Below are 55,229 nucleotides of genomic sequence, written 5' to 3'. Positions count from 1 at the left end.
ATGCGCTTAAACAACTCAAACGACTCAAACTTATAGATCAAGAGCGGATCTTTCTGCTCGTAAACCGCATTCTGAACCGACTGCTTCAGGTTGTCCATCTCGCGCAGGTGGTCTGTCCAGGCCTGGTCGATAGTACCCAGCGTGATAATCTTTTCCATAGAGCGGATCAACTCTAAGCCCTGCGACTCGAAAGCCTTGGTCAGGTTGGCCACGGCAGCCAGCTGGCGCTTGCCATCTGTAAACGGCACGGCCACGTTCTCGATCATCGGCCCACGGTTTTGGTGGATGTCCGCAATGATTGGGTAGGCCTGCGCCGCTGTTTGCTTGTTACGGTTCAGGTAATGGTTAAGGGCCTCGTTATACAGGCGCTCGGCCAGTTGGTTTGCCTGCGTAGCCTTAAACTCATCTTCGGTAATGGCAGACTCGATACCGAACACACGCAGCACATGCAGCTGGAAGTTCTCGTAATCGCTGATGTTTTTATAGCTCACGATCACGTCCTCGCTGATATCATAGATCATGTTCCAGATATCCAGCTCCAGACGCTCGCCGTACAGGGCGTTTCTGCGGCGCTTGTACACTACCTCACGCTGTGCGTTCATCACGTCGTCGTACTCCAGCAGGCGCTTACGCATACCAAAGTTGTTCTCCTCCACTTTCTTCTGCGCACGCTCAATAGAGTTCGTGATCATCGAGTGCTGGATTACCTCACCTTCCTCAAGGCCCATGCGGTCCATCAGACGGGCAATACGATCAGAGCCGAAGAGACGCATCAGGTTATCCTCCAAGGAAACGAAGAACTGCGATGAGCCCGGGTCTCCCTGACGACCGGCACGACCACGCAACTGACGGTCTACGCGGCGAGATTCATGGCGCTCTGTACCGATAATGGCCAAACCGCCCGCACCCTTAGACTCCGGCGTAAGCTTAATGTCGGTACCGCGGCCTGCCATGTTGGTGGCAATGGTTACAGTGCCCGGCTTACCAGCCTCGGCCACAACCTCGGCCTCTTTCTGGTGCATTTTGGCGTTCAGTACCTGATGCTTTATGTTACGCAGCTTCAGCATACGGCTCAGAAGCTCCGATATCTCTACCGAAGTTGTACCTACCAGCACCGGACGGCCCTGCTCTGTGAGCTGCACGATCTCGTCGGCAACGGCGTTATACTTCTCACGAACGGTTTTGTATACTTTGTCGTGCTCGTCTTTTCTGGCGATTGGGCGGTTGGTCGGGATAACTACCACGTCCAGTTTGTAAATGTCCCAGAACTCACCTGCCTCTGTTTCGGCAGTACCCGTCATACCGGAAAGCTTGTGGTACATACGGAAGTAGTTCTGCAGCGTAACCGTGGCATAAGTCTGCGTGGCATCCTCTACCTTAACGTTTTCCTTGGCCTCAATAGCCTGGTGCAAACCATCGGAGTAGCGGCGGCCTTCCATTACACGGCCTGTCTGCTCATCCACAATCTTCACCTTATGGTCTGGCGTTACGATATACTCTGTATCTTTCTCGAACAAAGTATAAGCCTTTAGCAACTGGTTAATAGTATGGATACGCTTAGACTTTTCCTGGAAATCAGCGATAAGCTTTTCCTTGGCATGCAGTTGCTCTTCGTGAGCAAGTTCTTTGTTGTTCTCGATCTCTGCGATCTCCATACCAATATCTGGCATGATGAAGAAGTTCGGATCTTCGCCTTGTCCTGTAATCAGGTCAACACCTTTTTCAGTCAGCTCAATCTGGTTATGCTTTTCGTCGATGGTGAAGTACAGCGGCTCATCGGCTTCCGGCATCTGGCGCGAGTTATCCTGCAGGTAGAAGTTCTCTGTTTTCTGCATGATGGCGCGGTTACCTGTTTCGCTCAGGAACTTGATCAACGGCTTGCTCTTTGGTAGACCGCGGTAAGCTCTGAACAGGGCAAGGCCGCCATCCTGTGTGTTTCCTTCTTTGATCAGGCGCTTGGCATCGGTCAGGAAGTTCTGCACCACTTTGCGCTGGGCATCCACGAGCATAGAAATGCGTGGCTTGAGTTGGTAAAACTCGTGTTCATCGCCGCGTGGCACCGGGCCAGAGATAATTAGTGGCGTACGGGCATCGTCAATCAGCACGGAGTCAACCTCATCCACCATGGCGTAATGGTGCTTGCGCTGTACCAGGTCCTGTGGCTCGCGGGCCATGTTATCGCGCAGATAATCGAAGCCGAACTCGTTGTTAGTACCGTATGTGATATCTGCTTTGTAAGCGTTGCGGCGGGCTTCAGAGTTAGGTTGGTGCTTGTCGATGCAGTCGATCGTCAGGCCATGGAACTCGAACAAAGGTGCCATCCACTCAGAGTCACGCTTGGCAAGGTAGTCGTTTACCGTTACCACGTGCACACCGCGGCGGGCCAGGGCGTTTAGGTAGGCAGGCAGCGTAGCCACCAATGTCTTACCCTCACCTGTGGCCATCTCGGCAATTTTACCCTGGTGCAGCACAATACCACCGATCAGCTGCACATCGTAGTGCAACATGTCCCAAACGATCTCGCTGCCAGCAGCCAGCCATCTGTTGGCCCAGGTGGCTTTGTCGCCTTCTATCTGCACGTTTGGCTTGCGGGCGGCAATCATGCGGTCATGGTCCGTGGCGGTTACGGTCAGTTGTCCGTTCTCTTTCCAGCGGCGGGCGGTTTCTTTTACAACGGCAAAACCAGTTGGCAGCACTTCCATCAGCACTACTTCCAGCTCTTTGTTGCGCTCCTTCTCCAGTTCATCAATCTCCGAAAAGATATTCTCCTTCTGCACAATGTTCAGCTCCGGCTCGTCGGCAACACGCTTATGCAGGGCTGCGATCTTCTCGTCAATAGACTTCAGGCGCTCATCAATGATGCCCTTTATATCGAAGGTCTTCTGGCGCAGCTGGTCATCTGTGAGGGTGCTGAGTTTAGCATACTCCTCATTTACTTTAGATACATAAGGTAATACCTCTTTAATATCTCTGTCGGATTTGGTACCGAATAGTTTAGCAACGGTTTTACCGAAAAAATCAAACATATGTATATGTTGTTCTTAATTGAAATCTTCTGTTTGCAATATCGTCAAAAATAGGCTTTTTTCCGATATATCTAATGCTTTGCACTAAAACAATACCAGAACGAGCGGCGCTTAGCCCTTCTGCCATATTTGCCGATAAAGTATAGAGGTTTTACTATTTAATGCTTGTAGGCTTAATGGGCTATGCCATAATAGGTAACATGTGGCATAGTGGCAGTAGTTCAGTAAACTTTATCTGAAGCCTAATGCTTAAGGCATGCAGCACGACTATTTGCAGGACCATGGTCCTGCTGTTTCAGCTCAAATTTTATCTCGCCGTTTGCCCGCCTGCCAACTTCCTGCCAGCCAGCGTTTCTGTAAAACCTCTCGGCACGGGTACCGGGGCTAGTGCCAAGCCACAACCTCTGTAGCCCCTGATCAAAGCTCCAGGCTAACATCTCATCATGCAGTTTTCGGCCTATACCTTTAGCCTCATGCGCAGGGTCAACAAAAAGGGCCCATACATTTGCAGATGTAATGTCTACAATGGCAAACCCTACTACTTCTCCGCCAACCTCACACACCCATCCAGCACCTTTTTTATCTATCATCTGGCGGTAGCTCTCGTAAGTAACCCGCGAAGGGTCTGACAGCTTATTTTCATGCACCGTAAGCCGTACCCTAGACATGCCTTCTATATCTTCGACTGTAGCCCTTCGACACTGTATGGTCATACTTTATAAGTATAAATGCTGAAACTCCACCACATCTTCCCAGCCATCCACAGTTTTCAACCAATCTTTCCGAAGCCCTATTTGCTGAAAGCTGGCCTGCGTGAAGAGGTTTATACTTGGCAGGTTGGAGGCTGTAACAGAACAGTATACCTGGTGCAGCTGCAGTTTGCGCTGGCAATAGCCTAGCAGCAGGTGCAAGGCTTCTTTGGCATGTCCGTTGCCCCGGTGCTCTGCCATTACCATAATGCCTATGCCTGCTCTGCGGTGCATGGGGTCAAAGTCGTAGAGGTCTACGGCGCCTACGGCCTCGTGTGCTGCGTTACAGATGACCAGCCGCAGCTGCTTTACAGTATAAATATCCAGGGCGGCGTTTTCGAGGTACTGCTCCAGCACATGCCTGGAATAGGGCGCAAGCGTGTTGCCCACATGCCACACCGAGGTATCGTTCTCCAGGTTGAAAAGGAAATCCAGGTCGGTTGGCTCCAGGGCCCTCAGGTAAGTATGGTCAGTTTTCAGAAACACGTGGTTTATACTTTATACTTCGATCAATCTACAAAAAGAAAAGGCTCCCGGCAATTTATACTTACCAGGAGCCTTATTTTATACTTGTGCGCTCATCTCTTGAGTAAACTTTGCCGAAGACGCTGCATTCTTCTTCGGATAATTTGTGCTGAGAAGTATGGCAGAATCATCTTTAAAAAGAAGGTATACTTTATGAGCTGATTGTGCCTGTAAACACCAGTTTAGCCGGTCCGATCAGGTATATTTGCTTAAAGCTGCTATCTTCCTGCTGCTCAAAAGCTACCTCTAGCTCTCCACCTAGCACTTTCACCTTTATAGGGCTTTGCATACCATTTATTTTTGCCACCAGGGCGCAGGCCGTTACGCCCGTGCCGCAGGAAAGCGTCTCGTCCTCGACGCCGCGCTCGTAGGTCCGTACAAAAATCTCGTTCTCGGAGAGGCGCTGCACAAAGTTAACGTTGGTGCCAACCTCGCTGAAGCGCTCGTTATACCTTACCGCTCGTCCTTCTCCGTACACGTCCAGCTGCTCTGCATTGTCCACGAAACGCACGTAATGCGGCGAGCCAGTGTTGAGGTAATAATCCGGTCCGATCTGCTCTATGCTTTTCACATCGTTCATCTTCAGCTGGATCAGGTCGCGCTCTACGCTGGCCTGGTGCTCGCCATCGGCAGCCAGGAAGCAGGCAACATCCTCTATCACGCCCAGTTGGCGGGCAAAGCGCACGGTGCAGCGCGCGCCGTTACCGCACATCGATCCTACACGGCCATCGGCATTATAGTATACCATCTCGAAGTCATAGTCCGGGTGGTCCTGCAGTAGGATAAGCCCGTCGGCGCCAATGCCCTTGCGGCGGTCGCAGAGGTGCTTTACCAATTCTTCGTCTTCTGCCGGGAAATTTAGTTTACGGTTATCGACCATCACAAAGTCGTTGCCCGTGCCCTGATACTTGTAAAAGCTAATTGCCATGTGTTTGTAACAAATAAATCTGTGGCTGCGTGCCCTTTTTTAGGTTCAGCGGATATTGAGTACTTTTGCCTCTAAGCAGCACGCTGCCAAAATAAACGACAAAGATATGTATTCCTTTTTAACTACAGAAAACTGGGCCGATTACGAGCTGGTTGATTCCGGAAATTTTGAGAAGCTGGAGCGCTTCGGCGAGTACTACGTGGCGCGCCCTGAGCCACAGGCTATTTGGGACAAGCACCTGCCCGAGCAGGAGTGGCAGCGCCTGGCCAATGCCGTGTTTACCCGCGACAAAGGCAGCCAGGAAAAAGGCCAGTGGAAACTGAAAAAGGGAATGCCGGAGCAGTGGTTCATCAACTACAAGTATAACGACCTGAAGCTGCGTTTCAGGTTGGGCCTCTCGTCGTTTAAGCACGTAGGCATTTTTCCAGAGCAGGACAGCAACTGGAAATTTATCTACGATACCACCAAAAACCTGAAAACGCCGCAGCCCAAAGTGCTTAACATGTTTGCCTACACCGGTGCCGCCACCCTGGCCGCCAAAGCCGCCGGCGCCGACGTTACGCACCTCGACTCCATCAAGCAGGTTAACTTCTGGGCCCGCGACAACATGGAAGCCAGCAACCTGGACAACGTACGCTGGCTGGTAGAAGACGCCATGAAGTATGCGCGCCGCGAGGTAAAGCGGGGCAATAAGTATAACGGCATCATCCTGGACCCACCCAGCTACGGGCGCGGGCCAAACGGCGAAAAGTGGCAGCTGGAAAACGAGCTGAACGAAATGATAAAGCTTTGCCACGACATGCTGGACGGCACCGATTATTTTCTGCTGATTAACCTGTACTCTATGGGCTTCTCGGCAATGGTGCTGGACAACCTAATGCGCGACACCTTTGGCGAGCAGGTTCAGAACGAGGAACTGGGCGAGCTATACCTGCACGACAACGGCAACCGCCGCCTTCCGCTCGGAACGTTCTTCAGGTTTACATCGGTCAAAAAGTAACGAGGCACGGTTTACCAGTTCAAAGTATAAATGTTTTAAAAAATAGATCTGAAGTATAAGATGAGTAAAAAAATACTGTTAGCACTGATTGCCGTTTGCCTTTTTCTGCCGAAAGCAGGAGTGGCACAAATAAACGAGGATAAGCTGGGAGCTTGGTACATGTATTTCTTCAACACCACGTTTAAAGACAGCCAATGGGGCGTGCAGGGTGATATACAGTACCGCAACTGGAACGTAGCCGGCGATTTGGAGCAACTGCTCATACGCAGTGGCGTAACCTATACCCCGCGCGATGCCAACGTTACGTTCACGCTGGGTTATGCCAATATCACTACCGGGGCTTACGGCTCCAGCGATGCGACCACCACTGAAAGCCGGATATATCAGGAAGCACTGGTTCCGGTAAAAGTGGGCAGCAGGTTTTACTTGACCAACAGGTTCCGGTTTGAGCAGCGCTTTGTGGAAGATCAAGATTTCCGTACACGTTACCGTTATAACCTGATGCTAAACGTACCGCTTAACAAAGTTGCGCTTGAGGAAAATGCGGTTTACCTGGCGCTATACAACGAGGTTTTTATTAACGGACAGCAAGACATCGGCGATGATAGAACAGTTGAGTACTTTGACCGAAACAGGGCCTACGCAGGTATGGGTTTCGTAATTAAGCCCGGCCTGAGAGTACAACTCGGCTACATGAACCAAAAAACCGACAACTGGGGCAAAAACCAGTTACAGGTTGGCTTGCACCATAAGTTTTAAGTGCTCTTAGCAGCTCTAAGTATAAAAAGCTAGTGCCATGATTTGATGTGTGGTGCTAGCTTTCTTGTTTAACGTGAACGCAGGGGATTATAGACAGCTATGCCAACAAAAGCAAAATACCCTCTGCGTTCATGTTATTACAAATGCTCTTTTAAAAATTCCCCTAAACAAGTATAACAGCAGCACGGTTACAATAAAAGCTCTAATGCTAAGCAGCAGCTTTACCATCCGCTGCTACCCTATTCTTTAAACCCCGTAGTGACTCTATAGTATGGTGCTTGCATCAAACTACAGCATACTTGCATGAAAAAACATTTTAAGAAAATACCCTTTCTGCTCTTAATCCTGCTCCAAGCGTCTTTTTTGCTAGCCATACTTCTGGAGAAATTCAACATCATCCCGATCCTGGTATTCGTTGTTTCCATCTCCATACTTATGTTCATCGCTTACACCAAAGTACCGATGCACGACAACAAGCACCTGAAACAGGACTTTTTTGCCGTGCTCTTTGTGATGTTGGGCGCCACCGTAACGCATTACCTAAACGTGCATGCTGCGCTCGGGCCGGTTATAGCGGCTGGGGCAGTGGGCACTGCGGCCTCCTTTGTGCCGTTGCTAAACAAGAAAGGCAGGCTGCTGCAGGAGGTTCCGGCGGCGGCGTATTGCGGTGCTTTCGTGGGCATGTCGAGCCAGAATGTGGCGGGTAATTTTCTGTTCATCCTTTTCGCCAGCTTTGTAGCCGGTATGTTGCTGGTGTTCTCTAAAAATATATTCCATGGGTTTGGCGGCAAGCTGGGCACTGTTGCTTTTGGCGGGGTAGCGCTTACCTATTTGCTAATCTTTATTTTCTTAAAGTAGATGACTGCAGCAATACTTATCATTACGGGCGTTTTTGCGGCTATCAGCACCTATTTTATGAATGTGCGCCTGAAGCAAGGTCCGGTTCGGGCATCGGCACTTCTTTCGCTGTTAGTTGGCTTGTTTTTTTACTTCTTCCCGGAACTGCTTTCACCCCGGCTTACAGAAAATATTCCGGTGGTTTTTATAGGCGCTTCGTTTATTGGGATGGTCTCCTCGAACGTTGTTTCCAATTATCTGCTGGTTGGGGTCTCAGGCTTAATTTTTTCGTTGATTTACCTGAATACGAGTACATTTTTTGCAGGCTATGGCGGAGGGTTGGGTACCGCGGCTTGTATTTCGCTGCTGGTAGCCATTAGTTTGCCGTTCTTCATCAAGAAACATAAAGTTAGCAATGGGTACCTTGTTCTGCGTAAATTGATTTTTAAGCGAAATAAAAACTGATCCGCAGCGCAGCATTTCTGCTAAAGAATAATCATTCCATACATTCATCCTCAATACCATCACCAAAAAACCATGACAAAACGCCTCGCATTAATTGATATGGGCACCAACACGTTTCACCTGCTGGTTACAGAGGTAACGGAGCAAGGGCAACTAAAAGAGCTTTACAAAACCAAAGTGCCCGTGCGACTGGGCCAGGGCGGCATCAGTAGCGGTGCCATTGCCCCCGAGGCCTCCGAACGCGCCCTGCGCACGCTCCGCGACTTCCGCAAAACCATCGACGAGTTCGGTGCCCAAACCGTACGCGCCATGGCTACAAGTATGGTGCGCAACGCCAGCAACGGCGAACGTTTTGTGAAGGATGTTTTTGAACAGACGAATATTGAGGTGGAAGTGATTGACGGCGCCCGCGAGGCAGAGCTGATCTACTACGGCGTGCGCGCAGCCGGCGTGCTTAACACCGATTCCTCTTTGATCATGGATATTGGCGGCGGCAGCGTGGAGTTTATACTTTGCAACCAGCACAAGATCTTCTGGAAGCAGAGTTTTGAACTGGGGGCGCAGCGCCTCATGGATAAGTTCTTCACACAAGACCCCATACCTGCCGAAAGTATAACCGCCGAAAAAGCATACCTAGACGAGCGCCTGCAACCGCTTTCAGAGGCCGTGGCAATGTATAAGCCAACCAACCTGGTTGGCTCCTCAGGCACCTTTGATACGCTCTGCGATATAGATGCTCAACGCAAAGGCGATATGTCACGCGCTACAGCCACGCCACCGGCATCTGTCCTGAGCCTGCCGGATTTCTACGAAGTGCACAACGAGCTGCTCACTAAAAACCACGACGAGCGACTGGCTATACCCGGCATGCTGGAAATGCGCGTGGATATGATCGTGCTGGCAAGTATAGCCGTTGACTTTGTGCTGCAGAAGTATGGCCTGCAGGAAATAAGGGTATCGGCGTATGCGCTGAAGGAAGGCGTGCTGCACCAGATGCTGGCCGGGCAGTAAACTATTGGATTGTAACATAGCAAAAGCGCCCTGAAAGTATGACTCTCAGGGCGCTTTTGCGTTATCTTTTTGCCAGTTGCTTCCGCTCTTTTTCGTAGGCTTTCTTCAGCTTTTTCAGGTCGCGGTTGTTTTGGCTATACTTCACTGACAGTACCTTGGCATCGGCAGGCTGCCCTTGCTGCACATCTTTCAGGGCCAGTTGGCGGCCAAGTTGCTGCTGCACTTTTTTGGTCTTGCCCCGGCGGTAGCCTTTTTCTAACAGGTCAGAAAGCAGCTGAATGGCTACCTGCTCCTCTCCTATGTTGGCGTAGTAGGCCACCACTTCGGCAGTAAAATCCTTGTTGCGGTGATCTTTGGCAAAGTTGAACAGCGAGATATGGTCCAGGCCATACTTATTTACCTGCTGCGCCAGATAGTACTTCCGGGCTTCTTCGTATACATTAGCCGCTTCTCTGTACTGCTTTCTAGCAATTAGCCTATCTGCGTTCTCCAGTTGGCGTTGGTAGTTGGCAGCTGCCGCAATTGCGGTTCTGCCATCCTCGGCGGTAAAGGTGGCAATGGTGCACTCTGCTTTACTGTTGGCTGCATTTATGGCTGCTTCATAAGCCTGGTCTGCTGCGATATACTTTTTCTCAAGGGCAAGTGCTTTCGCGTTCTGGAAATGCTTGTCGTAGGCAGCTTGCATGTTTATACATTCCTGCATAAAAATACGCTCACGCAGCAAAGTATACTTTTGCAGCACTTCCTGGTCCTGTGCCAGGGCAAAGCGCTCCTGCATGGCCGTGGCCTCAGAAGCAGTTTGTCGTGCATGGCTCAGTTGATTTTGCATAGCCTGCTCGTAGCCCTCGCCCAACATGGCAAGCAGCACCGGCTTCGCCGCCTTTTTAGAGAGCAGTTGCAGCTCCTGCACCGGCCGGAAGGCATAGTTTCTCTCCAGCTCCAAGGCATCCTCAAAAGCCGCTAAGGCCGCTTTATAGTTTTGTTTGCCTAAGTATACTTTGCCCTGATCTATAAACGCCAGGTAATACTGAAACTTGATCTGGCCCAGCAAGTCGCCGGCCTCCATGGCGTTATGGAGCACATAATCATACTCCTTCTGAAACCGAAGGGCATCCTGCGCCACCTTTTCCGCCTCTGGCAGGTTGTTCTGGCCCAGGTAGCGCTTGCCGCTCTCTACCAGCTGGCGGTAAGCGCCACCGGCAGCCCGTGCCTCACCATCGTTTAGTGCCTGCATGCTGCAACGCAACCCACCCAGGGTGCTGCAAAGATCACGGGCATCGGCGTAAGCATCCAGGGCCTCAAAATAATTGCCTCGGGTGGTATAAGTATTTCCTTTGGTAATGTGCGCCGCATAGATATCTTGCGCTACGCCCAATGCCATTTGCTCCGTTTGCTGGTCTACGCGCATGCGGGTTAACACATCGCGGGTGCGGTTGGTAGCCTCCGGCAGGTAACCGTTGCGTAGATCGATGCGGGCCAACTGCACGTGCGCCGGGGCAAAGGCAGGGTTAGCCTCCACGGATTTTGCAAAGTATGCCTCCGCCGCAGATGCGTTTCCGCTGTTCAGCAGGCTCACGCCACGATTATAGAAATGCTCATGGATGGTTGCCAGCGTATAGTTAATGGCTTGGCGGCGCTCTTTCAGTACCTGTTGCAACTGGTTCATTTTATACTCCAGGCGCTGCGGGTCCTGCTGTTTCAGGTGTAGCTTTTCTGTATAGTTCTCTTTTTTTAGCTGGATATACTCCTGCTCCAGCTCCTGCAGTTTTCTATCCTGCACAACAAGGTGATCAATATCATCCGGGCGGATGTATGCTATTTTCTGTAAGGCATCCAGCACACGGGCATCTGCGGCAAAGTATGCCTGAATTACGCGGAGTTGCTCTTTCAGCTGCGCGATGTCCTGTGGCAGATAGGTGATCTGCTCCTGCTCTATCACCAACCTGTACACCTGGTTGGCAGCAGTGTCGGGCACTTGCGCCAACAGTAATTCGGTTTCGCTGGCTATCAGTTTCACCTCGCGGTCGTATGCCTGCACCACCTCATTCCGGCTATTCAGCAATTTTATGCGGGCGCTATACTTTTCCGGCAGCAGGGCCTCGCCTAGCTCAAAGCCTTTGTACTGCGTGCTTCCGCTAATCTCCGGCTTACCGATCTTTACCTGTAGCTTTAGCATATCGCCGGCATCCAGTACTTGCGCGTGCTGCACAAACTTCAGCGTAAACTCGGGTTTGCGTGGTGGCCTGCCGCTTTTGGTTGTTACCTGGTGTTGCTCGAGCAGCTGTATCATCAGGTTGAGTTGGGCCTGGCTGCCACTTGCGCCGCTGCCATACTTCAGCAGGTATGCTTCCGGTGTTTTCTCCTCGAAAAGTATCTTGGTCTGGGCCTCGGCGGAAAGTGCGGCGAAAACGATGGCAAAAAGAAGTATAGCTTTTTTCATGGTACAGGGGCTTAACTTTCTGAGGCTAAGGCAAAGGGTATACCAAACTCAGGCATTTCGCTCTAAAGTATAGAAAAAGATAAATATTAAAGTAATGAGACTGCATAATTTACCCCTAAGCGCGTTCTGTTTCAGGTAGCAAAGTATAAATGCAGGCTTTGGGTTGATAATTTCTTAATTTGCCGCTTTAACAGAAGACACATCAGTATGTACCCATACAGACAACTTTTCGACTTTACGCAGGAGGTATTCCTGCACATGGGTTGCCCGCCAGAGGATGCACAGCTGGCTTCAGAAGTTTTACTCGCTGCCGACCTGCGCGGCGTAGACTCGCATGGCGTAGCTCGTTTGAGCGGTTATGTGCGCCTCTGGGAAGCTGGCCGCATCAACCCAAAACCAAACATCCGCATTGTGCATGAAACGCCGAGCACCGCCACTGTAGACGGAGATGCAGGTTTGGGCTTGGTGGTTGCCCCGCGCGCTATGGCCATTGCCCGCCAAAAAGCAATACAGGTTGGTACGGGTTGGGTATCGGTAAAGAACTCTAACCACTTTGGTATTGCCGGTTACCATGCCATGGAGGCTTTAGCCGATGACATGATCGGGATTGCCATGACGAATGCCTCGCCGCTGGTAGCCCCCACTTTTTCCGTGGACCGCATGCTGGGCACCAACCCGATTGCCGTGGCGGTGCCTACGCAAAACCAACCGCCTTTCGTAGCCGACCTTGCCACTGCAGCGGCTGCCAACGGTAAACTAGAGATACTTCAGCGGCAAGAGAAGAAGGCGCCTTCCGGCTGGATCCAGACCAAAGAGGGCCAGCGCTCTACCAACGCTAATGAGTTGAAGGATGGCGGCGCCCTGTTGCCGCTCGGCTCGGATCGCAAACACGGTAGCCATAAAGGTTATGCCCTGGCCGCCGTGGTGGATATACTTTCTGCCGTACTCTCCGGGGCAAACTATGGCCCGTGGGTGCCGCCTTTCGTAAGCTTTTTGCCAGTGGCTGAGAACCTGCCGGGCGAGGGAATTGGTCACTTTTTGGGTGCCATGCGCATCGACGCTTTCCGCCCTGCTGATGAGTTTAAATATCACATGGATAACTGGATAGCTACTTTCAGGAACGCCAGCGTTAAAAAGGGCGAGAAAGCCGTGCTAATTCCCGGTGATCCGGAGCGCGAAATAACGCAGAAGCGCCTCCAGAAAGGCATTCCGCTGCTTGCCCCCGTCGAGCGCGACCTGGAAGCGCTGGGCCATAAATTTGGAATCAAGTTTTAAAGCATACGTATGGCAGCGGATACGGCAGCAGCTAAGTTTTTTAGAGGGATAGGGCTTAGCTCAGGTAACCGGAGTATACTTATGCTTGTGATAGCCTGGGCGCTTAACCTGTTCTGGCTCGGGTTAAACTACTTCTGGCGTTTTGCGTCGGTAGAGGTTTTAGTAGCACTACCTATACTTTTGCTGGCATATGCGCTTGTGGCTTTGGTTAGCTACATCTACTGGGGCGTGCGCAAGGTGCGTGAGCAGGATGCGCCTTACGCCAATGTTATGGTTGGCACCATCGTAGCAATTACGCTGCTATACTTTAACTTCAACCTGCTGCAGTTTGTGTTACAGGCGATCAGTCGCTAGGCGGGCTATAAAGTATAAAAAAAGCGCTGACTCTTTTGGGCCAGCGCTTTTTTTTATACTCTGTAACCTGTTGCTAGGCATATTTTTACTCTATCTTCTTGCCGGCCATTGCCTGCTTAATGGATATTTGCATTACGCGCTCGGCAAAGGGGCTGGTTTGCTCCTCCAGTCTGTCGATGGCTACAAAAATCGCATCCTTATCTCCATTGGCCGCCAACACATCGCGCAGCTTCTGCAGGTTTTCCCGCGTTAACTGTCGTTCTTCTTCCGTCAGGTGCTGCCCGTTTTTCTCCAGGAAGCGCTCCACCTGATACAGCATTTGCTCAGCGGTGGTGCGTGCCTCAATCACCATACGTGCCGACACATCGTCTTTGGCGTGTGTAATCGAGTCCATCAGCATTTGCTCTACCTGCTCATCCGTTAGGCCATACTGCGGCTTCACTTCAACTTCCTGCTTCACTCCCGAGCGCAGCTCTATGGCCTCTACTTTCAGGATGCCGTCGGCGTTAAGTATAAAGTTCACGTCTACCTTCGGGAAGCCGGCTGGCATGGATGGTATACCTTTCAGATCGAACTCGGCTAGCTTGCGGTTTTCCTTCACTAAATCGCGCTCCCCCTGGTACACTGAGATCTTCATATTTACCTGTCCATCCACAGAGGTTGTATACTGGCGGCCTGCTTTGGTTGGTATCTTCGAGTTTCTGGGGATGATCGAATCCATCAATCCGCCCATCGTTTCAATGCCCAGCGTTAGCGGGGTTACATCCAGTAGAAGTATATCCTTGCGGTTTCCGGCCAGAATATCGGCCTGAATGGCTGCGCCCAAGGCTACCACTTCGTCGGGGTTCAGGTTGTTGTTGGCTGGCTTGCCGAAAAATTCCGATACAGCCTCGTATACCATCGGCACACGTGTGGAGCCGCCTACCATGATCACAGCGTCGATCTGTGCGGCTTCTAGCTTGGCATCGCCCATGGCTTGTCTGCAGCTTTCAATGGTTCGTGCCACGATCGGCGCAATCAGTGTTTCAAACGTATGGCGCTCCAGGTGGCAATCAATCCTGCCGTCGATAGTGCTGGTGTATACTTCCTGCACACTCAAGGTGCGCTTAGCCTCCTCGGCTTTCAGGCGCAACTCCTGCGACAGGTGCTTGTCCTGGTTTACCGTGTCGGCAATCAGCTCGTTGTTCTGAATCCAGTGGTTAATGATGGCGCGGTCAAAATCGTCCCCGCCCAGGTATGTATCACCGTTGGTTGACAGCACCTCAAAAATGCCCTGATGGATGCTAAGTATGGAAATATCAAACGTACCTCCACCTAAGTCATATACCGCTACTGTTTTCTCCTCGTTCGGGTCTATGCCGATGCCATAAGCCAGCGCTGCTGCTGTAGGCTCGTTCACGATGCGCAGCACCTCCAAACCGGCCAGCTTGCCTGCATCGCGGGTGGCTTGCCGCTGCGAGTCGTTGAAGTAGGCCGGCACCGTAATTACGGCGCGGTTCACAGGCGTTTTCAGGGCATGTTCAGCCCGCTCGCGCAGCTCTTTCAGAATCTCGGCTGACAGCTCTATCGGGGAGTAAAACTTATCCTGCACCCGGATCTTCACCAGACCTTCTGAGTCATCATCGATGATCTTGTAGCCGAAATAATCTTTGTGCTCGCCCAGGTCTCGGTATGATTTGCCTAGTAGGCGCTTAACGGAATATATGGTATTAGCAGGGTCTGATAGCAGATAATCTTTCGCCTCTGTGCCAACAATTGTATCGCCTTGCTGTGTAAAATGCACCACGGAAGGCACGATGGTACCGCGACCCTGGTCATTTATAGCGATCGGTTTTTTATCTTCAGGATGGATGTAGGCTACCAAGCTGTTGGTGGTACCCAGATCTATACCTACAATTACTTCTTCTTGCTGAAGCGCTCCAGTGGAAAGGTTTATTGCAACTTTTGCCATAGTATCTTTATTTACGTGAGGCCGCCGCCTTTTGGCAGCAACGCTGTGGGGCAAAGTTACAAATTATTTGGGGAGGGATTTGTTTCTGAGGGTGATGGATTATACTTGCTGTGCCTGCTCCTTATTAAGTCAGCACTTACATGGCGTCATACATTTAACTAAGTATGATCCTAATCTTCTTTGGGCACAATGATAAAGACATCCTCGTTGGGGCGCTTCATCAGGTATTTTTCACGGGCAAATTTCTCGAGTAGTTCTGGGTTTCCCATCAGCTCTTTGCGATCTTTTTCTACCTCAGCCATTTTTTCGAGGTAATGCTCTTTATCGCGCTCCAGGTCGCTTAGCTGGCGCCGCATCTGAAACTGAGTTACAAAATCGTTCGAATCAAAGAACAGCATCCATACTATAAACAGGCAGGTAGTAATGAGATAGAAATTTCTGAATATTTTGGGGATGCGTTGTAACATAAATGTGCGCTAAAGTAGTTCTACAAAAATAAGGCTGTGAGTTTTATAACCCACAGCCTTACAGAATAATTTTTCAAGAAATGGTATTTTAGAACTTCTTGCCAGGGTAGTATGCAATTTCGCCAAGCTCCTCCTCAATGCGAAGCAGTTGGTTATACTTTGCCATACGATCTGAGCGCGAAGCCGAACCAGTCTTGATCTGGCCAGTGTTCAGGGCCACAGCCAGGTCAGCGATGGTGTTATCCTCTGTCTCGCCTGAACGGTGGCTCATGACGCTCTTGTAGCCGTTGCGGCCGCCAAGGTTGATCGCGTTGATAGTCTCCGTAAGGGTACCGATTTGGTTCACCTTGATCAGGATTGAGTTAGCAATGCCTTCATCAATACCACGCTGCAGGCGCTCTACGTTTGTTACAAACAAGTCGTCGCCTACCAGCTGGCACTTCTTACCAACTACGTCTGTCAGTTCTTTCCAGCCCTTCCAGTCGTCTTCAGCCATACCATCTTCAATAGAGATGATCGGGTATTTATCAACCCACTCTTTCCAGTAGCTTACCATTTCCGAAGACGTCAGCTTGTCGCCGGTAGACTTCTTGAAGTGGTAATGGCCTGTGGATGCATCAAAGAACTCAGAGCTAGCTGCATCCATCGCGATCATAAAGTCGTCGCCTGGCTTATAACCAGCCGTTTCAATTGCCTGCAGTACAACCTCGATAGCCTCTACGTTAGAAGCGATATTTGGCGCAAAACCACCTTCATCGCCTACGTTTGTAGAAAGGCCTTTCTTCTTAAGTACATTTTTCAGGTGATGGAACACCTCAGAACCCATGCGCAGCGCCTCAGAGAAAGAAGGGGCACCAACAGGCATGATCATGAACTCCTGGAAGTCGATAGCATTATCCGCGTGGCTACCACCGTTCAGGATGTTCATCATTGGCACAGGAAGTGTATTAGCGTTAACACCGCCAACATATCGGTAAAGCGGCATGTTAAGCTCGTGCGCAGCAGCGCGGGCAGCCGCCAGCGATACACCAAGTATGGCATTCGCGCCAAGGTTACCCTTATTAGGAGTACCATCCAGCTCGATCATGATCTTGTCAAGCAGGTTCTGGTCAAATACAGGGAAGCCAACAAGCTCCTCTGCAATTTTCTCGTTTACATTTTTAACAGCCTGCTGTACACCTTTGCCCATGTACTGGCTCTTATCGTTATCGCGTAGCTCTACTGCCTCGTGTACGCCGGTAGATGCTCCGGATGGCACAGCGGCACGGCCCATTATACCACTCTCAGTGGTTACATCAACTTCTACTGTAGGATTGCCTCGAGAATCGAAAATCTGTCTGGCCTTAATGTCAGTGATTAAGCTCATTGATTTTTCTTTTTTAACTATAGTTATACTTTGTTTTTGCTCTTTTCAAGAAGGGCCACGAATTCATCAAACAGATACGTAGAATCGTGTGGCCCCGGTGAAGACTCCGGGTGATACTGCACCGAGAAAGCAGGCTTATTCTTCATGCGCATGCCTTCAACAGTGTTATCATTCAGGTTGATATGGGTAATTTCAACATCAGGGTGGTTCTTCAGCTGCTCGGCATCAACCACAAATCCATGGTTTTGGCTTGTAATCTCGCTTTTGCCGGTAACAAGGTTTTTCACAGGGTGATTTAAGCCTCTATGCCCATTGTGCATTTTGTATGTCGAGATACCGTTTGCCTGTGCCAAAATCTGGTGGCCCATACAAATGCCGAACATTGGCTTCTCCACTTCTAAGATCTGCTTCACACTATTCACTGCGTCATTGGTTGCAGCAGGGTCGCCAGGTCCATTAGAAATGAAATATCCGTCAGGATTCCATTTCTCCATTTCCTCAAATGGCGTGTTGTACGGGAATACTTTTACCTCGCAACCACGTTGGTTAAAGTTGTTTAAGCTATTACGCTTAACCCCAAGGTCAAGAACAGCAACCCTATACTTTGCCTCCTCCGGCTTCATGTCATAAACCTCGGTTGTACTCACGTGAGATGATAACTCCAACCCATCCATGTCAGGAACTTGTGACAACAACTTCTTCAACTCATCAAGGTCGGTAATTTCAGAAGACACAATAGCATTCATGGCACCTTTATCACGGATATGGCGTACCAGCGCACGGGTATCAATCTCACAGATGCCCACAACACCCGCCTTATCGAAATAATCTTGTAAGGAACCTTCGGCAGTATTTCGTGAAAAGAAGTGAGAGAACTCTTTACACACCAAACCGCTTATCTGTACTTTGCCCGATTCAACTTCTTGGTGTTGTACACCATAATTACCAACATGAGAAACAGTGGTAACTACCATTTGGCCATAATATGAAGGGTCCGTGAAAATTTCCTGGTAGCCAGTCATACCTGTGTTAAAGCAAAGCTCGCCGCCTGAGGTACCTATACGACCCAAGCTTTTGCCTTTAAAAACTGTACCGTCTTCCAGAAGAAGAATTGCTTCAGAGGATGTATGTTTTTTCATGATAAAGATTTATTACAAACATAAAAAAAGGGACACGACTTACGTCATGTCCCTTTAAAATATTTAAAGACAGAGCTTATTCAGCATTTTTTGTCTCTTCGTTAGAATCGTTAGACTCAACAGGGGCTTCAGTAGTCTCAGCAGTAGCAGTTGCTTCAGCAGCAGCAGTTCCTTCTGATTTCTTCTTACCACCACGACGACGTGTTTTCTTAGCACCTGATGCATCAGCAGCAGTTGTAGTTAACATGTCCTCGTTGTAGTCTACAAGTTCAATAACACACATTTCTGCGTTGTCACCCAATCTGTATCCTGTTTTGATTATACGAGTATAACCACCTGGTCTGTTAGCAATTTTAACAGATACTTCATCAAAAAGTTCCTTTACAGACTCTTTGTTCTGAAGGTAAGCAAAAACAGTTCTTCTTGAATGTGTAGTGTCGCTCTTAGACTTTGTAAGAAGAGGCTCTACATACTTACGAAGCGCTTTAGCTTTTGCTAATGTTGTAGAAAGGCGCTTGTGTAGAATTAAAGACGAAGCCATGTTAGATAGCATTGCCTTACGGTGCGAAGCGGTTCTTCCTAAGTGATTGAATTTTTTACCGTGTCTCATTATGTTATTTGTGCACGTGCATACCGTCGATCAACCAATAAAGGGATCGGGAATTATGCCGTAGGATTTAAATTAATCTTCCTCTAATTTATACTTAGAAAGGTCCATACCGAAGGTCAAACCTTTCTCTTGCACTAAATTCTCAAGCTCTGTCAAAGACTTTTTACCAAAGTTTCTGAACTTCATCATGTCAGCGATATCAAGCTGCACCAGGTCGCCTAACGTTTTGATGTCAGCAGCCTTAAGGCAGTTATAAGCACGAACAGAGAGGTCCATATCCTGAAGAGGAGTCTTTAGAACTTTACGCATGTGCAGCAGTTCTTCATCAACAGCTTCTTCTTCTTCTGGCTTAGCCGTTTCAAAAGTCATGGTGTTGTCAGAGAAAAGCATGAAGTGCTGAATCAAAATGTTTGCAGCACCTTTTAATGCATCCTCAGGATGAATGGAACCATCAGTTTGAATATCAAGAACAAGCTTTTCGTAGTCAGTTTTCTGCTCTACACGTGTATTTTCAACACTGAACTTAACATTCTTGATTGGGGTGTATATAGCATCAATAAAGATTTGACCAAACACCTGCTCCAATGGCTTATTCTCTTCAGCAGGAACGTATCCACGTCCTTTCTGAATTGTCATTTCAATTTCAAAGTTCATGCTTGGGTCCAGGTGGCAAATAACCAACTCCGGATTAAGCACTTCGAAGCTTGAAGTGAAATTGTTAATATCACCAGCCTTGAAAGTATCCTGACCACTGATTGATACAGTAATCTTTTCGTCTACAACCTCACTCACCTTCTTAAAGCGAGCCATTTTAAGGTTAAGGATGATGTCAGACACATCCTCAACCACTCCTTCAACAGACGAGAACTCATGCAGTACACCACTTATGCGAATACTAGTAATGGCATATCCTTCTAATGAAGATAGAAGAATTCTTCGCAGAGCATTACCGATGGTTACCCCGTAACCTTTTTCAAGCGGCTTGAATTCAAATAAACCATGAAAGTCGTCGGCTTTCTCCATTACAACTTTCTCTGGCATTTGAAATGCTAATATTGACATACTTGCAGTGTTAAAGGTTAAAAATTGATTAAGCTGCTTACTTAGAGTAAAGCTCAACGATTAGCTGCTCCTGAATTTTTTCAGGGATTTGCTCTCTTTCAGGAGTTGCAATAAACTTACCAGCCATCTCGGTAGCGTCCCACTCTAACCAACCAAACTGACGCGCATTACGAACAGTTAAGCTAGTTGTGATAGCTTCTAGAGACTTAGACTTTTCACGTACAGCTACAACATCACCAACTTTTAAAGAATAAGAAGGGATGTTAACAATTTCACCATTAACAAGGATGTGCTTATGCAGAACCAGCTGACGAGCAGCTCTTCTTGTTGGAGCAATTCCTAAACGATACACAGTATTGTCTAATCTAGACTCAAGAAGGGCTAACAGGTTCTCACCTGTAATACCGCCTTTTCTGTGAGCTTTTTCAAAAAGATTAGCAAACTGCTTCTCTAGGATGCCGTATATATATTTAGCTTTCTGCTTTTCAGCAAGCTGAATTGCGTATTCGGACTGTTTCTTACGACGGCCACGGCCATGCTGCCCTGGGGGGTAGCTTTTCTTTTTCAGCGCTTTGCTAGGGCCGAAAATCTCTTCATTGAAACGTCTGGAGATTTTACTCTTAGGACCTGTATATCTTGCCATTTTATACTTCTGTTTTTAGAAATTAAACTCTTCTGCGTTTTGGTGGACGGCAACCATTGTGAGGAAGTGGAGTAACATCTTTGATGATCGTTACTTCAATACCAGTATTTTGTACCGTACGGATAGCAGACTCTCTACCTGCACCCGGACCTTTTACAAATACTTCAGCTTTACGCATGCCAAGGTCATAAGCAACCTTAGCGCAGTCAGCAGCGGCCATCTGTGCAGCATAAGGAGTGTTCTTTTTAGAACCCTTAAAGCCCATCTTACCAGCAGAAGCCCAAGAAATAACTTGTCCTGCGTTATTGGTTACTGATATAATAATATTGTTGAAAGAAGCTTTGATGTGTACTTGGCCAGTAGGTTCAACAATTACAACACGCTTTTTAGCTTTATCTTTTCTTTTCTGAGCCATGATCTAATGATTATTTAGAAGCTTTCTTCTTGTTTGCTACTGTCTTACGCTTACCTTTTCTCGTACGAGAGTTATTTTTGGTGCGCTGCCCACGAACTGGCAAACCCTTACGGTGTCTCAAACCACGGTAGCAACCGATGTCAAGAAGGCGCTTAATATGTAATTGTACTTCTGATCTTAAAACACCTTCAGTCTTAATGTCAGCAGCGATTACATTTCTAATCTCACCAGCTTCTTCTTCAGTCCAGTCTTTAACCTTTTTGTCAAGATCCACCCCGGCTTTGCTCAAAATTTGCTTTGAAAGGCTACGTCCAATACCAAATATATAGGTAAGGGCAATTTCACCTCTCTTGTTATCCGGAATATCTACTCCTGCTATTCTAGCCATAAAAATAAATTAACCTTGTCTTTGTTTATATCTTGGATTTTTTTTGTTGATAACATAAAGCTTCCCCTTGCGGCGAATCACTTTACATTCAGCACTTCTCTTTTTTACTGATGCTTTAACTTTCATGGATTTATTTATATCGGTAAACAATTCTGCCTTTGGTAAGGTCATAGGGAGACATCTCTAATTTTACACGGTCACCGGGTAAAATCTTAATGTAATTCATACGCATCTTACCTGAGATGTGAGCCACTACCTGATGACCATTTTCAAGCTCAACCCGAAACATGGCGTTAGATAATGCCTCTACAATAGTTCCGTCTTGCTCTATGGACGACTGTTTTGCCATTTATGATTTATTAGCTTGATCTATATATTCAAAAGTTGTTAACACTTCCGCAGAATCTTTACGGATAACAACTGTATGTTCAAAGTGAGCAGAAGGCTTATTGTCTTTGGTTCTGATCGTCCAGCCGTCATCTTCCTGGACGATTTGCTTCGTTCCCAGGTTAACCATGGGTTCTATCGCTAAAACCAAACCATTCTGCAATTTTACGCCCTGCCCTCTTCTGCCATAATTCGGAACTTCAGGAGATTCATGTAGATTTTTTCCAATCCCATGCCCAACAAGTTCACGTACTATAGTATAGTTTTTAGACTCGGCATAATTCTGAATTGCAAAACTAATATCTCCTAGTCGATTTCCAACTATAGCTTGCTCTATACCTTTGTATAAAGATTCTTTAGTTGTGTCGAGGAGTTGCTGAACTTCAGAACTTACCTGACCAACAGGATGGGTGTAAGCGCAGTCACTGTGAAAGCCATTTTTATAAACTCCACAGTCAACAGAAATTATGTCGCCTTCGTTCAAAATATAATTGCTCGGCATTCCGTGAACAACAACTGAGTTAACAGAGATACACAGACTGTAAGGAAAGCCGTTGTAGTTTTTGAATGAAGGCAATGCTCCATTATCCTGGATGAATTCCTCTGCTACCTTATCTAGAGATAATGTAGAAATACCAGGCTTTATTAGACGAGCAATTTCGCCATGTGCTTTGCTAAGAATCAAAGCACTCTGGCGAATTAGCTCAATTTCGTCTTCAGTTTTATATATAATCATTGATTAAGATACCATAGCGATATTCTCTGTTCTGCCGCGAAGCTTTCCAGACTTCATCATCCCGTCATAGTGTCTCATCAATAGATAACTCTCAACTTGCTGTAGGGTATCAAGAACAACACCTACCATGATTATAAGGGAAGTTCCACCAAAGAATTGCGAAAACTCTCTCGTAACACCTAGCAACATAGCGATAGATGGGAATATAGCTACTAGAGCAAGGTAAATAGCTCCAGGTAACGTAATGCGAGTAAGTATAGCATCAATGTATTCCGAAGTAGATCTTCCTGGCTTAACACCTGGCACAAAACCACCACTACGTTTTAAATCGTCAGCAATCTGATTTGGGTTTACACTTATTGCAGTGTAGAAATAAGTAAACACAAGAATAAGAAGGCCAAAAACAAGGTTATACTGCCAAGACGTGAAATCAGAGAATGTAGAACCAATGTAGTTAGCAGTCTCGCTGGAATCAGCCCATATGGATGCCAACATAGAAGGCAAGAACATTAAAGACTGAGCAAAGATGATTGGCATTACCCCTGCAGCATTTACTTTTAAAGGGATGAACTGTCTCTGGCCGCTGTAAAGCGAGCTCGCACCAACCTGCTTAGCATACTGCACAGGAATACGGCGGATGGCCTGTGTTAGCATTACAACTGACATTACCACGAAGAACAGAACGAATAACTCAAACAAGAATAATAAAGCTCCACCAAGTTGTTTTGATAAGAACTCAGCAACAATTGCACCTGGAAATCTGGACACAATACCGATCATAATCAGCATTGAAATTCCATTACCAATTCCCTTATCAGTAATCTTTTCGCCTAACCACATACAGAAAATTGTGCCCGAAGTCAGGACAATCATAGAGGTTATAGTGAAAAGAGTCGTATTGATGACAATTGCCTCGGCATTTATAGTGGCTACAAAGCCTACAGCTTGAGCTAAAGTGATTACAATTGTCAGAACGCGAGTGATCTGGTTGATTTTTTTTCGACCAGATTCACCCTCTTTCTGCATTTTTTGAAAATAAGGAACAGCTATAGTTAGCAGTTGCAATACGATAGAAGCTGATATATAAGGCATAATACCTAAAGCAAAGATGGATGCATTGCTAAATGCACCACCCAAGAAGGTATCCAGCAAACCAAACAAACCTGAAGTGTTGGCTTGTAATTGGTTAGGATCTACGCCTGGTAAAACAACATAAGAACCTAATCTAAATATTGCTATAAAAAAAACTGTATTCAGGATTCTGACCCGAAGGTCTTCTATAGCGAAAATGTTCTTGATAGTTGTTATAAACTTCTTCATACCTATTGATTAGAGAGCAACTGTTTTACCGCCTGCTTTTTCAATTGATGATGACGCAGTTCCTGAAAAAGCATGTGCATGAACCTCAATAGCTTTGCTCACTTCTCCTCTGCCCAAAATCTTTACCTTGTCGTTTTTAGAAATCAAACCGTGTGCTTTGAAGAATTCAAAGTTCATAACAGTTTCATTTGTAGATTCAGCAAGAGACTGAATTACATCTAAGTTGATAGCCTTATACTCAACACGGTTAATGTTTTTAAAGCCATACTTAGGTACACGTCTCTGAAGTGGCATCTGACCACCTTCGAAACCAGCCTTTTGTGAATATCCTGAACGGGATTTGGCACCTTTATGTCCACGTGTAGAAGTTCCACCTCTACCTGAACCAGTACCTCTACCAATTCTCTTTCTGTTCTTCACAGAACCTTCTGCAGGTTTTAAAGAATGTAAGTACATGATTATTGCTCTTTTACTTCTACCAAATTGTGGACTTTCTTTACCATACCAGCAATCTGAGGAGTTAACTCAACAGATACTGATTTGCTTATCTTTCCTAGACCCAAAGCTTGAATAGTAAGCTTCTGGCTTTTAGGTCTATCGATAATGCTCTTAACTTGAGTGATAGTTACTTTAGCCATTTCAATTATCCGTTGAATACTTTCTGTAAATTAACACCGCGCTGCTGAGCAACAGCCAATGGATCACGCATTTTAGATAAAGCATCGAATGTTGCTTTAACCACGTTGTGCGGGTTTGAAGAGCCTTTAGACTTACAAAGTACGTCTTTTATACCAGCACTTTCCAAAACGGCACGCATTGCACCACCAGCAATTACACCTGTACCAGGAGCAGCAGGCTTTACAAGGACAAAACCACCAGAGTATTTGCCTTCAATTGCATGAGGAACAGTATTATGATATACCGGAACCTTTACTAGATTCTTCTTAGCATCATCTATACCTTTAGCAATAGCGTCGGTTACTTCATTAGCTTTACCAAGCCCGTAACCTACCACACCATTACCATCTCCTACTACCACGATCGCGGCAAAGCTAAACCTTCTACCACCCTTTACAACTTTGGCTACACGGTTAATGGCTACTACTTTCTCTTTTAATTCGATTTCGCTTGCCTTTACGCTACGTATATTATTCTTCAACATAATTTTTAGAATTTAAGGCCTGCTTCACGAGCGCCTTCCGCCAATGATTTTACTTTACCGTGATATAGGTAGCCATTACGATCGAAAACAACCTCAGAAATACCTTTAGCAAGAGCAGCCTCGGCTATTGTTTTTCCAACTTTTCCGGCAGTTTCAATATTAGCTTTTGCATCATCAATCTTAACTGAAGAGGCAGCCGCTAGTGTCACACCAGTAGTATCATCAACCAACTGTACGTAAATAGCCTTATTGCTACGAAATACAGTTAATCTAGGCCTTTCAGGAGTACCAGAAATTTTATTTCTGATACCCTTCTTTATTCTTAGTCTTCTGCTTATTTTATTAGTCGACATGATGATGATTATTTAGATGCTGTCTTACCAGCTTTTCTTCTGATAACTTCACCTACGAAACGGATACCCTTACCTTTATAAGGTTCTACTTTACGCAGTGATCTAATTTTAGCAGCAACTTGGCCGATAAGTTGCTTATCGTTGCTCTCTAAAGTTACGATTGGATTTTTACCCTTTTCAGTTACAGCAGTTGCTGTTACCTCCTGTGGTAAGCTCATAAAAATATTATGAGAGTAACCCAAAGACAATTCGAGAGTGTTACCTTGCACAGTTGCTTTATAACCAACACCTACAAGCTCAAGCTGCTCTTTATAACCTTCACTCACTCCTACAACCATGTTGTTGATAAGAGATCTGTAAAGGCCATGCATAGCCTTATGGCGCTTTTGCTCTGTCGGACGCTCTACGATAATTGCATTCTCATCCTGCTTGATGATCATATCCTTATCAACTGTAGTAGATAGCTCACCCTTAGGGCCTTTAACTACAACTACATTGTTATCACCGATAGTAACTTGTGTATTGTTAGGCAGGGTGATTGGCAATTTTCCTATTCGTGACATTGTCTATCCTCCTATTAATATACATAACATAACACTTCGCCACCAATGTTTAGTGACTTAGCTTCCTTCTCTGTCATAACACCTTTAGATGTAGACAAAATGGCCACACCAAGGCCATTTAATACTCTTGGCAGGTTTTCGCTGCCAGCGTACTTACGAAGCCCTGGCTTACTAACCCTTTCTAGCTTAACAATAGCAGATTGCTTCGTGTTAGGGTTGTATTTTAGAGCAATTTTGATTGTACCTTGAACGCTAGAGTCATCAAACTTATAACTCTGGATGTACCCTTTATCGTACAGTACTTTGGTGATCTCTTTTTTAATCTTGCTAGATGGTATTTCAACTATTCTGTGGCTAGCTTTTATTGCATTGCGCACTCTAGTTAAATAATCTGCTATTGGATCTGAGTTCATTATGAATAAATTAAATAATGAATGCTTTATCTAAGCGAGGGGCAAAGATACAAATATCTTTTTATGATTCTTAATGAGTTAAGAAAAAATTACCAGCTCGACTTTGTAACACCAGGAATTTTACCCATAACTGCGAGTTCTCTGAAAACTACCCGAGAAATACCAAATTTTCTCATATAGCCTCTCGGTCTTCCAGAGAGTTTGCAACGGTTATGTAATCTTACAGGTGATGCGTTACGAGGCAACTTATCTAGTGCCTCGTAGTCACCTTTAGCTTTTAACTCAGCTCTTTTTGCAGCATACTTAGCTACAAGCTTTTGTCTTTTAAGCTCTCTGGCTTTTACGGATTCTCTCGCCATGATTATTTCTTGATATTAGCGAATGGCATACCGAATGCTTTAAGCAACTCGTAGCTCTCTTCGTCTGTGTTAGCAGTTGTAACAAAAGTAATGTCCATTCCTGAAATAGCTTTGATCTTATCAATGCTAATCTCTGGGAAAATGATCTGCTCCTTAACACCTAGAGTGTAGTTACCGCGGCCATCAAAGCCTTTCTCACTAACACCTCTAAAGTCACGAACACGTGGCAATGCCACGGTCAGGAGGCGATCCAAGAACTCATACATTTTCTGGCCACGAAGCGTTACACGAGCACCAATAGGCATGCCTTCACGAAGTTTAAAGTTCGATACAGACTTTTTTGCTATAGTAGCAACGGCTTTCTGACCAGTAATAGTAGTAAGCTCCTCCACACCAATATCAACTAATTTTTTATCAGCTACAGCAGAGCCAATACCTTTATTAATTGAAATTTTAGTGATTTTAGGCACCTGCATGACGTTCGTATACTGGAACTTCTCTTTTAAAGCAGGAACTACTTCGTTTTGATACTTCTCTTTTAATCTTGCAGTTGCCATCTTAGATTACCTCTCCTGTCTTTTTAGAATAACGCTCTGTTTTACCTTCGCTGTTCTTTCTTCTAGCAGTTTTAGTAGCTTCACCAGATTTAGGATCAACTAATGCTACGTTGCTAGCATGAATAGGAGCTTCTACTTTATTGATGCCTCCTTGTGGGTTACTTGCACTTGGTTTCGTGTGCTTGGTAACCATATTAAGGCCTTCGATAGTTACTCGTTGCTTATCAACATTTACAGCGATAATGCGGCCAGTTTTACCGCGCTCGTCACCGGCTATTACTTTAACTGTATCGCCAGTTTTAACATGAAGTTTTTTCTTATTCATCTTGATCTGAATTAGGGATTAAAGAACTTCAGGTGCTAACGAAACAATTTTCATGAATTGCTTTTCACGAAGTTCACGTGCAACCGGTCCGAAGATACGTGTACCACGCGGCTCATTGTTGGCATTTAAAAGAACTGCGGCGTTATCGTCGAAACGAATATACGAACCGTCTTTTCTTCGAACCTCTTTCTTAGTTCTTACAATAACTGCTTTCGATACAGTTCCTTTCTTAACGTTTCCAGAAGAAAGGGCAGACTTAACAGTTACAACAATTCTATCGCCAACTGAGGCATACTTTTTACCAGTACCACCTAGCACACGGATACAAAGAACTTCCTTCGCTCCGCTGTTGTCAGCTACACTTAGTCTTGATTCCTGCTGTATCATTATTTAGCCCTTTCTATAATTTCTACCAAACGCCATTTTTTGTTCTTGCTGAGAGGACGTGTTTCCTGAATGCGAACAAAGTCTCCAATGTTGCAGTCGTTGTTCTCGTCATGAGCCATGAACTTGGTTGATTTGTTAACAAACTTACCATACATTGGGTGCTTCATTTTGCTCTCAATCAGTACAGTAATAGATTTGTCCATCTTATTGCTAACAACCTTACCGCTTCTTTCTTTTCTTAGGTTTCTCTCCATGATCTTAATAAGTCTTAAGAGTTAGCTTCTATTTCACGACGACGAACTTCAGTATTCAGTCGAGCAATAAGACGCTTCGTCTCGCGGATTTTCATTGGGTTCTCCAGTGGAGATATAGCATGTGCAAAACGCATGTTGTGCAGGCTAGCCTTCTCAGTGGTAAGCTTCTCTTGCAAATCTGTTGCAGATAAAGCTGTAATCTCTGAATTTTTCATTTTATTTCTCAACGTAATCTCTACGTACTACAAACTTTGTTTTAACTGGCAGTTTCTGAGCAGCAAGCCTTAACGACTCTTTGGCTACTTCTAGAGGTACACCATCAGATTCAAACATGATTGTACCTGGCTTAACAACTGCTACCCAATATTCAGGAGAACCTTTACCCTTACCCATACGAACCTCAGCAGGCTTTTTAGTTATAGGTTTATCAGGGAAAATACGGATCCAAACTTGACCCTCACGTTTCATTGCTCTGGTCATGGCAATACGAGCAGCCTCAATTTGGCGAGACGTAATCCATGTAGATTCCAAAGACTTTATAGCGAAAGAACCAAACGCAATAGTGCTGCCTCTATGAGCCAACCCCTTTACGCGGCCTTTTTGCATTTTTCTATATTTAGTCCTTCTAGGCTGTAACATTTTCTAAAACTTATAATGTTAACACTTAATTATTGACGACGCTTACGCTTTGGTGCACCATCACCTTTCTTGTTGCGGCCACCACCACGTCTGTCGCCAGAGGCTGAACCAGGTCCTTTGCTTTCTAAGCCAGCGTTTGGAGTAAGATCTTTCTTACCATAAACCTCACCTTTGAAAATCCAAACTTTGATACCTAGTTTACCATAAACCGTCTGCGCTTCAGATAACGCATAGTCAATATCAGCACGCAACGTATGAAGAGGAGTTCTTCCTTCTTTATAATGCTCAGTTCTTGCCATTTCAGCACCACCAAGACGTCCTGATACTTGAACTTTGATACCTTCAGCACCTACACGTAACGCAGAAGCAATTGCTTGCTTCATAGCACGTCTGAAAGAGATACGAGCCTGCAACTGTTGAGCGATAGATTCGCCAACTAATTTTGCATCTAACTCAGGACGCTTAATTTCAAAGATATTAATTTGAATATCCTTGTTAGTAAGTTTCTTAAGCTCCTCTTTAATTTTATCAACTTCCTGACCGCCTTTACCAATTACAACACCTGGTCTAGCAGTATTGATTGTAATAGTAATACGCTTAAGCGTTCTTTCAATTATAATCTTAGAAATACCGCCCTTAGGGATACGAGCAAGTATGTATTTTCTAATTTTCTCATCTTCGATCAGCTTATCAGCGAAATCTTTGCCGCCATACCAGTTAGAATCCCAACCTTTGATAACACCTAGTCGAAAACCGATCGGATTAACTTTCTGTCCCATATTCTTACTTGTTGGCTTTTTTAGATTTCTTAGACTGCTGCTCTAATTGCTCCTCAGTCATGCTATCAATTACTAGCGTAACATGGTTTGATCTTTTTCTGATTCTATAACCACGTCCTTGTGGAGCTGGACGAAGACGCTTTAACATCTTTCCTTCATCAACAAAAATAGTTTTGATGTAAAGGTTTGCATCCTCGATGCGGGCATCTTCATTGTTCTGCTGCCAGTTTGCTAATGCAGATAAAAGAAGTTTTTCAACTTTGGCTGCACCAGCATTGGCTTCAAATTTAAGAATACCAAGAGCTTTAGATACGCTTTTGCCGCGTACCAAGTCAGCTACCATTCTCATCTTGCGAGGAGAGGTAGGGACATTTTTAAGTTTTGCTACTGCTTCCATTATTAACGCTTGCCTTTATCTTTCTTAGCGATATGACCTCTAAAGTTTCTAGTTGGAGCAAACTCGCCTAGTTTATGTCCTACCATGTTTTCAGTCACATAAACTGGAATGAATTTATTTCCATTGTGAACTGCGAATGTATGTCCTACGAAATCTGGAGAAATCATTGAACGACGTGACCATGTCTTGATAACAGACTTTTTGCCGGCCTCATTCATTACAGTTACTTTCTTCTCGAGCCTAAAGTCAATATAAGGCCCTTTTTTTAATGATCTAGCCATTTACTTTTTCTTTCCTCTATTAACTATAAGCTTCTCTGAATATTTATTCTTGTTTCTAGTCTTAAGACCTTTAGAATACAAGCCTTTACGTGAACGTGGGTGACCTCCAGATGACTTACCTTCACCACCACCCATAGGGTGATCGACAGGGTTCATGGCTACACCACGCACGCGAGGACGCTTACCTAACCATCTGTTACGGCCAGCTTTACCAAGCTTCACATTCATATGCTCAGCGTTAGAAACTGTACCGATAGTAGCAGAGCAGTTAACTAGAACCATTCTCAACTCACCTGAAGGGAGTTTGATAGTTGCATAACGGCCTTCACGAGCAACAAGCTGGGCATAAGATCCCGCACTTCTCGCCAATATGGCGCCAGCACCTGGCTGAAGCTCAATATTGTGAATAATAGTACCTAGAGGAATGTCAGAAAGCGGCAAGCAGTTACCTACTTCTGGAGCAATACCAGGACCTGAGTTGATTACGGTACCAACCTGTAATCCAGCAGGGGCAATGATATACGTTTTCTCTCCGTCTGCATAATGCAATAACGCAATACGCGCAGTTCTATTCGGGTCGTACTCGATTGTCTTAACTGTTGCAGGCACACCATGCTTGGTACGCTTAAAGTCAATTACTCTGTACTTCTTCTTATGACCACCACCGATGTAGCGCATGGTCATTTTGCCCGAGTTGTTACGTCCACCAGATTTTGATAGGGGTGCCAACAAAGATTTCTCCGGAGTAGACGATGTGATTTCATCGAATCCAGGGGCTACTCTAAATCTTTGACCTGGTGTTATTGGTCTTAACTTTTTTAAAGCCATTTTAACTTAATTATATGCCGCTGTAAAAGTCTATTACTTCACCCTCTTTTAGGGTAACAATTGCCTTTTTGATGAGAGAAGTACGGCCAGTCACAGCTCCAGACTTAGTATACTTGGTCTTTTTCTTGCCTAATGAGCGCATTGTTGAGATTTTATCAACTGTTACGCCATACATTTTCTCAACTGCCTTCTTGATCTCAACTTTATTGGCATTTTTCTCTACCTCAAAAGCATACTTACCAACCTCGTTCAAGGCAGCGTATTTCTCTGTAATAATTGGTCTTTTCAGAACGTTCATTATTTTGCGCTAAAGAGGTTTTCTAATTCATTAACTGACTGCTCAACAAGAAGTAACTTCTCAGTATTGAGTAGGTCATAAGTGTTCACATCATTCACAGTTGACACCTTTACTTTCGTAAGATTTCTACCGGATAAGATGATGTTCTTATCTACAGCTGGCAAAACTATAAGCGTCTTGCCTTTTGAATCCAGATTATTAAGTATTCCTCTGAATTCTTTAGCTTTTGGAGCCTCCATAGTGAAAGACTCAACTAATGCAACACGGTTATCACGAGCTAGAAGAGATAAAGCAGATAAGCGAGCAACGCGTTTTAGCTTTTTATTCAGCTTAAAGCTATAGTTTCTAGGCTTAGGACCGAATACACGACCTCCACCAATGAAAACTGGAGATTTTAAGCTACCTGCTCTTGCCCCACCTGTGCCTTTTTGCTTCTTAATCTTTTTTGTAGAGCCCGCAACCTCGTTACGTTCTTTCGACTTATGAGTACCTTGTCTTTGATTTGCCAAGTACTGCTTTACGTCAAGATACATTGCATGCTCATTTGGCTCAAGTCCAAAAACAGCATCAGAAAGAGTAACCTTTCTGCCTGTATCTTCACCTTTAATATTTAATACAGAAAGCTCCATCTTATTTCTCAATTAACACGTAAGAATTTTTGGCACCAGGAACAGAGCCACTAACTACAATCAGGTTTCTTTCAGCGATAATGCGTAGAACTGTCAAGTTTTGAACCTTAACTCTATTACCACCCATTCTTCCTGCCATACGCATACCCTTAAATACTCTTGAAGGCCAAGAACAAGCTCCAATTGAACCTGGGTGCCTCGCTCTGTTGTGTTGACCGTGAGTTTGGCCACCAACACCAGCAAAGTTATGACGCTTTACAACGCCTTGGAAACCTTTACCTTTTGAGGTACCTACAACATCCACAAATTCACCTTCAATAAATAGGTTAGCATCTACAGTGTCGCCTAAGTTGTAAGAAACTCCTTCAACATCAAACTCTGCTACCTTTTTCTTTGGGGCAGTTTTAGCTTTCTCGTAGTGACCAGCTTCCGCCTTTGTTACTCTTTTGAGCTTCTTGTCACCATAGCCAATCTGCACTGCAGAATAGCCATCATTCTCTACCGTCTTCACCTGAGTAACTACACATGGGCCCGCTTGGATTAGCGTAACTGGTGTGTATTTACCATCTGCTGTGAAGAGGCTTGTCATTCCGATTTTTTTACCGATAATTCCAGGCATTCAACTTTTGTTTAGAGATGGATACAATAATTTATTGTCCCCTATTTTCGCTAAGGGAGTGCAAAGTTAATAAATATTTAGCTATCTATTCAAACTTTCTCTAAAATATTTATTGTCAAGCAGGTACAAAAAAAGAGGAAGGCTTTCACCCTCCTCTTTTTTTTAGTAATATCGTAGTTATCAAACTTTGATTTCTACATCAACTCCACTTGGCAATTCAAGCTTCATTAATGCATCTACTGTTTTAGAGCTAGTAGAATAAATATCTACTAATCTTTTGTAAGTGCAAAGCTGAAACTGCTCACGAGACTTCTTGTTTACGTGAGGAGAACGAAGCACTGTAAATTTATCCTTTTCAGTTGGAAGAGGAATTGGACCGCTTACGATAGCACCAGTAGCTTTAACAGCTTTCACAATTTTTTCTGATGACTTATCTACCAGATTGTGATCGTAAGACTTAAGTTTTATTCTAATTTTTTGATTCATCTTATACTACTATTTAGCTGCTGTTCCTTTGATTTTAGCAATGATCGCATCTGCCAAGTTTTGCGGCACCTGCTCATAGTGAGCAAATGTTAGTGAAGCAGTAGCTCTACCAGAAGTGATTGTACGTAAATCTGTAACGTAACCAAACAGTTCTGAAAGTGGAACATCAGCTTTAACCACTGTAGCAGTACCTTTAGTATCCATTCCTTTCATGATACCTCTTCTTCTGTTCAAGTCACCTGTTACCGGACCAGTATATTCATCTGGAGTAACAACATCTACTGCCATAATAGGCTCTAGAAGTTTTGGTGCACATTGCTTACCAGCTTCTTTGAATCCCTGACGTGCAGCAAGTTCAAATGACAATGAGTCGGAGTCTACATCGTGGAATGAACCATGGAATAGACGTACTTTCATAGAGTCGATAGGGAAGCCTGCAAGAATACCATTCTTCATTGCCTCTTCGAATCCTTTTTGAACTGCAGGGATGAATTCTTTTGGAATCACACCACCAACAATTCCATTTACGAACTCTAGACCTTGCTTGCCGTCTTCACGCGGTCCCATTTCGAACACGATATCGGCAAACTTACCACGACCACCTGACTGCTTCTTGAATACCTCACGGTGCTCAATGCTCTTAGTGATTGTCTCTTTGTAAGCTACCTGAGGCGCACCTTGGTTCAGTTCAACCTTAAACTCACGCTTCATGCGGTCGATGATGATCTCCAGGTGAAGTTCACCCATACCACGAAGGATAGTTTGACCTGTCTCTTCATCAGTATTAACCTGAAGCGTAGGGTCTTCTTCGATAAGTTTGGCGATTGCCATACCCATTTTATCAGAATCAGCTTGAGACTTAGGCTCAATAGCATACCCGATTACAGGCTCAGGGAATTCCATTGACTCAAGAATGATTTTCGCATTCTGGTCGCACAATGTATCTCCTGTTTTGATGTCTTTAAAGCCTACAACAGCGCCAATATCTCCAGCTCCAAGTCTTTCAATCTGGTTCTGCTTGTTAGCGTGCATCTGGAAGATACGTGAAATACGCTCTTTGTTGTTAGAGCGAGTGTTAAACACGTAAGATCCAGACTCTAAAACGCCTGAGTAAGCTCTTACGAAGCAAAGACGACCTACATAAGGGTCAGTCGCGATTTTAAACGCAAGACCTGCAAACGGCTCATCTACACTTGGCTTGCGAGAGATCTCAGCGCCTGTATCTGGGTTTGTACCTTTAATGCTTTCTTTATCTAGCGGGGATGGGCAAAGTGCCATCACGTAGTCAAGCATCGTCTGAACGCCCTTGTTCTTGAAAGAAGAACCACAAAGCATTGGCACGATAGCCATATCGATTGTTGCAGCACGAAGTGCCGCAATAATTTCTGCTTCAGAAATTGACTCCGGATCTTCGAAGTATTTCTCCATCAGAGTCTCATCATACTCCGCTACAGCTTCCAGAAGTTTTTCTCTGTATTCTTCAGCTTCTTCAACCATATCGTCTGGAATTGGAACTTCAGTAAAGGTCATACCTTTATCATCTTCATTCCAGATAATTCCACGGTTGTTTACCAAGTCAACAACGCCTCTGAAGTTGTCTTCTGACCCAATTGGTAACTGAAGAGCAACAGCATTGCTTCCTAACATTTCCTTAACTTGCTTACATACAGCAAGGAAATCAGCGCCTGAACGGTCCATTTTGTTTACGAAACCGATACGAGCAACTTTATAGTTATCAGCAAGGCGCCAGTTAGTCTCAGACTGAGGCTCTACACCATCTACAGCTGAGAATAAAAATACAAGACCATCCAGTACACGCAAAGATCTGTTTACCTCTACAGTAAAGTCAACGTGACCCGGAGTATCAATAATGTTCAGGTGATAGTTATCACCTCTATATGGCCAGCTTACAGTTGTTGCAGCAGAAGTAATGGTAATACCACGCTCTTGCTCCTGCTCCATCCAGTCCATGGTAGCAGCACCATCGTGTACCTCACCAATTTTGTGGCTTACACCAGCATAGTAAAGGATACGTTCAGTGGTAGTTGTCTTACCAGCATCAATGTGCGCTGCAATACCAATATTTCTTGTGTATTTTAGATCGCGATTATTCATAATTTAGAATCTAAAGTGAGAGAATGCTTTGTTCGCTTCTGCCATTCTGTGCGTATCGTCCTTTTTCTTAACGGCTGCACCTTCACCTTTAGCAGCTGCAATAATTTCACCTGCTAATCTATCTTTCATTGTCTTCTCACCTCTTTTGCGAGAGTATGATATCATCCATTTGATACCAAGAGATACTCTGCGATCCGGACGGACCTCAGTCGGCACTTGGAAAGTAGCACCCCCAACCCTGCGGCTCTTTACTTCGACGCTTGGCATGATGTTGTTCAATGCCTTCTTCCAAGTCTCGAGACCGTTTTCTTTGGTTCTTTGCTCTACTAGATCTACAGCATCATAGAAGATTCCATAGGCAACACTTTTCTTACCATCTTCCATTAGATAGTTTACGAAACGAGTTACCAATGTCTCTTTGTATTTTGGATCAGGAAGGAGTATTCTACTTTTAGGCTTTGCTTTTCTCATTGTATTAAAACTCTAGGGGATTATTTCTTTTTACCTTTGCCTGCAGCAGCTGGAGCCTGTCCTGGTTTTGGTCTCTTAGCACCATACTTAGAACGTGACTGAAGACGACCATTTACACCGGCAGTATCAAGAGCTCCACGTACAATGTGGTAACGTACTCCTGGAAGGTCTTTTACTCTACCTCCTCTGATAAGCACAATAGAGTGCTCCTGAAGGTTGTGGCCTTCACCTGGGATGTAAGCGTTAACTTCCTTACCGTTTGTAAGTCTTACCCTTGCAACTTTACGCATTGCAGAGTTTGGCTTCTTAGGCGTGGTTGTATATACTCTAGTACATACACCACGGCGCTGTGGGCATGAATCTAAGGCAGGAGACTTTGACTTAAATGTCAACTTTTCTCTACCTTTTCTTACTAATTGCTGTATAGTAGGCATTTACTAGCTGTTAATTAAAGATCTTTTCACTTTAAATTTTGGTCTGCAAAGGTATAAAAATCGCTTTGCAATTTCAAAATTTTAATTCATTAATTCTCTGCACCTTAGGCCTCTCCCATAGTTCCTCCGAAGTTCATCGGGAAAGAAGGAGCCTCTTGCGTGTGCTTAATTTCGCCAAAGCTTGCTTCATACTTCTTAACGTTATCTGCCAGAGCAGCCAAAAGTCTTTTGGCATGCTCTGGTGTGATAACGATTCTTGACTTCACTTTAGCTTTTGGCAGTCCTGGCATTAATTTGATAAAATCAATCACAAATTCGCTGCTTGAGTGGGCAATCATCGCAAGGTTTGCATACTCTCCTTCCGCAATCTCCTCTGACAGCTCAATGTTAATCTGATTCTGTTTTTGCAGGTCTTCAGCCATTCTTATACTTATTTACTTTGCAGTTCCTGTTGCTTCGATTTTGAAGTAGTTTTCTTAGACTCTACCAAAGCATCATACTCATCCTGGCTTCCTACAATCAGGTTCTGATATTCTCTCAGACCCGTACCTGCAGGGATCAGATGACCTACAATTACGTTTTCTTTCAATCCAAGTAGCTCATCAGCCTTACCTCTAATTGCGGCTTCGCTCAGAACCTTAGTAGTTTCCTGGAATGACGCAGCAGAGATGAAGCTTTGTGTGCCCAATGAGGCTTGAGTGATACCTTGTAAGGTTGGTCGAGAAACAGCTGGTTGTGCATCTCTAACAGTTACCAACTTCAGGTCACGACGCTTCAGGCTAGAGTTTTCATCACGTAGACGACGTGGCGTAACAATCTGTCCTGGCTTCAGTGTAGCTGAATCACCTGCATCTTCTACAACTTTCATATCGATGATATGATCATTTTCTTCCATGAATGTGATCTTGTCAACTGTCTGGTTCTCCAAGAAGCTTGTATCACCGGCATCCACTACAACCACTTTCTGCATCATTTGGCGTACAACTACCTCGATGTGCTTATCGTTAATCTTTACACCCTGCAAACGGTATACTTCCTGAATTTCATTTACCAGATATTCTTGCACTGCACCTGGTCCCTGAATGTTTAGGATATCCGTTGGAGTTATTGCTCCGTCAGATAGCGGCATGCCGGCACGGATAAAGTCGTTATCCTGAACCAGGATGTGCTTAGAAAGTGGAACCATATATTTTTTCTTCACTCCGTCCTTAGACTCAATGAAGATCTCTCGGTTACCACGCTTCACATTACCATAAGTTACTACACCGTCAATCTCCGAAACTACAGCAGGGTTAGACGGGTTACGAGCCTCAAATAACTCTGTTACTCGTGGCAGACCACCTGTAATATCTCGGGTTTTACCAATGGCACGTGGAATCTTAACTAGGATCTGCCCCGCTTTAATCTTCTCACCGTTCTCCACTGTCAAGTGGGCACCTACTGGAATGTTGTAGCCTTTTGACTCCCCGTTTTTCGGGTTAACTATTATGGCAGGGTTTTGAGTTTTATCTTTAGTATCGATAATAACTTTCTCTCGGTAACCTGTCTGCTCATCTGACTCCTCACGATAGGTGATACCTTCGATAATGGATTCATATGAAATCTCGCCATCGAATTCTGAAAGTATAACCGCGTTGTACGGATCCCAGTTACATAGCTGAGCACCTTTCTCAACAACTTGCCCTTCATTTACATGTAGGAACGAGCCGTAAGGCACGTGATTGCTGATCAGCAGTTTACCTGTGGCCGGGTCGACGATCTTAACCTCGCCTGAACGCCCCATCACCACTTTTACCGGCTCACCTTCGTTGTTAACTGTATCTAACGAGCGAACATCTTCAAACTCAATTTTACCACCAAACTTGGCTAGTATAGTCGCCTCTACTGCAATGTTAGATGCCGTACCACCCACGTGGAATGTACGTAGAGTAAGCTGAGTACCCGGCTCACCAATTGACTGCGCAGCGATTACACCAACAGCCTCTCCTTTTTGCACCATGAAGCCAGTTGCAAGGTTACGGCCATAGCACTTACCGCAAATTCCTCGTTTAGACTCACATGTTAGTACTGAGCGGATTTCAACAGACTCAATTGCAGTATTTTCAATTGCTCTTGCAACCTCCTCTGTGATTTCAACACCCGACTCTACGATAATTTCATTTGAAATTGGATCAAATACATCGTGAACAGCCACGCGGCCCAAGATACGCTCTGATAAAGACTCTACGATATCCTCATTGTCCTTCAGGGCGCTTACATCCAATCCACGCAGGGTTCCGCAGTCTTCCTCGTTCACAATTACGTCCTGAGAAACGTCTACCAGACGGCGAGTTAGGTAACCAGCATCTGCAGTCTTAAGGGCTGTATCGGCAAGACCCTTACGCGCACCGTGTGTTGAGATGAAGTATTCGATTACATCCAGACCTTCCTTAAAGTTTGAAAGGATTGGGTTCTCAATGATTTCTCCAACTGAGCCTTGTAATGATTTCTGTGGTTTAGCCATCAGACCTCGCATACCGCCTAACTGACGAATCTGCTCTCTCGAACCACGGGCCCCCGAGTGCATCATCATGAAGATTGAGTTAAAGCCTTGGTCTTCATTCTCCAGACGGCGCATCAACGTTTCAGTAATCTGGTTGTTGATACGTGTCCAGATATCAATTACCTGGTTGTAACGCTCGTTATCAGTGATCAGACCCATTGAGTAGTTTTGCCATACAGCATCTACATCTTTTTTAGCCTGCTCAACTAGTACTTCCTTCTCCGCTGGAATATTAATATCCCCCAGACCCATTGATAGACCGCCTTTATAAGCCGACTGGAATCCTAGAGTTTTGATATCATCAAGGAACTGAGCTGTACGAGCCATACCAGTTTCCTTAAATACTCTTGAAATGATCTGCTGAAGTTTTTTCTTCGTCAACAGCTCATCGATATAACCTACTTCTTCAGGTACAAACTGGTTAAAGATCACACGGCCGGCTACTGTTTCGATCAACTTAGTCTCAAGTTCGCCTTGCTCGTTTTTAATCTTCGTTCTTACCTTAATGTAAGCATGCTTTGATATTTGTTTTTCGTTGATGGCGATAACGACTTCCTCCGCAGAGTAGAAGCTCATACCTTCGCCTTCAATTTTCTCATTCTCTGTGCTACGCTTTCCTTTCGATACATAGTATAGACCAAGTACCATGTCCTGAGAAGGTACTGCTATAGGAGCACCATTAGCAGGGTTAAGGATATTGTGCGAGGCAAGCATCAGCATAGAGGCTTCCAGTACAGCAGCAGGTCCTAATGGAACGTGCACTGCCATCTGGTCACCGTCAAAGTCGGCGTTGAATGCCGTACATACTAGCGGGTGTAGCTGAATCGCTTTTCCTTCGATCAGTTTAGGCTGGAAGGCTTGTATACCAAGCCTGTGAAGCGTAGGAGCACGGTTAAGGAGTACTGGATGGCCTTTCAGCACATTCTCCAAGATATCCCAAACTACAGGGTCTTTACGATCTACAATCTTCTTAGCAGACTTTACCGTTTTAACGATGCCTCTTTCAATCAGCTTGCGGATGATGAACGGCTTGAAAAGCTCGGCTGCCATGTTCTTAGGCAGGCCGCACTCATGCAGCTTCAGTTCAGGACCAACCACAATTACCGAACGACCAGAATAGTCAACACGCTTACCAAGCAAGTTCTGACGGAAACGTCCTTGCTTACCTTTCAGCATATCAGAAAGCGACTTCAGCGCACGGTTACCCTCAGCACGAACAGCGTTCACCTTACGTGAGTTGTCGAACAATGAGTCTACCGCTTCCTGTAGCATACGCTTCTCGTTACGAAGAATTACTTCAGGAGCCTTGATCTCGATCAGGCGCTTCAGACGGTTGTTACGGATAATAACACGTCTGTACAGGTCATTCAAGTCAGAGGTAGCGAAACGCCCGCCATCCAACGGAACAAGCGGACGAAGCTCTGGTGGAATAACAGGCACCATACGGATAACCATCCACTCAGGTCTGTTCTCGATACGAGTTGTTGCATCACGGAATGCTTCAACTACACGCAGGCGCTTTAATGCCTCAGCTTTACGCTGCTGTGATGTCTCATGAGCTGCCGCATGGCGAAGCTCGTAAGAAAGATCGTCTAGGTTGATGCGCTCCAATAACATCTGAAGAGCCTCAGCACCCATTTTCGCGATGAACTTGTTAGGATCGTTGTTATCCAACATTTGGTTCTCACGAGGCAGTTTGTCAACCATGTCCAGGTACTCATCCTCTGTCAGGAAGTCTAGTGTATTCACACCGTCTTCTGCAAGGATACCTGGCTGGATTACTGCATATCTTTCATAGTAGATAATCTGGTCAAGCTTCTTAGTAGGTAAGCCTAACAGATAACCGATTTTGTTCGGAAGAGATTTGAAGTACCAGATGTGCGCTACAGGAACTACCAGTTCAATGTGGCCCATACGCTCGCGGCGTACTTTTTTCTCGGTCACCTCTACGCCGCAACGGTCGCAGATGATGCCCTTGTACCTGATTCTTTTATACTTTCCGCAGTGGCATTCCCAGTCCTTTACGGGTCCGAATATTCTTTCGCAGAACAGACCACCCATCTCAGGCTTATAGGTTCTATAGTTTATGGTCTCAGGCTTAGTTACCTCTCCGTTGGAACGCTCCAGAATTGACTCTGGCGAAGCCAAGCTGATCGTAACTTTAGAGAAGTCCTGAGTTAGCTTTTTGTTTTTCGCAAATGCCATATTATTAGAATAATGTCGATACAATGAATATGCCTTACAGCTTAACCTGTATAAGTATGCAAAGCGCTTTGGCTTTTGCCCCAGCGCTTTGCTTTATACTTTCTACTCTAACGTAATCTCTAGTGCCAAACCTCTCAACTCGTGAATCAGTACGTTGAATGATTCCGGTATATTCGGTTTCGGCAGTACGTCGCCTTTTACAATCGACTCGTATGCCTTAGCCCGGCCGATTACGTCATCTGATTTAACTGTAAGAATTTCCTGCAGCACGTTAGAGGCACCGAAGGCTTCCAACGCCCACACTTCCATCTCACCAAAACGCTGACCACCGAACTGTGCTTTACCACCCAGTGGCTGCTGCGTAATCAATGAGTATGGTCCGATAGAACGAGCGTGCATCTTATCGTCAACCAAGTGACCCAGCTTCAGCATGTAAATCACACCTACTGTAACTGGTTGGTCAAAACGATCACCGCTCAAGCCATCGTACAAGTATGAACGGCCAAAGTGTGGTAGGCCAGCCTCAGCCAACTCTGCAGAAACCTGCTCTTCCGTAGCACCGTCGAAAATTGGAGTAGCATATGTTTTACCCAATTTAAGCCCTGCCCATCCAAGTACAGTCTCGTAGATCTGACCGATGTTCATCCTTGAAGGTACACCAAGTGGGTTCAGAACGATATCCATTGGAGTTCCATCTTCTAAGAATGGCATATCCTCTTCGCGCACAATACGGGCTACAACACCTTTGTTACCGTGGCGACCAGCCATCTTGTCACCGACTTTCAGCTTACGCTTCTTGGCGATGTATACTTTAGCAAGCTGAACGATACCTGCTGGCAACTCATCTCCGACCTCTAATGTAAAGCGCTCGCGCTTAAAGTGGGCAGAAACGATGTTACGGCGCTTGTTATAGTTCTTAACAAGCTCAACCAGCATGCTGTTAGACTGTTCGTCAGTTGTCCAGTTCTCCAGAATAAGGTCTTTAAACATATTCACCTCTTCTGGCACGGCATAGTTGCTCTCGTCTTTGTAAGGGTTTTTCTCTGGGAATAACGCCTCAACAATGTTCTTTTTCGAGAACTTAACACCTTTAGTCAGGATCTCATCTCCAAACTTGTGACGGATACCTTGCGAAGTTTTGCCTTCCAGCAGCTCAACAAGTTTATCAACCATCACATTTTTAATAGAAGTCAGCTCCTTAGAGTATTTAACCTTAAGCTCTTCAACCTCTTTCTTAGATTTAGCGCGAAGGTTTTTATCTTTCTTTGGGCGAGAGAATAGTTTGGTATCGATTACCACACCATTAAGTGACGGCGGCGCCTTAAGGGAGGCATCCTTCACATCACCTGCTTTATCTCCAAAGATCGCACGCAGAAGTTTCTCTTCTGGAGTTGGATCTGTTTCGCCTTTAGGAGTGATTTTACCGATCAGGATATCACCTTCACTTACCTCAGCACCGATACGGATAATTCCGTTTTCATCAAGGTTGCGAACAGCTTCCTCGCTTACGTTAGGAATCTCTGAAGTAAGCTCTTCTTCACCACGCTTCGTCTCACGTACTTCAAGCTCAAATTCTTCAATGTGGATTGAAGTGAACACGTCATCGCGAACTACTTTCTCTGAGATTACAATCGCATCCTCAAAGTTATACCCTTGCCATGGCATGAAGGCCACTTGCAGGTTACGTCCAAGTGCAAGCTCGCCTTTGTTCGTTGCGTAGCCCTCGCATAGTGGCTGACCTTTGGTAACGCGCTCGCCTTTCTTAACAAGAGGCGTCAGGTTGATACAAGTATCCTGGTTCGTTCTTCTGAACTTGATCAGGTTGTAAGTAACATACTCTGCATCGAAAGAGACTAGTTTCTCTTCGTGCGTCAGGTCATACTTTACAACAATCTTATTAGCGTCAACAAAGTCAATTACTCCTTCGCCTTCGGCAATTACCAGTGCTCTGGAGTCAATAGCTGCTCTACCTTCCAAACCGGTACCAACGATAGGTGCCTGAGGCTTAAGAAGTGGAACTGCCTGACGCTGCATGTTTGATCCCATCAAGGCACGGTTGGCGTCATCATGCTCCAGGAAAGGAATCAATGATGCTGCTACCGATACAATCTGGTTTGGCGCAACGTCCATGTATGTATAAGTATTCGGTTCTTCAACCGGGAAGTCACCCTCGAAACGGCCCTTCACACGCTCATTTACGAAGTTACCGTTATCATCAATCAGCGCGTTTGCCTGAGCAATGTGGTGAGTATCTTCTTCTTCAGCAGTCAGGTACTCCACAGAGCCATCAACTACAACTTTACCCTCAACTACCTTTCTGTAAGGTGTCTCGATAAAGCCCATATGGTTAACACGCGCGTGCACGCACAGTGAAGAAATCAGACCGATGTTAGGTCCCTCTGGTGTCTCGATCGTACACAGACGGCCATAGTGTGTATAGTGAACGTCACGAACCTCGAAACCAGCACGCTCTCTGGACAGACCGCCTGGTCCTAAGGCAGAAACACGACGCTTATGCGTTACCTCTGCCAGAGGGTTAGTCTGGTCCATGAACTGAGAAAGCTGGTTCGTTCCGAAGAATGAGTTGATCACAGAAGACAAGGTACGCGCATTGATCAGGTCAACTGGCTTGAAGTCTTCGTTATCACGCACGTTCATACGCTCCTTAATGGTACGCGCCATACGAGCCAAACCAACACCGAACTGAGCGTAAAGCTGCTCGCCTACGGTTCTAACACGGCGGTTGCTTAAGTGGTCAATATCATCCACTACAGCTTTAGAGTTAATCAAACCGATCAGGTACTTAACGATCAGGACGATATCCTCATTCGTTAAAACTTTCGCTTCCCAGTTTGTATCTAAACCTAGCTTTTTGTTGATTCTATAACGACCAACTTCGCCAAGATCGTAACGCTTGTCAGAGAAGAACAGCTTCTGGATAATATCACGTGCTGTTTCTACGTCTGGCGCTTCTGTATTTCGTAACTGGCGATAAATCTGCTCAACTGCTTCCTGCTCTGAGTTAGAGTTGTCTTTCTGCAGTGTATTATAGATAATAGCGTAATCAGCGATGTTAACATTCTCACGGTGCAGAATAATGGACTGCACACCAGAATCAAGTATAACATCTATATCTTCTGGAGTTATCTCAGAGTCGCGCTCTAAAATAACCTCATTACGGTCAATTGAAACAACTTCTCCGGTGTCCTCATCCACAAAGTCCTCTGTCCAAGTTCTAAGAACACGGGCAGCTAACCTACGACCAACAGAGTTCTTTAAGGTACCTTTATCTGCAGGTACTTCTTCAGATAGCCCAAATAGGTCTAGAATATCTTTATCTGTACCATAACCAATGGCACGGAGAAGCGTTGTTACAGGGAATTTTTTCTTACGGTCAATGTATGCGTACATCACGTTGTTAACGTCTGTAGCAAACTCAACCCAAGATCCTTTAAAAGGAATAATTCTGGCAGAATATAGCTTTGTTCCGTTCGTGTGCTTGCTTTGGGCAAAGAACACGCCTGGAGAACGGTGCAACTGAGATACAATAACACGTTCAGCCCCATTGATCACAAAGGAGCCTTTTTCTGTCATGTATGGAATGTTGCCTAAGAATACCTCCTGCTCAATTGTCTCAAAGTCTTCGTTGTCCTCATCGTTACAGATCAGGCGAAGCTTTGCTTTAAGCGGAACAGAATAGGTAAGGCCTCTGTCGATGCTCTCATCAACAGAGTATTTTGGAGGATCTATATGATAATCGATAAACTCCAGTACGAAGTTTTCGCGTGAATCGGAGATAGGAAAGTTCTCGGCAAATACCTTAAACAAACCTTCCTGCGCTCTATTTTCAGCCGGGGTTTCCAACTGAAAGAAATCCTGAAATGACTGAACCTGAACATCAAGGAAGTCAGGATAGTCAATTACCGGCTTAATAGAGGCAAAATTGATTCTATCTGTCGTTTTATTCTTAGCCAAAGCCTTGGAATTTTACGTTTATAATCATTTACTAGCACACAGAGTCCAAAACAGCTGTGGGCAAAAAAAAGATCCAATTTTATTTGAATCTATATACAAACAGGAAAAGACCTGACGAATTTGCCAGGTCTACCTGTTCTCAGTATGTTGATAAAGCGAGATTATTTAACCTCCACTTCAGCACCAGCTTCTTCCAAAGATTTCTTCAGTGAGTCTGCCTCGTCTTTCGCTACACCTTCTTTCAGTGTCTTAGGAGCACCGTCAACTAGTTCTTTAGCCTCTTTCAGACCAAGACCAGTAAGCTCTTTTACAAGCTTAACTACTGCTAGTTTCTGAGCACCAGCTGACTTAAGGATTACGTCAAAAGAAGTTTTCTCCTCTGCAGCAGCTCCTCCTTCAGCACCACCACCACCAGCAACCATTACTGGAGCAGCAGCAGCAGGCTCGATGCCATACTCATCCTTAAGGATAGTAGCTAGTTCGTTAACTTCTTTAACAGTTAAGTTTACTAACTGCTCAGCGAATGCTTTCAAATCTGCCATTTTTATAGAAATTAAAAGTTACTTATTGATTACGTTTTTTAAATTATTCTTTTTCTGATAAAGTTTTCAAGATACCGGCTAGTTTACCACCGCTGCTCTGAAGGGCAGAAACCACGTTCTTCGCAGGAGACTGAAGAAGCCCGATGATGTCGCCAATAAGCTCATCCTTAGACTTGATCTTAGTCAGTGCATCAAGCTGCTCATCACCAACGAAAATTCCGCTGTCAATATAAGCACCTTTCAGCAGGGGAAGCGGGTTGCCTTTCTTTCTGAAGTCCTGGAGTAGTCTTGCAGGAGCATTGCCTGCCTCGTTAGAGAACAGGATACCGGAAGCGCCCTTTAAAACTTCATCCAGCGCAGAAGTGTCAGCTTCTAAAGTATCTAGCGCTTTCTTGATAAGTGTATTTTTGTACACTTTGTATTCGATACCACGATCGAATGCCAATCTTCTGAACGCATTGATGCCAGCTACACTCATTGTGGAAGCATCAGTAATGTAGAAGTAGTTAGTATTAGCTAGCTTCTCGCTCAGGTCTTTTACAATTATCTCTTTTTCTTCCCTGGTCATGTTCTTAGATAGTTGCGTTCTTCTCAACAGTTACGGCCGGGCTCATTGTGCTAGACAATGTGATGCTCTTGATGTAAGTACCTTTAGCAGAGGCAGGCTTCAAACGGTTAAGTGTTTGAATAACCTCATGTGCGTTAGCAGCAAGTTGCTCTGCAGAGAAGGAAACTTTTCCGACGCTAGTGTGGATGATACCGAATTTATCAACTTTAAAGTCGATTTTACCGGCTTTAACCTCTTTAACAGCTTTAGCTACATCTTGAGTAACTGTACCCGACTTAGGGTTAGGCATCAGGTTACGAGGACCCAGGATTCTACCTAAACGACCTACCTTTGCCATAACTGCAGGCATCGTGATAATTACATCAACATCCGTCCAACCTTTTTCGATTTTCTGAATATAATCATCAAGACCAACGAAGTCAGCGCCAGCGTCTTTAGCTTCCTGCTCTTTGTCAGGAGTAACTAGGGCAAGTACTTTTACTTCTTTACCAGTTCCGTGAGGCAATGTAACGATACCACGAACCATTTGGTCGGCCTTACGTGGATCCACGCCTAAACGTACATCAATATCAACAGATGCATCAAACTTTGTGAAGGTAATGTCCTTTACAACTGAAGCGGCATCTGTTAAAGAATATTCTTTTGTTAGATCGGCTTTAGCTAAAGCCGCTTTTCTATTTTTTGAAATCTTTGCCATTTTCCTTCAACTTGTTATTCGCTCCACGGAGCTGTGCCAGACACTGTGATACCCATGCTTCTTGCTGTACCTGCTACCATTTTCATGGCTGATTCCAGTTTGAAAGCGTTCAGGTCAGGCATCTTCGTTTCTGCAATCTCCTTAATTTGATCCCATGATACCGAACCAACCTTGTTACGGTTAGGCTCTTTAGATCCGCCTTTAATCTTAGCGGCATCCATCAGTAACACTGGAGCAGGTGGAGTTTTAACAACGAAGTCAAATGACTTGTCTGCATAAATTGTAATCAACACTGGTAACACCTGGCCAGCCTTATCCTGAGTTCTAGCATTGAACTGCTTACAGAACTCCATGATATTAAGACCCTTAGAACCAAGTGCAGGTCCAACCGGTGGCGATGGATTCGCGGCACCTCCCTTTATCTGAAGTTTCAGATAACCTTTTATTTCCTTTGCCATTCTATGTATTTACTACGATTCTTTTTCTACTTGCATGTAGTTTAGCTCAACTGGTGTGTTTCTTCCGAAAATCTTCACCATAACGTTAAGCTTCTTACGTTCTTCGAACACCTCCTCTACTGTGCCTGAGAAACCACTGAAAGGACCATCCATCACTTTCACTATCTCTCCTACTACAAATGGAGTGTCAAGAACTTCAGCCTGCTCTTCTGCTTCGTCTACCGTCCCCAGGATCCTGTTCACTTCAGACTGGCGTAAAGGCACTGGCTTTTTACTTACAGAGCCTTTTTCTTCCGTACCCAAGAAGCCAATTACACCTGGGGTACTAATAATAATATGCTCTGCTTCACCATGAGAAAGGTCAGCGTGAACAAGTACGTAACCTGGAAAGAAGCTACGCTCTCTGATTCTTTTCTTTCCTCCACGCATCTCGTATACTTTTTCTGCAGGAATCAATACCTGCGGAACGTACTCATCGAGATTGTGTCTCATTATTTCATTCTCCAGGTAAGCCTTAGCTTTTTTCTCCTGGCCACTAACTGCGCGAACTACATACCACTTTAAATCAGCCATAGACTCTATTTAAAACTGGTTGTAAAACCAAGTCAGTACCGTATCGAAACCGAAGTCCATGGCACCAACTACTAAAGCAAAGATCAAAGAACCGATCAACACGAGTACAGAACTATTCTGCAATTCGCTATATGTTGGCCAGGAGACTCTATCTCTCATCTCCTCCACAGTATCGTTAATATAGGTTCTTATATTGCTCATTGCTTCGCTTACCAGATAGTGAAAAAATTGCACGGGTGGAGAGACTCGAACTCCCAGCCAATGGTTTTGGAGACCACTACTCTACCAATTGAGCTACACCCGTAAAAAAATGCACGCCACTTTTGAAATGGAGTGCAAATTTATCCATAAGTTTTATGAAAACAAACCCGTTCTTAAAAAACTTTTCAAGAACGGGTTTGAAACATATTATTAGTCAAGGATTTCAGTTACCTGACCGGCACCTACTGTTCTACCACCCTCACGGATTGCAAAACGAAGACCTTTCTCCATTGCTACAGCGTTGATAAGGTTTACCTCGATAGTGATGTTATCACCTGGCATTACCATTTCTACGCCTTCTGGAAGCATGATCTCTCCTGTAACGTCTGTGGTTCTGAAGTAGAACTGTGGACGGTACTTGTTAAAGAATGGCGTGTGACGTCCACCTTCTTCCTTAGAAAGAACGTAAACCTCAGCTTTGAATTTAGTGTGAGGCTTAACAGAACCTGGCTTACAGATAACCATACCACGACGGATATCAGTTTTCTCAATACCACGAAGAAGTAGACCTACGTTGTCACCAGCTTCACCTCTGTCAAGGATCTTACGGAACATCTCCACACCAGTAACTGTAGACTTCAGGTTTTCAGCACCCATACCTAGGATCTCAACTGGCTCACCAGAGTTGATCACACCACGCTCGATACGGCCAGTAGCAACTGTACCACGGCCAGTGATTGAGAACACGTCCTCAACTGGCATCAAGAATGGAAGGTCAACAAGACGCTCTGGAAGTGGAATGTAGCTATCTACAGCATCCATCAGCTCTTCGATAGTTTTAACCCACTTCTCATCGCCGTTAAGGCCACCAAGAGCAGAACCCTGAATTACAGGAATGTTATCGCCATCAAACTCGTAGAAAGAAAGCAGTTCACGGATTTCCATTTCTACCAGCTCAAGAAGCTCTGGGTCATCAACCATGTCCACTTTGTTCATGAACACTACCAGCTGAGGTACACCTACCTGACGAGCAAGAAGGATGTGCTCACGCGTCTGTGGCATAGGACCATCAGTAGCAGCAACCACAAGGATAGCACCGTCCATCTGGGCAGCACCAGTAACCATGTTCTTCACGTAGTCAGCGTGACCTGGGCAGTCAACGTGAGCATAGTGACGGTTTTCTGTAGCGTATTCTACGTGAGAAGTATTAATTGTAATACCTCTTTCTTTTTCTTCAGGAGCGTTGTCAATTGAAGAGAAGTCACGAAGCGAAGCAAGACCTTTCTTAGCCAACACAGTAGTGATAGCAGCTGTAAGAGTAGTCTTACCGTGGTCAACGTGACCAATAGTACCGATATTTACGTGCGGTTTGGAACGGTCAAATGTTTCTTTAGCCATTGTATGATATTAAATTAAGGTTAAAACGTTTAAGTTTATGTCGCGCTTTTAAATATACACGTAACGGACTGTGAGCCAACGATGGGAATTGAACCCACGACCCCTTCCTTACCAAGGAAGTACTCTACCCCTGAGCTACGTCGGCTTTTAAATCCATCAGAAAACTACAACCCTATTTACACTAAAAAGGAAGCTCATCTGCATGAATTTCCTTCTCCAGTCCATTTAGTAAATATGTTTTCTGACTTTTAAGAGCGGGAGACGAGGGTCGAACTCGCGGCCTATAGCTTGGAAGGCTATCGCTCTACCAACTGAGCTACTCCCGCTTTTATTTTTGAATGAGCGAACTTTAAACAAGTATAAACCTATCTAAAATTCACTCATTTACTAGTGGGGAGAGCAGGATTCGAACCTGCGAAGTCGTAAGACAACGGAGTTACAGTCCGTCCCATTTGGCCGCTCTGGAATCTCCCCGTAGCTAATTTTGCATCAAGTGTGCAGAACTTTTTCCTTTCGAACTTCACTGCCTGTGCCGTGTTTTTCGTTCTAAGGAGATGCAAAATTAAGCCCTTTTTTTTCTAAGTCAAATATTCCGGTAAAAAAATGTTAAAAAATTTCTGACAGGCTTATTTCCCATACATTTCCAGCAGTCTTTCGTCCTTCTCTTTCTGCTTAATTTGCTCCATCAACTGCTGCACCTCCGGCTTCTCTGACATCACCATAAGTGCCTGATAGGCAGCGGCCCGAACATAGTACAACTGGTGGTTCATGGCCAAGTCAGCTAATAAGTTGATTGCCTCTGTTGTGTTGGTTTGGCTGTTTGAAGCTAGGTACGCCCCATAACTCTGCAGCAGGTAATATAATTCTCCGCCTTTAGCAGTTTTGAGCTGTTTTATAAACCAATCATACTTTTCTGGCCCGGATTGCACCGCATAAATAGTGGCCAGTGCCAACTTAATTTCTCCGTTTTTCTCCCGCTCATACTTTGCGAGTCGCTCCATTGTGTCAGTCGCGCCTGTGCCGGAATAGGCAAGTATAGCCGCCGCCGCTGCCTGATATGAACTATCTTGCATAGCCTTCGCGAACAAAGGCTGGTACTTTTTCCCGTCCCATCCGGCCAATGCAAGTATAGCATCTGAACGCACAGCCCCTTTTTCATCCTGAGTGGCCATCTTGGCAATTGCTGGCTCAATAGCTGCTATCTGCCCTTCTTTTAATTTGCTCAGCGCGTTTATGGCTATACTTCTAACGCGCCAGTATTTGTCTTGCAACGCTTTCTGGTACATTGTTAGTACTTGTGGGTTGTCCACCTGATCTTCCAGCATTGCCAGTGCTTCCATCTTGGCCCCAAACTGACCAGCGTTGTTGAACTGATAAATGAGCTCTGCCTGTGACTTTTGATGCGCCACTACACCTAATAATTGTTGATCGGAATCGAAAAGGACTAGCTCTGGCTGGGTGGCTACATTAATGGAAAATGCCTGATCTGCCTTATCCACTATGATTGGGTCTACTTGCTTCTTGCCTCCTGACCATACTGCAACTTTTAGTGGCAACCGGTAAACCGGTGCATAAGCCGTATCCTGCACTTGCTCTACGTGCAGTTGCAACTGCCCATTGGCATAGCTTTGCGTAACTTTTAACTCCGGGTGACCGGGCTGCATAAACCATTGGTCGAAGAACCACATCAGGTCTTGCCCTGTTACGTCTTCAAAAGCCATCCGCAGCTCGGCTACTTCTACATCTGAGAATTTATTGCGCGTCAAGTATAAGTTAAGGGAAGCCCACCAGGCATCATCGCCCACCAGGTTGCGTAGCATGTGTAGCACGCGGCCTCCTTTGGCATACGAGTGACTGTCAAACATGTCCTCCCGGTCCTTGTAATAGTAGCGGATCAGCGGCTCGCGTTTCTCGGTTGCCTCATCCAGGTATTGCCCCAGTTCATCCAACTGTAAGTAAGCAGCTTCGTCGGCACCATACTTATGCTCCGCCCACAGGTATTCCGAGTAGTTGGCAAACGACTCGTTGAGCGGAAGGTTAGCCCACGACTCAGTAGTCACGTAATCGCCGAACCACTGGTGAAACAGCTCGTGTGCAATAATGCCGTCCCAGTTTTTATCCAGCAACTCACGCTCGTTCAGCTGCAGGTCTTCCATAAAGGTAGAAGCAGAGGTGTTTTCCATTGCACCGGATACAAAGTCCCGGACTACCACCTGCGCATACTTTGGCCACGGGTACAACACGCCCAGCTTTTTAGAGAAGAACTCCATCATCTCGGGCGTATTCCCGAATATTTTCTTTGCGGTGCCTTTATAGGCTGGTTCCACATAGTAATTTACTTCTCTATCGCGCCATTTGTCCTTTACCACGGCAAAATCCCCGATGGCAAGCATGGCTAAGTATGGTGCGTGCGGCAGTTCCTGCTTCCAGTAGTCTGTCTTAGTGCCATCCGCATTCTGGCGAGAATACATAAACACGCCATTGGATAGCGTTTTATACTTAGGGTCCACAGTGATGTAGATCTCCTGCGTCATGCGCTCATTGGGAGAGTCGATGGTAGGAAACCAGGCAGAGCTTGCCTCGGTCTCGCCTTGCGTCCAGATCTGGCGCGGCTTTTCGGGGTCATCGCCCAGCGGGTTGATAAAGTATAACCCTTTATCATCGGTAATGGCATCGGAGCCACCGGTTGGCAACTCGTTTGGTTTGGCCGTGTAATCTATTTCTAAAGTATACTTCTCGTCGCGGGTATAGCTTTTACCTAAATTGATATTCAGCTTTTTACCATTGTAATCGAACTTCAGTGGCGTGCCATCGTAGCCTTTCATCAGGTGCACGCTATGGATTTCCATACCTTTGGCATCCAGCACCAACGTATTTTGCGGGTAGAAGTATGGCTTGGCTGTTATCTCTGCCAGGCCATGGAGGTATTGCTTCTGCCAATCGAAACTGATGCGCAGGGTAGTATGCAGCAGATCGTTCTCTTTGGTGCGCGAAGGGTTGAAAGAATATTTTTTAGCGGTCCATACCGGTGTGGTATCAACAGGGGCAGCAGGCTTAGTAGCTACTGTTTTTTGGGGTTTTGTATCTACAACTGCCTTATTGGTACTACAGCCACTGCTAAGTGCCATAGCCGATGCCAGGCCCACTATGCTCAGAAACCTATGATTCATGCTTGGAATGTTTTAATTTTGAGGTGAAGTTCTAAAAATACTCTGAGAAACCATTAACTTTAAAGTCAAAACCACACAAAAGAAGATGCTCCAGGTAAAAACCGGTAACGACAAAATTTGGCAGGTTGATATTCAGAAAGATGCCATTTCCCTAAACGGAACTCCTTTTGACTGGGACATCTCCCCTATCGGCCCGAACACCTATCATATCATAAAAGGCGCCCGCTCATTTACTGCGGAGGTAGTATCAGCCAATTATCAGGAAAAGACGTTTACGTTTAAAATCAACGGCGCGGTGCAAACCGTAAGCGTGAAAGACCGCTTCGACCTGCTCCTCGACAAGCTTGGTATGAGCAACGCCAACGCCAATAAAGTAAACGACGTGAAAGCGCCTATGCCCGGCCTTATACTTGATATTAAGGTGCAGCCTGGCCAGGAGGTTAAAAAGGGAGACCCGATCATGATCCTTGAAGCTATGAAGATGGAGAACATACTTAAGTCTCCGGGCAAGGGCGTTGTGAAAGAAATAAAAGTGCAGACCAGGCAGAACGTAGAAAAGAACCAGGTACTGATCCTTTTTCAATAGATTTTTGTTAGCGAGAGCGGCTGCCACGGTGGCCGCTTCTTTGTGTAAAAAGAATTCATAACCTATACAGATAAATTACCGTGAAGTATAAACGAATTTTGCTAAAGCTAAGTGGCGAGGCACTGATGGGCGAACAACAGTACGGCATCGACTCTAACAGACTCCTACAGTATGCCCAGGAGATTAAAGATGTAGCCGCCCTTGGTGTGGAAGTGGCCGTTGTGATTGGCGGAGGCAATATTTTTAGAGGGGTGCAGGCGGAGCAAGTAGGCCTGGACCGTGTGCAGGGAGACTACATGGGTATGTTGGCCACTGTCATTAACAGCATGGCGTTGCAGAGCGCTCTGGAGAAACTGGGTGTTTATACGCGCCTGCTCTCTGGCATTAACATACAGCAAGTATGCGAGCCATACATCCGCCGCCGTGCGGTGCGCCACCTCGAGAAAGGCCGCGTGGTTATTTTCGGAGCAGGTACTGGCAACCCATACTTCACCACCGATTCGGCTGCATCCCTGCGTGCCATCGAGATTGAGGCTGATGTTGTATTGAAAGGCACCCGCGTGGACGGTATTTACTCCGCCGACCCCGAGAAAGACCCTGATGCTATCTTCTACAGAAACATCTCGTTTAAAGATGTATTTGAGAAAGGCCTGAACGTAATGGACATGACAGCGTTTACGCTTTGCAAGGAAAACGACTTGCCAATAATTGTGTTTGACATGAATACTGCCGGCAACCTTCAGCGCCTGGTTAAAGGGGAGCAAATAGGAACGCTTGTAAGTATGGATGACCTTGGCGAGACACTGAAAGAAACAATCGATCAGATTCAGCCGGGCTCTAAATCCGATAAAAAATAAAATTTACTATTTTTGCCCAGAAATATTTCAGAACTAGAATAAGTAAATAGATATGACGGAAGAAATTCAGTTTTACCTAAGCGAGGCTGAAGAGTCTATGCAAAAGGCGGTGCAGCACACAGCCAGCGAGTTAACCAAAATCAGAGCTGGTAAAGCATCTCCGGCCATGGTTGAGCACCTGCGCGTGGATTACTATGGCACGCCAACCCCGATCTCACAGGTTGCTAACGTTGCTACGCCAGATGCGCGTACCCTGCTTATTAAGCCTTGGGAAAAAAATATGCTGGGCGAGATCAATAAGGCCATCAAAAACAGTGACCTTGGCCTGAACCCGATTCAGGAAGCTGATGCTGTTCGCCTGAACATCCCGGCCCTGACTGAGGAGCGCCGCCGCGACCTGGTGAAGCAGGTTAAAAACGAAACTGAAAACGGCAAGATTAGCATCCGTAACATCCGTAAAGATGTGAATGACTCGCTGAAGAAGCTGCAGAAAGAAGGCACTGCCGAAGATGCCGTACGTGATGCAGAGGGCAAGGTACAGAAACTGACTGATGCCTACATCGTTAAAGTTGATGAACTATTGGCTAAGAAAGAAGCTGAAATCATGACGATCTAAGTTTAGATGTAAGACAATAGATCTTAGACACTAGACTAATAAATAAAAGTGGCCCGCAAGTAATATTGCGGGCCACTTTTGTTATAAACCAAAGAGTTAATTCTTTGTCTAATATCTTATATCTAACGTCTTTAAGTCTAGGTTACTGGTACAGCTTGTGCACTTGTATGTACTCTGCCACAGCATCCGGTACCAAGTACTTTATACTTTTCTCCTCCCGGATGCATTTCCGGATGAAGGTGGCCGAAATGTCCAATATGGGCGCTTTTACAAAAGTGACCTCGGGCATATCAGGCAACTCAGCAGTTGCAGAACCGGTACGCGGGTACACGTATACCTTATGATATTTGAGGATGCTCTCGTAGTTTTTCCACTTCGGGAACAGCGGCACGTTATCCTCGCCCATAATCAGCACAAACTCGTAGCTTGGGTATTTCTCCTGCAAGTATGTAAGCGTATCGATGGTGTAGCTCGGCTTGGGCATACCGAACTCGATGTTTGACACGCCCAGGCTCGGGTTATCTGCTATCGCCAACGAAACCATTTGCAGCCTGTCGAACTCGTGCAGCAGCGTATTGCTAGGCTTAAACGGGTTCTGCGGTGACACCACCAGCCAGACTGTGTCCAGGTCGGTGTTGT

64 protein-coding genes and 4 tRNA genes (2 of these 68 only partly in view) are annotated in these 55,229 nt (G+C 45.5%); 10 read left to right on the top strand and 58 right to left on the bottom strand.

Features of this window, described 5'->3' with window-relative positions; translation table 11 throughout:
- From secA to dapF, 4 genes are all read right to left on the bottom strand, one after another.
- Nucleotides 1-3,026: the 5' portion of a preprotein translocase subunit SecA gene (secA, locus tag D1627_RS13320; protein ID WP_119432749.1), read on the bottom strand. Its footprint begins 349 nt before the window's first position; the window shows 3,026 of its 3,375 coding nt (coding positions 1-3,026); the start codon lies at nt 3,024-3,026; the stop codon falls past the left edge of the window.
- Between the two features lie 242 nt (nt 3,027-3,268).
- Entirely contained in the window at nt 3,269-3,739 is a 471-nt protein-coding gene (locus D1627_RS13315; protein WP_119432748.1) for a GNAT family N-acetyltransferase, read from the bottom strand.
- Between the two features lie 3 nt (nt 3,740-3,742).
- A complete protein-coding gene (locus D1627_RS13310; RefSeq protein ID WP_119432747.1) occupies nt 3,743-4,261 on the bottom strand; it encodes a GNAT family N-acetyltransferase in 519 nt (172 codons plus the stop codon).
- Nucleotides 4,262-4,451: 190 nt separating this feature from the next.
- A complete protein-coding gene (gene dapF / locus D1627_RS13305; protein ID WP_119432746.1) occupies nt 4,452-5,228 on the bottom strand; it encodes a diaminopimelate epimerase in 777 nt (258 codons plus the stop codon).
- Between the two features lie 106 nt (nt 5,229-5,334).
- Between dapF and D1627_RS13300 the strand changes: the two genes are divergently transcribed.
- The 5 genes from D1627_RS13300 to D1627_RS13280 all read left to right on the top strand — a co-directional run bounded on the left by D1627_RS13300 (nt 5,335) and on the right by D1627_RS13280 (nt 9,300).
- Entirely contained in the window at nt 5,335-6,228 is an 894-nt protein-coding gene (locus D1627_RS13300; RefSeq protein WP_119433025.1) for a class I SAM-dependent methyltransferase, read from the top strand.
- Between the two features lie 60 nt (nt 6,229-6,288).
- Nucleotides 6,289-6,987, top strand: a complete 699-nt coding sequence (locus tag D1627_RS13295; RefSeq protein WP_119432745.1) for a DUF2490 domain-containing protein — start codon at nt 6,289-6,291, stop codon at nt 6,985-6,987.
- 303 nt (nt 6,988-7,290) lie between these two features.
- On the top strand, nt 7,291-7,845 hold the full coding sequence (locus D1627_RS13290) for a hypothetical protein (RefSeq protein ID WP_119432744.1): 555 nt from the start codon (nt 7,291-7,293) through the stop codon (nt 7,843-7,845).
- A complete protein-coding gene (locus D1627_RS13285; RefSeq protein ID WP_119432743.1) occupies nt 7,846-8,289 on the top strand; it encodes a hypothetical protein in 444 nt (147 codons plus the stop codon).
- A gap of 72 nt (nt 8,290-8,361) precedes the next feature.
- Nucleotides 8,362-9,300, top strand: a complete 939-nt coding sequence (locus D1627_RS13280; protein WP_119432742.1) for a Ppx/GppA phosphatase family protein — start codon at nt 8,362-8,364, stop codon at nt 9,298-9,300.
- Nucleotides 9,301-9,361: 61 nt separating this feature from the next.
- Here D1627_RS13280 and D1627_RS13275 read toward each other — a convergent pair whose 3' ends face one another.
- Nucleotides 9,362-11,740, bottom strand: a complete 2,379-nt coding sequence (locus tag D1627_RS13275) for a tetratricopeptide repeat protein (protein WP_119432741.1) — start codon at nt 11,738-11,740, stop codon at nt 9,362-9,364.
- Between the two features lie 207 nt (nt 11,741-11,947).
- Between D1627_RS13275 and D1627_RS13270 the strand changes: the two genes are divergently transcribed.
- Both D1627_RS13270 and D1627_RS13265 read left to right on the top strand, forming a co-directional pair.
- On the top strand, nt 11,948-13,015 hold the full coding sequence (locus D1627_RS13270; protein ID WP_119432740.1) for an Ldh family oxidoreductase: 1,068 nt from the start codon (nt 11,948-11,950) through the stop codon (nt 13,013-13,015).
- A gap of 9 nt (nt 13,016-13,024) precedes the next feature.
- Nucleotides 13,025-13,369, top strand: a complete 345-nt coding sequence (locus D1627_RS13265) for a hypothetical protein (RefSeq protein ID WP_119432739.1) — start codon at nt 13,025-13,027, stop codon at nt 13,367-13,369.
- Nucleotides 13,370-13,454: 85 nt separating this feature from the next.
- On the opposite strand, the gene hscA is transcribed toward D1627_RS13265, so the two are convergent.
- From hscA to D1627_RS13005, 52 genes are all read right to left on the bottom strand, one after another.
- On the bottom strand, nt 13,455-15,320 hold the full coding sequence (hscA, locus tag D1627_RS13260) for a Fe-S protein assembly chaperone HscA (protein ID WP_119432738.1): 1,866 nt from the start codon (nt 15,318-15,320) through the stop codon (nt 13,455-13,457).
- 170 nt (nt 15,321-15,490) lie between these two features.
- Nucleotides 15,491-15,787: an FtsB family cell division protein gene (locus D1627_RS13255; protein ID WP_119432737.1), complete on the bottom strand. Its 297-nt coding sequence runs from the start codon at nt 15,785-15,787 to the stop codon at nt 15,491-15,493.
- Between the two features lie 88 nt (nt 15,788-15,875).
- A complete protein-coding gene (gene eno / locus D1627_RS13250; protein WP_119432736.1) occupies nt 15,876-17,153 on the bottom strand; it encodes a phosphopyruvate hydratase in 1,278 nt (425 codons plus the stop codon).
- Between the two features lie 23 nt (nt 17,154-17,176).
- Complete coding sequence (gene carA / locus D1627_RS13245) at nt 17,177-18,292, bottom strand: glutamine-hydrolyzing carbamoyl-phosphate synthase small subunit (protein ID WP_119432735.1); 1,116 nt, start codon at nt 18,290-18,292, stop codon at nt 17,177-17,179.
- A 76-nt stretch (nt 18,293-18,368) separates the two neighbouring features.
- On the bottom strand, nt 18,369-18,902 hold the full coding sequence (gene rplQ, locus D1627_RS13240) for a 50S ribosomal protein L17 (protein WP_119432734.1): 534 nt from the start codon (nt 18,900-18,902) through the stop codon (nt 18,369-18,371).
- A gap of 72 nt (nt 18,903-18,974) precedes the next feature.
- Nucleotides 18,975-19,964, bottom strand: a complete 990-nt coding sequence (locus D1627_RS13235; protein ID WP_119432733.1) for a DNA-directed RNA polymerase subunit alpha — start codon at nt 19,962-19,964, stop codon at nt 18,975-18,977.
- Between the two features lie 37 nt (nt 19,965-20,001).
- Nucleotides 20,002-20,607 (bottom strand): 30S ribosomal protein S4, encoded by a 606-nt coding sequence (rpsD, locus tag D1627_RS13230; RefSeq protein WP_119432732.1) that lies wholly within the window; start codon nt 20,605-20,607, stop codon nt 20,002-20,004.
- A gap of 22 nt (nt 20,608-20,629) precedes the next feature.
- On the bottom strand, nt 20,630-21,022 hold the full coding sequence (gene rpsK, locus D1627_RS13225; protein ID WP_073853840.1) for a 30S ribosomal protein S11: 393 nt from the start codon (nt 21,020-21,022) through the stop codon (nt 20,630-20,632).
- A gap of 10 nt (nt 21,023-21,032) precedes the next feature.
- On the bottom strand, nt 21,033-21,410 hold the full coding sequence (gene rpsM / locus D1627_RS13220) for a 30S ribosomal protein S13 (protein ID WP_119432731.1): 378 nt from the start codon (nt 21,408-21,410) through the stop codon (nt 21,033-21,035).
- A 9-nt stretch (nt 21,411-21,419) separates the two neighbouring features.
- A complete protein-coding gene (gene rpmJ, locus D1627_RS13215; protein WP_007654264.1) occupies nt 21,420-21,536 on the bottom strand; it encodes a 50S ribosomal protein L36 in 117 nt (38 codons plus the stop codon).
- Nucleotides 21,537-21,540: 4 nt separating this feature from the next.
- Nucleotides 21,541-21,759: a translation initiation factor IF-1 gene (gene infA, locus D1627_RS13210; protein WP_025609076.1), complete on the bottom strand. Its 219-nt coding sequence runs from the start codon at nt 21,757-21,759 to the stop codon at nt 21,541-21,543.
- Nucleotides 21,760-22,533 (bottom strand): type I methionyl aminopeptidase, encoded by a 774-nt coding sequence (gene map, locus D1627_RS13205; RefSeq protein WP_119432730.1) that lies wholly within the window; start codon nt 22,531-22,533, stop codon nt 21,760-21,762.
- Between the two features lie 3 nt (nt 22,534-22,536).
- A complete protein-coding gene (gene secY, locus D1627_RS13200) occupies nt 22,537-23,853 on the bottom strand; it encodes a preprotein translocase subunit SecY (protein ID WP_119432729.1) in 1,317 nt (438 codons plus the stop codon).
- Between the two features lie 9 nt (nt 23,854-23,862).
- On the bottom strand, nt 23,863-24,309 hold the full coding sequence (gene rplO / locus D1627_RS13195) for a 50S ribosomal protein L15 (RefSeq protein ID WP_119432728.1): 447 nt from the start codon (nt 24,307-24,309) through the stop codon (nt 23,863-23,865).
- A 2-nt stretch (nt 24,310-24,311) separates the two neighbouring features.
- A complete protein-coding gene (rpmD, locus tag D1627_RS13190) occupies nt 24,312-24,491 on the bottom strand; it encodes a 50S ribosomal protein L30 (RefSeq protein WP_119432727.1) in 180 nt (59 codons plus the stop codon).
- A 5-nt stretch (nt 24,492-24,496) separates the two neighbouring features.
- Entirely contained in the window at nt 24,497-25,015 is a 519-nt protein-coding gene (rpsE, locus tag D1627_RS13185) for a 30S ribosomal protein S5 (RefSeq protein WP_025609069.1), read from the bottom strand.
- Nucleotides 25,016-25,020: 5 nt separating this feature from the next.
- Nucleotides 25,021-25,368, bottom strand: a complete 348-nt coding sequence (gene rplR / locus D1627_RS13180) for a 50S ribosomal protein L18 (protein ID WP_119432726.1) — start codon at nt 25,366-25,368, stop codon at nt 25,021-25,023.
- Nucleotides 25,369-25,376: 8 nt separating this feature from the next.
- Nucleotides 25,377-25,931: a 50S ribosomal protein L6 gene (gene rplF / locus D1627_RS13175; protein ID WP_119432725.1), complete on the bottom strand. Its 555-nt coding sequence runs from the start codon at nt 25,929-25,931 to the stop codon at nt 25,377-25,379.
- 14 nt (nt 25,932-25,945) lie between these two features.
- The gene (gene rpsH, locus D1627_RS13170; protein ID WP_119432724.1) at nt 25,946-26,344 is read right to left on the bottom strand and encodes a 30S ribosomal protein S8; all 399 of its coding nucleotides are present in this window, start codon (nt 26,342-26,344) and stop codon (nt 25,946-25,948) included.
- Nucleotides 26,345-26,433: 89 nt separating this feature from the next.
- Complete coding sequence (gene rpsN, locus D1627_RS13165; protein ID WP_025609064.1) at nt 26,434-26,703, bottom strand: 30S ribosomal protein S14; 270 nt, start codon at nt 26,701-26,703, stop codon at nt 26,434-26,436.
- Between the two features lie 2 nt (nt 26,704-26,705).
- Complete coding sequence (gene rplE, locus D1627_RS13160; RefSeq protein ID WP_119432723.1) at nt 26,706-27,260, bottom strand: 50S ribosomal protein L5; 555 nt, start codon at nt 27,258-27,260, stop codon at nt 26,706-26,708.
- A gap of 1 nt (nt 27,261) precedes the next feature.
- On the bottom strand, nt 27,262-27,585 hold the full coding sequence (rplX, locus tag D1627_RS13155; protein ID WP_119432722.1) for a 50S ribosomal protein L24: 324 nt from the start codon (nt 27,583-27,585) through the stop codon (nt 27,262-27,264).
- Nucleotides 27,586-27,603: 18 nt separating this feature from the next.
- Entirely contained in the window at nt 27,604-27,972 is a 369-nt protein-coding gene (gene rplN / locus D1627_RS13150) for a 50S ribosomal protein L14 (protein WP_025609061.1), read from the bottom strand.
- A complete protein-coding gene (rpsQ, locus tag D1627_RS13145) occupies nt 27,972-28,226 on the bottom strand; it encodes a 30S ribosomal protein S17 (protein WP_119432721.1) in 255 nt (84 codons plus the stop codon). Before rpsQ ends, rplN begins: the two co-directional genes overlap by 1 nt.
- 14 nt (nt 28,227-28,240) lie before the next feature.
- Entirely contained in the window at nt 28,241-28,441 is a 201-nt protein-coding gene (rpmC, locus tag D1627_RS13140) for a 50S ribosomal protein L29 (protein WP_119433024.1), read from the bottom strand.
- 1 nt (nt 28,442) lies between these two features.
- Nucleotides 28,443-28,865, bottom strand: coding sequence for a 50S ribosomal protein L16 (gene rplP / locus D1627_RS13135; protein WP_119432720.1), 423 nt, complete (start codon nt 28,863-28,865; stop codon nt 28,443-28,445).
- A gap of 29 nt (nt 28,866-28,894) precedes the next feature.
- On the bottom strand, nt 28,895-29,644 hold the full coding sequence (rpsC, locus tag D1627_RS13130; RefSeq protein WP_119432719.1) for a 30S ribosomal protein S3: 750 nt from the start codon (nt 29,642-29,644) through the stop codon (nt 28,895-28,897).
- A 4-nt stretch (nt 29,645-29,648) separates the two neighbouring features.
- Nucleotides 29,649-30,041, bottom strand: a complete 393-nt coding sequence (gene rplV, locus D1627_RS13125) for a 50S ribosomal protein L22 (RefSeq protein WP_119432718.1) — start codon at nt 30,039-30,041, stop codon at nt 29,649-29,651.
- A gap of 2 nt (nt 30,042-30,043) precedes the next feature.
- On the bottom strand, nt 30,044-30,322 hold the full coding sequence (rpsS, locus tag D1627_RS13120) for a 30S ribosomal protein S19 (RefSeq protein WP_025609055.1): 279 nt from the start codon (nt 30,320-30,322) through the stop codon (nt 30,044-30,046).
- Nucleotides 30,323-31,150, bottom strand: a complete 828-nt coding sequence (rplB, locus tag D1627_RS13115) for a 50S ribosomal protein L2 (RefSeq protein ID WP_119432717.1) — start codon at nt 31,148-31,150, stop codon at nt 30,323-30,325.
- A 10-nt stretch (nt 31,151-31,160) separates the two neighbouring features.
- Nucleotides 31,161-31,448 carry a 50S ribosomal protein L23 gene (gene rplW, locus D1627_RS13110; RefSeq protein ID WP_119432716.1) on the bottom strand — a complete coding sequence of 96 codons (288 nt, stop codon included), beginning with the start codon at nt 31,446-31,448 and terminating at the stop codon, nt 31,161-31,163.
- A complete protein-coding gene (gene rplD, locus D1627_RS13105) occupies nt 31,448-32,077 on the bottom strand; it encodes a 50S ribosomal protein L4 (RefSeq protein ID WP_119432715.1) in 630 nt (209 codons plus the stop codon). Before rplD ends, rplW begins: the two co-directional genes overlap by 1 nt.
- A gap of 1 nt (nt 32,078) precedes the next feature.
- Nucleotides 32,079-32,696, bottom strand: coding sequence for a 50S ribosomal protein L3 (rplC, locus tag D1627_RS13100; RefSeq protein WP_119432714.1), 618 nt, complete (start codon nt 32,694-32,696; stop codon nt 32,079-32,081).
- A 180-nt stretch (nt 32,697-32,876) separates the two neighbouring features.
- Entirely contained in the window at nt 32,877-33,182 is a 306-nt protein-coding gene (gene rpsJ / locus D1627_RS13095) for a 30S ribosomal protein S10 (RefSeq protein ID WP_007654312.1), read from the bottom strand.
- A 9-nt stretch (nt 33,183-33,191) separates the two neighbouring features.
- Nucleotides 33,192-35,297: an elongation factor G gene (gene fusA, locus D1627_RS13090; RefSeq protein WP_119432713.1), complete on the bottom strand. Its 2,106-nt coding sequence runs from the start codon at nt 35,295-35,297 to the stop codon at nt 33,192-33,194.
- Nucleotides 35,298-35,300: 3 nt separating this feature from the next.
- Complete coding sequence (gene rpsG, locus D1627_RS13085; protein ID WP_025609049.1) at nt 35,301-35,768, bottom strand: 30S ribosomal protein S7; 468 nt, start codon at nt 35,766-35,768, stop codon at nt 35,301-35,303.
- Between the two features lie 20 nt (nt 35,769-35,788).
- Nucleotides 35,789-36,202 carry a 30S ribosomal protein S12 gene (gene rpsL / locus D1627_RS13080; RefSeq protein WP_119432712.1) on the bottom strand — a complete coding sequence of 138 codons (414 nt, stop codon included), beginning with the start codon at nt 36,200-36,202 and terminating at the stop codon, nt 35,789-35,791.
- Nucleotides 36,203-36,306: 104 nt separating this feature from the next.
- Nucleotides 36,307-36,624, bottom strand: coding sequence for a DUF3467 domain-containing protein (locus D1627_RS13075; RefSeq protein ID WP_119432711.1), 318 nt, complete (start codon nt 36,622-36,624; stop codon nt 36,307-36,309).
- A gap of 8 nt (nt 36,625-36,632) precedes the next feature.
- On the bottom strand, nt 36,633-40,949 hold the full coding sequence (gene rpoC / locus D1627_RS13070) for a DNA-directed RNA polymerase subunit beta' (protein WP_119432710.1): 4,317 nt from the start codon (nt 40,947-40,949) through the stop codon (nt 36,633-36,635).
- A gap of 102 nt (nt 40,950-41,051) precedes the next feature.
- Nucleotides 41,052-44,924, bottom strand: coding sequence for a DNA-directed RNA polymerase subunit beta (rpoB, locus tag D1627_RS13065; RefSeq protein WP_119432709.1), 3,873 nt, complete (start codon nt 44,922-44,924; stop codon nt 41,052-41,054).
- A gap of 161 nt (nt 44,925-45,085) precedes the next feature.
- Nucleotides 45,086-45,466, bottom strand: a complete 381-nt coding sequence (rplL, locus tag D1627_RS13060) for a 50S ribosomal protein L7/L12 (RefSeq protein ID WP_119432708.1) — start codon at nt 45,464-45,466, stop codon at nt 45,086-45,088.
- A gap of 43 nt (nt 45,467-45,509) precedes the next feature.
- Nucleotides 45,510-46,034, bottom strand: a complete 525-nt coding sequence (gene rplJ, locus D1627_RS13055; protein WP_119432707.1) for a 50S ribosomal protein L10 — start codon at nt 46,032-46,034, stop codon at nt 45,510-45,512.
- Between the two features lie 4 nt (nt 46,035-46,038).
- On the bottom strand, nt 46,039-46,731 hold the full coding sequence (gene rplA / locus D1627_RS13050; protein ID WP_119432706.1) for a 50S ribosomal protein L1: 693 nt from the start codon (nt 46,729-46,731) through the stop codon (nt 46,039-46,041).
- 14 nt (nt 46,732-46,745) lie between these two features.
- Nucleotides 46,746-47,189 (bottom strand): 50S ribosomal protein L11, encoded by a 444-nt coding sequence (gene rplK / locus D1627_RS13045; RefSeq protein WP_119432705.1) that lies wholly within the window; start codon nt 47,187-47,189, stop codon nt 46,746-46,748.
- Between the two features lie 12 nt (nt 47,190-47,201).
- The gene (nusG, locus tag D1627_RS13040; RefSeq protein WP_119432704.1) at nt 47,202-47,762 is read right to left on the bottom strand and encodes a transcription termination/antitermination protein NusG; all 561 of its coding nucleotides are present in this window, start codon (nt 47,760-47,762) and stop codon (nt 47,202-47,204) included.
- A gap of 9 nt (nt 47,763-47,771) precedes the next feature.
- Nucleotides 47,772-47,963, bottom strand: a complete 192-nt coding sequence (gene secE / locus D1627_RS13035) for a preprotein translocase subunit SecE (protein WP_119432703.1) — start codon at nt 47,961-47,963, stop codon at nt 47,772-47,774.
- 30 nt (nt 47,964-47,993) lie between these two features.
- A tRNA-Trp gene (locus D1627_RS13030) sits at nt 47,994-48,066 on the bottom strand.
- Between the two features lie 107 nt (nt 48,067-48,173).
- The gene (gene tuf, locus D1627_RS13025; protein ID WP_119432702.1) at nt 48,174-49,361 is read right to left on the bottom strand and encodes an elongation factor Tu; all 1,188 of its coding nucleotides are present in this window, start codon (nt 49,359-49,361) and stop codon (nt 48,174-48,176) included.
- A 73-nt stretch (nt 49,362-49,434) separates the two neighbouring features.
- A tRNA-Thr gene (locus tag D1627_RS13020) sits at nt 49,435-49,506 on the bottom strand.
- 108 nt (nt 49,507-49,614) lie between these two features.
- Nucleotides 49,615-49,687: transfer RNA gene (locus D1627_RS13015), tRNA-Gly, on the bottom strand.
- Nucleotides 49,688-49,752: 65 nt separating this feature from the next.
- Nucleotides 49,753-49,835, bottom strand: a tRNA-Tyr gene (locus D1627_RS13010).
- A gap of 152 nt (nt 49,836-49,987) precedes the next feature.
- Entirely contained in the window at nt 49,988-52,531 is a 2,544-nt protein-coding gene (locus D1627_RS13005; protein ID WP_119432701.1) for a M1 family metallopeptidase, read from the bottom strand.
- An 85-nt stretch (nt 52,532-52,616) separates the two neighbouring features.
- On the opposite strand from D1627_RS13005, the gene D1627_RS13000 reads away from it, so the two are divergent.
- The 3 genes from D1627_RS13000 to frr all read left to right on the top strand — a co-directional run bounded on the left by D1627_RS13000 (nt 52,617) and on the right by frr (nt 54,590).
- Nucleotides 52,617-53,117, top strand: a complete 501-nt coding sequence (locus D1627_RS13000; protein WP_119432700.1) for an acetyl-CoA carboxylase biotin carboxyl carrier protein subunit — start codon at nt 52,617-52,619, stop codon at nt 53,115-53,117.
- 80 nt (nt 53,118-53,197) lie between these two features.
- Nucleotides 53,198-53,974, top strand: coding sequence for a UMP kinase (gene pyrH, locus D1627_RS12995; RefSeq protein ID WP_119432699.1), 777 nt, complete (start codon nt 53,198-53,200; stop codon nt 53,972-53,974).
- A 52-nt stretch (nt 53,975-54,026) separates the two neighbouring features.
- Nucleotides 54,027-54,590 (top strand): ribosome recycling factor, encoded by a 564-nt coding sequence (gene frr / locus D1627_RS12990; protein WP_119432698.1) that lies wholly within the window; start codon nt 54,027-54,029, stop codon nt 54,588-54,590.
- Nucleotides 54,591-54,732: 142 nt separating this feature from the next.
- Here the strand turns inward: frr and nadD are convergent, their stop codons facing one another.
- Nucleotides 54,733-55,229, bottom strand: the 3' portion of a protein-coding gene (gene nadD / locus D1627_RS12985; RefSeq protein WP_119432697.1) for a nicotinate (nicotinamide) nucleotide adenylyltransferase. It continues 76 nt past the right edge of the window; only the last 497 of its 573 coding nucleotides appear in the window; the start codon falls outside the window, past its right edge; it ends in the stop codon at nt 54,733-54,735.

The sequence above is a fragment of the Pontibacter oryzae genome, from assembly GCF_003576375.1.
Classification (GTDB): Bacteria; Bacteroidota; Bacteroidia; order Cytophagales; family Hymenobacteraceae; genus Pontibacter; species Pontibacter oryzae.
The sequence above is the reverse complement of the archived record's forward strand: the minus strand, read 5'-3'. Positions and strand labels throughout refer to the sequence as shown.

Excerpts from the sequence above, each read along its gene's own strand:
- D1627_RS13315 (WP_119432748.1), bottom strand. The coding sequence starts at position 3,739 with ATGACCATACAGTGTCGAAGGGCTACAGTCGAAGATATAGAAGGCATG.
- dapF (WP_119432746.1), bottom strand. The coding sequence starts at position 5,228 with ATGGCAATTAGCTTTTACAAGTATCAGGGCACGGGCAACGACTTTGTG.
- D1627_RS13300 (WP_119433025.1), top strand. The coding sequence starts at position 5,335 with ATGTATTCCTTTTTAACTACAGAAAACTGGGCCGATTACGAGCTGGTT.
- D1627_RS13295 (WP_119432745.1), top strand. The coding sequence starts at position 6,289 with ATGAGTAAAAAAATACTGTTAGCACTGATTGCCGTTTGCCTTTTTCTG.
- D1627_RS13290 (WP_119432744.1), top strand. The coding sequence starts at position 7,291 with ATGAAAAAACATTTTAAGAAAATACCCTTTCTGCTCTTAATCCTGCTC.
- D1627_RS13285 (WP_119432743.1), top strand. The coding sequence starts at position 7,846 with ATGACTGCAGCAATACTTATCATTACGGGCGTTTTTGCGGCTATCAGC.
- D1627_RS13280 (WP_119432742.1), top strand. The coding sequence starts at position 8,362 with ATGACAAAACGCCTCGCATTAATTGATATGGGCACCAACACGTTTCAC.
- D1627_RS13275 (WP_119432741.1), bottom strand. The coding sequence starts at position 11,740 with ATGAAAAAAGCTATACTTCTTTTTGCCATCGTTTTCGCCGCACTTTCC.
- D1627_RS13270 (WP_119432740.1), top strand. The coding sequence starts at position 11,948 with ATGTACCCATACAGACAACTTTTCGACTTTACGCAGGAGGTATTCCTG.
- D1627_RS13265 (WP_119432739.1), top strand. The coding sequence starts at position 13,025 with ATGGCAGCGGATACGGCAGCAGCTAAGTTTTTTAGAGGGATAGGGCTT.
- hscA (WP_119432738.1), bottom strand. The coding sequence starts at position 15,320 with ATGGCAAAAGTTGCAATAAACCTTTCCACTGGAGCGCTTCAGCAAGAA.
- D1627_RS13255 (WP_119432737.1), bottom strand. The coding sequence starts at position 15,787 with ATGTTACAACGCATCCCCAAAATATTCAGAAATTTCTATCTCATTACT.
- eno (WP_119432736.1), bottom strand. The coding sequence starts at position 17,153 with ATGAGCTTAATCACTGACATTAAGGCCAGACAGATTTTCGATTCTCGA.
- carA (WP_119432735.1), bottom strand. The coding sequence starts at position 18,292 with ATGAAAAAACATACATCCTCTGAAGCAATTCTTCTTCTGGAAGACGGT.
- rplQ (WP_119432734.1), bottom strand. The coding sequence starts at position 18,902 with ATGAGACACGGTAAAAAATTCAATCACTTAGGAAGAACCGCTTCGCAC.
- D1627_RS13235 (WP_119432733.1), bottom strand. The coding sequence starts at position 19,964 with ATGTCAATATTAGCATTTCAAATGCCAGAGAAAGTTGTAATGGAGAAA.
- rpsD (WP_119432732.1), bottom strand. The coding sequence starts at position 20,607 with ATGGCAAGATATACAGGTCCTAAGAGTAAAATCTCCAGACGTTTCAAT.
- rpsK (WP_073853840.1), bottom strand. The coding sequence starts at position 21,022 with ATGGCTCAGAAAAGAAAAGATAAAGCTAAAAAGCGTGTTGTAATTGTT.
- rpsM (WP_119432731.1), bottom strand. The coding sequence starts at position 21,410 with ATGGCTAGAATAGCAGGAGTAGATATTCCGGATAACAAGAGAGGTGAA.
- rpmJ (WP_007654264.1), bottom strand. The coding sequence starts at position 21,536 with ATGAAAGTTAAAGCATCAGTAAAAAAGAGAAGTGCTGAATGTAAAGTG.
- infA (WP_025609076.1), bottom strand. The coding sequence starts at position 21,759 with ATGGCAAAACAGTCGTCCATAGAGCAAGACGGAACTATTGTAGAGGCA.
- map (WP_119432730.1), bottom strand. The coding sequence starts at position 22,533 with ATGATTATATATAAAACTGAAGACGAAATTGAGCTAATTCGCCAGAGT.
- secY (WP_119432729.1), bottom strand. The coding sequence starts at position 23,853 with ATGAAGAAGTTTATAACAACTATCAAGAACATTTTCGCTATAGAAGAC.
- rplO (WP_119432728.1), bottom strand. The coding sequence starts at position 24,309 with ATGTACTTACATTCTTTAAAACCTGCAGAAGGTTCTGTGAAGAACAGA.
- rpmD (WP_119432727.1), bottom strand. The coding sequence starts at position 24,491 with ATGGCTAAAGTAACTATCACTCAAGTTAAGAGCATTATCGATAGACCT.
- rpsE (WP_025609069.1), bottom strand. The coding sequence starts at position 25,015 with ATGTTGAAGAATAATATACGTAGCGTAAAGGCAAGCGAAATCGAATTA.
- rplR (WP_119432726.1), bottom strand. The coding sequence starts at position 25,368 with ATGTCGACTAATAAAATAAGCAGAAGACTAAGAATAAAGAAGGGTATC.
- rplF (WP_119432725.1), bottom strand. The coding sequence starts at position 25,931 with ATGTCACGAATAGGAAAATTGCCAATCACCCTGCCTAACAATACACAA.
- rpsH (WP_119432724.1), bottom strand. The coding sequence starts at position 26,344 with ATGAACTCAGATCCAATAGCAGATTATTTAACTAGAGTGCGCAATGCA.
- rpsN (WP_025609064.1), bottom strand. The coding sequence starts at position 26,703 with ATGGCGAGAGAATCCGTAAAAGCCAGAGAGCTTAAAAGACAAAAGCTT.
- rplE (WP_119432723.1), bottom strand. The coding sequence starts at position 27,260 with ATGGCAACTGCAAGATTAAAAGAGAAGTATCAAAACGAAGTAGTTCCT.
- rplX (WP_119432722.1), bottom strand. The coding sequence starts at position 27,585 with ATGAATAAGAAAAAACTTCATGTTAAAACTGGCGATACAGTTAAAGTA.
- rplN (WP_025609061.1), bottom strand. The coding sequence starts at position 27,972 with ATGATACAGCAGGAATCAAGACTAAGTGTAGCTGACAACAGCGGAGCG.
- rpsQ (WP_119432721.1), bottom strand. The coding sequence starts at position 28,226 with ATGGAGAGAAACCTAAGAAAAGAAAGAAGCGGTAAGGTTGTTAGCAAT.
- rpmC (WP_119433024.1), bottom strand. The coding sequence starts at position 28,441 with ATGAAAAATTCAGAGATTACAGCTTTATCTGCAACAGATTTGCAAGAG.
- rplP (WP_119432720.1), bottom strand. The coding sequence starts at position 28,865 with ATGTTACAGCCTAGAAGGACTAAATATAGAAAAATGCAAAAAGGCCGC.
- rpsC (WP_119432719.1), bottom strand. The coding sequence starts at position 29,644 with ATGGGACAGAAAGTTAATCCGATCGGTTTTCGACTAGGTGTTATCAAA.
- rplV (WP_119432718.1), bottom strand. The coding sequence starts at position 30,041 with ATGGAAGCAGTAGCAAAACTTAAAAATGTCCCTACCTCTCCTCGCAAG.
- rpsS (WP_025609055.1), bottom strand. The coding sequence starts at position 30,322 with ATGGCTAGATCATTAAAAAAAGGGCCTTATATTGACTTTAGGCTCGAG.
- rplB (WP_119432717.1), bottom strand. The coding sequence starts at position 31,150 with ATGGCTTTAAAAAAGTTAAGACCAATAACACCAGGTCAAAGATTTAGA.
- rplW (WP_119432716.1), bottom strand. The coding sequence starts at position 31,448 with ATGAACGTTCTGAAAAGACCAATTATTACAGAGAAATACGCTGCCTTG.
- rplD (WP_119432715.1), bottom strand. The coding sequence starts at position 32,077 with ATGGAGCTTTCTGTATTAAATATTAAAGGTGAAGATACAGGCAGAAAG.
- rplC (WP_119432714.1), bottom strand. The coding sequence starts at position 32,696 with ATGCCTGGAATTATCGGTAAAAAAATCGGAATGACAAGCCTCTTCACA.
- rpsJ (WP_007654312.1), bottom strand. The coding sequence starts at position 33,182 with ATGAATCAAAAAATTAGAATAAAACTTAAGTCTTACGATCACAATCTG.
- fusA (WP_119432713.1), bottom strand. The coding sequence starts at position 35,297 with ATGAATAATCGCGATCTAAAATACACAAGAAATATTGGTATTGCAGCG.
- rpsG (WP_025609049.1), bottom strand. The coding sequence starts at position 35,768 with ATGAGAAAAGCAAAGCCTAAAAGTAGAATACTCCTTCCTGATCCAAAA.
- rpsL (WP_119432712.1), bottom strand. The coding sequence starts at position 36,202 with ATGCCTACTATACAGCAATTAGTAAGAAAAGGTAGAGAAAAGTTGACA.
- D1627_RS13075 (WP_119432711.1), bottom strand. The coding sequence starts at position 36,624 with ATGGCTGAAGACCTGCAAAAACAGAATCAGATTAACATTGAGCTGTCA.
- rpoC (WP_119432710.1), bottom strand. The coding sequence starts at position 40,949 with ATGGCATTTGCGAAAAACAAAAAGCTAACTCAGGACTTCTCTAAAGTT.
- rplL (WP_119432708.1), bottom strand. The coding sequence starts at position 45,466 with ATGGCAGATTTGAAAGCATTCGCTGAGCAGTTAGTAAACTTAACTGTT.
- rplJ (WP_119432707.1), bottom strand. The coding sequence starts at position 46,034 with ATGACCAGGGAAGAAAAAGAGATAATTGTAAAAGACCTGAGCGAGAAG.
- rplA (WP_119432706.1), bottom strand. The coding sequence starts at position 46,731 with ATGGCAAAGATTTCAAAAAATAGAAAAGCGGCTTTAGCTAAAGCCGAT.
- rplK (WP_119432705.1), bottom strand. The coding sequence starts at position 47,189 with ATGGCAAAGGAAATAAAAGGTTATCTGAAACTTCAGATAAAGGGAGGT.
- nusG (WP_119432704.1), bottom strand. The coding sequence starts at position 47,762 with ATGGCTGATTTAAAGTGGTATGTAGTTCGCGCAGTTAGTGGCCAGGAG.
- secE (WP_119432703.1), bottom strand. The coding sequence starts at position 47,963 with ATGAGCAATATAAGAACCTATATTAACGATACTGTGGAGGAGATGAGA.
- tuf (WP_119432702.1), bottom strand. The coding sequence starts at position 49,361 with ATGGCTAAAGAAACATTTGACCGTTCCAAACCGCACGTAAATATCGGT.
- D1627_RS13005 (WP_119432701.1), bottom strand. The coding sequence starts at position 52,531 with ATGAATCATAGGTTTCTGAGCATAGTGGGCCTGGCATCGGCTATGGCA.
- D1627_RS13000 (WP_119432700.1), top strand. The coding sequence starts at position 52,617 with ATGCTCCAGGTAAAAACCGGTAACGACAAAATTTGGCAGGTTGATATT.
- frr (WP_119432698.1), top strand. The coding sequence starts at position 54,027 with ATGACGGAAGAAATTCAGTTTTACCTAAGCGAGGCTGAAGAGTCTATG.